General features: G+C 46.2%; 58 protein-coding genes and 4 tRNA genes (1 of these 62 cut by a window edge). 47 read left to right on the forward strand and 15 right to left on the reverse strand.

Annotated elements, in window-relative coordinates:
* Positions 1-119: 119 nt before the first annotated feature.
* From AC9UGD_RS01635 to AC9UGD_RS01645, 3 genes are read left to right on the forward strand one after another with little or no spacing between them, the layout of a single operon-like run.
* A complete protein-coding gene (locus AC9UGD_RS01635) occupies positions 120-1,796 on the forward strand; it encodes a glycoside hydrolase family 13 protein (RefSeq protein WP_509568613.1) in 1,677 nt (558 codons plus the stop codon).
* Between the two features lie 38 nt (positions 1,797-1,834).
* Positions 1,835-3,010 (forward strand): MFS transporter, encoded by a 1,176-nt coding sequence (locus AC9UGD_RS01640; RefSeq protein ID WP_509568616.1) that lies wholly within the window; start codon positions 1,835-1,837, stop codon positions 3,008-3,010.
* On the forward strand, positions 3,003-3,377 hold the full coding sequence (locus AC9UGD_RS01645; protein WP_509568619.1) for a globin: 375 nt from the start codon (positions 3,003-3,005) through the stop codon (positions 3,375-3,377). The genes AC9UGD_RS01640 and AC9UGD_RS01645 overlap by 8 nt, the downstream gene beginning before the upstream one ends.
* Here AC9UGD_RS01645 and AC9UGD_RS01650 read toward each other — a convergent pair.
* Positions 3,365-3,913 (reverse strand): mechanosensitive ion channel family protein, encoded by a 549-nt coding sequence (locus AC9UGD_RS01650; protein ID WP_509568622.1) that lies wholly within the window; start codon positions 3,911-3,913, stop codon positions 3,365-3,367. The genes AC9UGD_RS01645 and AC9UGD_RS01650 overlap by 13 nt on opposite strands.
* A 120-nt stretch (positions 3,914-4,033) precedes the next feature.
* On the opposite strand from AC9UGD_RS01650, the gene AC9UGD_RS01655 reads away from it, so the two are divergent.
* Entirely contained in the window at positions 4,034-4,549 is a 516-nt protein-coding gene (locus AC9UGD_RS01655) for an HNH endonuclease (RefSeq protein ID WP_509569182.1), read from the forward strand.
* An 18-nt stretch (positions 4,550-4,567) separates the two neighbouring features.
* The gene (locus AC9UGD_RS01660) at positions 4,568-4,738 is read left to right on the forward strand and encodes a hypothetical protein (RefSeq protein ID WP_509568625.1); all 171 of its coding nucleotides are present in this window, start codon (positions 4,568-4,570) and stop codon (positions 4,736-4,738) included.
* Between the two features lie 13 nt (positions 4,739-4,751).
* On the opposite strand, the gene pepN is transcribed toward AC9UGD_RS01660, so the two are convergent.
* Positions 4,752-7,289, reverse strand: coding sequence for an aminopeptidase N (gene pepN, locus AC9UGD_RS01665; RefSeq protein WP_509568628.1), 2,538 nt, complete (start codon positions 7,287-7,289; stop codon positions 4,752-4,754).
* A 55-nt stretch (positions 7,290-7,344) separates the two neighbouring features.
* Here pepN and trmB point away from each other — a divergent pair, with 55 nt between their 5' ends.
* Positions 7,345-8,004, forward strand: coding sequence for a tRNA (guanosine(46)-N7)-methyltransferase TrmB (gene trmB / locus AC9UGD_RS01670; RefSeq protein WP_509568631.1), 660 nt, complete (start codon positions 7,345-7,347; stop codon positions 8,002-8,004).
* Here trmB and AC9UGD_RS01675 read toward each other — a convergent pair.
* Positions 8,001-8,456, reverse strand: coding sequence for a ribose-5-phosphate isomerase (locus AC9UGD_RS01675; protein WP_509568634.1), 456 nt, complete (start codon positions 8,454-8,456; stop codon positions 8,001-8,003). The genes trmB and AC9UGD_RS01675 overlap by 4 nt on opposite strands.
* Positions 8,457-8,544: 88 nt before the next feature.
* On the reverse strand, positions 8,545-9,081 hold the full coding sequence (locus tag AC9UGD_RS01680) for a collagen-like triple helix repeat-containing protein (protein ID WP_509568637.1): 537 nt from the start codon (positions 9,079-9,081) through the stop codon (positions 8,545-8,547).
* 261 nt (positions 9,082-9,342) lie between these two features.
* On the opposite strand from AC9UGD_RS01680, the gene AC9UGD_RS01685 reads away from it, so the two are divergent.
* Entirely contained in the window at positions 9,343-11,655 is a 2,313-nt protein-coding gene (locus AC9UGD_RS01685) for a beta strand repeat-containing protein (protein ID WP_509568640.1), read from the forward strand.
* Between the two features lie 6 nt (positions 11,656-11,661).
* Here AC9UGD_RS01685 and AC9UGD_RS01690 read toward each other — a convergent pair.
* Positions 11,662-11,735: transfer RNA gene (locus AC9UGD_RS01690), tRNA-Gly, on the reverse strand.
* 74 nt (positions 11,736-11,809) lie between these two features.
* Between AC9UGD_RS01690 and AC9UGD_RS01695 the strand changes: the two genes are divergently transcribed.
* From AC9UGD_RS01695 to AC9UGD_RS01845, 31 genes are all read left to right on the forward strand, one after another.
* Positions 11,810-11,885, forward strand: a tRNA-Pro gene (locus AC9UGD_RS01695).
* A gap of 40 nt (positions 11,886-11,925) precedes the next feature.
* On the forward strand, positions 11,926-13,221 hold the full coding sequence (tig, locus tag AC9UGD_RS01700; RefSeq protein WP_509568643.1) for a trigger factor: 1,296 nt from the start codon (positions 11,926-11,928) through the stop codon (positions 13,219-13,221).
* Between the two features lie 128 nt (positions 13,222-13,349).
* A complete protein-coding gene (locus AC9UGD_RS01705) occupies positions 13,350-13,946 on the forward strand; it encodes an ATP-dependent Clp protease proteolytic subunit (protein WP_509569185.1) in 597 nt (198 codons plus the stop codon).
* A complete protein-coding gene (locus tag AC9UGD_RS01710) occupies positions 13,946-14,563 on the forward strand; it encodes an ATP-dependent Clp protease proteolytic subunit (RefSeq protein ID WP_509568646.1) in 618 nt (205 codons plus the stop codon). Before AC9UGD_RS01705 ends, AC9UGD_RS01710 begins: the two co-directional genes overlap by 1 nt.
* A 17-nt stretch (positions 14,564-14,580) precedes the next feature.
* Positions 14,581-15,834, forward strand: coding sequence for an MFS transporter (locus AC9UGD_RS01715; RefSeq protein ID WP_509568648.1), 1,254 nt, complete (start codon positions 14,581-14,583; stop codon positions 15,832-15,834).
* A gap of 47 nt (positions 15,835-15,881) precedes the next feature.
* Positions 15,882-17,168: an ATP-dependent Clp protease ATP-binding subunit ClpX gene (gene clpX, locus AC9UGD_RS01720; RefSeq protein ID WP_509568651.1), complete on the forward strand. Its 1,287-nt coding sequence runs from the start codon at positions 15,882-15,884 to the stop codon at positions 17,166-17,168.
* A gap of 15 nt (positions 17,169-17,183) precedes the next feature.
* Positions 17,184-19,766, forward strand: coding sequence for a valine--tRNA ligase (locus AC9UGD_RS01725; protein WP_509568654.1), 2,583 nt, complete (start codon positions 17,184-17,186; stop codon positions 19,764-19,766).
* Complete coding sequence (locus AC9UGD_RS01730) at positions 19,763-21,109, forward strand: bifunctional folylpolyglutamate synthase/dihydrofolate synthase (RefSeq protein WP_509568657.1); 1,347 nt, start codon at positions 19,763-19,765, stop codon at positions 21,107-21,109. The genes AC9UGD_RS01725 and AC9UGD_RS01730 overlap by 4 nt, the downstream gene beginning before the upstream one ends.
* A complete protein-coding gene (locus tag AC9UGD_RS01735) occupies positions 21,106-21,441 on the forward strand; it encodes a DUF4233 domain-containing protein (RefSeq protein WP_509568660.1) in 336 nt (111 codons plus the stop codon). The genes AC9UGD_RS01730 and AC9UGD_RS01735 overlap by 4 nt, the downstream gene beginning before the upstream one ends.
* Positions 21,442-21,453: 12 nt before the next feature.
* Positions 21,454-21,876: a nucleoside-diphosphate kinase gene (ndk, locus tag AC9UGD_RS01740; RefSeq protein ID WP_509568662.1), complete on the forward strand. Its 423-nt coding sequence runs from the start codon at positions 21,454-21,456 to the stop codon at positions 21,874-21,876.
* Between the two features lie 32 nt (positions 21,877-21,908).
* The gene (locus AC9UGD_RS01745) at positions 21,909-22,946 is read left to right on the forward strand and encodes a rod shape-determining protein (RefSeq protein ID WP_509568665.1); all 1,038 of its coding nucleotides are present in this window, start codon (positions 21,909-21,911) and stop codon (positions 22,944-22,946) included.
* A gap of 12 nt (positions 22,947-22,958) precedes the next feature.
* The gene (gene mreC / locus AC9UGD_RS01750; protein WP_509568668.1) at positions 22,959-23,876 is read left to right on the forward strand and encodes a rod shape-determining protein MreC; all 918 of its coding nucleotides are present in this window, start codon (positions 22,959-22,961) and stop codon (positions 23,874-23,876) included.
* Between the two features lie 5 nt (positions 23,877-23,881).
* Positions 23,882-24,403 (forward strand): rod shape-determining protein MreD, encoded by a 522-nt coding sequence (locus tag AC9UGD_RS01755; protein ID WP_509568671.1) that lies wholly within the window; start codon positions 23,882-23,884, stop codon positions 24,401-24,403.
* Positions 24,400-26,493 carry a penicillin-binding protein 2 gene (gene mrdA / locus AC9UGD_RS01760; RefSeq protein ID WP_509568673.1) on the forward strand — a complete coding sequence of 698 codons (2,094 nt, stop codon included), beginning with the start codon at positions 24,400-24,402 and terminating at the stop codon, positions 26,491-26,493. The genes AC9UGD_RS01755 and mrdA overlap by 4 nt, the downstream gene beginning before the upstream one ends.
* Positions 26,490-27,650, forward strand: coding sequence for a rod shape-determining protein RodA (rodA, locus tag AC9UGD_RS01765; protein ID WP_509568676.1), 1,161 nt, complete (start codon positions 26,490-26,492; stop codon positions 27,648-27,650). The genes mrdA and rodA overlap by 4 nt, the downstream gene beginning before the upstream one ends.
* A 155-nt stretch (positions 27,651-27,805) precedes the next feature.
* Positions 27,806-29,971, forward strand: a complete 2,166-nt coding sequence (locus AC9UGD_RS01770; protein WP_509568679.1) for an Rne/Rng family ribonuclease — start codon at positions 27,806-27,808, stop codon at positions 29,969-29,971.
* An 83-nt stretch (positions 29,972-30,054) separates the two neighbouring features.
* Complete coding sequence (gene rpsT / locus AC9UGD_RS01775; protein ID WP_509568682.1) at positions 30,055-30,324, forward strand: 30S ribosomal protein S20; 270 nt, start codon at positions 30,055-30,057, stop codon at positions 30,322-30,324.
* Positions 30,325-30,356: 32 nt separating this feature from the next.
* Positions 30,357-32,237, forward strand: coding sequence for a translation elongation factor 4 (gene lepA, locus AC9UGD_RS01780; protein ID WP_509568685.1), 1,881 nt, complete (start codon positions 30,357-30,359; stop codon positions 32,235-32,237).
* Positions 32,234-33,355, forward strand: coding sequence for a radical SAM family heme chaperone HemW (gene hemW, locus AC9UGD_RS01785; RefSeq protein WP_509568688.1), 1,122 nt, complete (start codon positions 32,234-32,236; stop codon positions 33,353-33,355). Before lepA ends, hemW begins: the two co-directional genes overlap by 4 nt.
* A 14-nt stretch (positions 33,356-33,369) precedes the next feature.
* The gene (locus AC9UGD_RS01790; protein WP_509568691.1) at positions 33,370-34,098 is read left to right on the forward strand and encodes an HrcA family transcriptional regulator; all 729 of its coding nucleotides are present in this window, start codon (positions 33,370-33,372) and stop codon (positions 34,096-34,098) included.
* Positions 34,099-35,199, forward strand: coding sequence for a molecular chaperone DnaJ (dnaJ, locus tag AC9UGD_RS01795; protein WP_509568694.1), 1,101 nt, complete (start codon positions 34,099-34,101; stop codon positions 35,197-35,199).
* Positions 35,199-35,909 carry a 16S rRNA (uracil(1498)-N(3))-methyltransferase gene (locus AC9UGD_RS01800; protein WP_509568697.1) on the forward strand — a complete coding sequence of 237 codons (711 nt, stop codon included), beginning with the start codon at positions 35,199-35,201 and terminating at the stop codon, positions 35,907-35,909. Before dnaJ ends, AC9UGD_RS01800 begins: the two co-directional genes overlap by 1 nt.
* Positions 35,910-35,913: 4 nt before the next feature.
* The gene (locus AC9UGD_RS01805) at positions 35,914-36,261 is read left to right on the forward strand and encodes a histidine triad nucleotide-binding protein (RefSeq protein ID WP_509568700.1); all 348 of its coding nucleotides are present in this window, start codon (positions 35,914-35,916) and stop codon (positions 36,259-36,261) included.
* A gap of 18 nt (positions 36,262-36,279) precedes the next feature.
* Positions 36,280-37,263, forward strand: coding sequence for a PhoH family protein (locus AC9UGD_RS01810; protein WP_509568703.1), 984 nt, complete (start codon positions 36,280-36,282; stop codon positions 37,261-37,263).
* The gene (gene ybeY, locus AC9UGD_RS01815; protein ID WP_509568706.1) at positions 37,260-37,697 is read left to right on the forward strand and encodes an rRNA maturation RNase YbeY; all 438 of its coding nucleotides are present in this window, start codon (positions 37,260-37,262) and stop codon (positions 37,695-37,697) included. The genes AC9UGD_RS01810 and ybeY overlap by 4 nt, the downstream gene beginning before the upstream one ends.
* A complete protein-coding gene (locus AC9UGD_RS01820; protein WP_509568710.1) occupies positions 37,694-38,971 on the forward strand; it encodes a hemolysin family protein in 1,278 nt (425 codons plus the stop codon). The genes ybeY and AC9UGD_RS01820 overlap by 4 nt, the downstream gene beginning before the upstream one ends.
* Positions 38,972-38,986: 15 nt before the next feature.
* Positions 38,987-39,772, forward strand: a complete 786-nt coding sequence (locus tag AC9UGD_RS01825) for a fumarylacetoacetate hydrolase family protein (protein ID WP_509568713.1) — start codon at positions 38,987-38,989, stop codon at positions 39,770-39,772.
* Positions 39,772-41,244, forward strand: coding sequence for a glutamate--tRNA ligase (gene gltX / locus AC9UGD_RS01830; RefSeq protein WP_509568715.1), 1,473 nt, complete (start codon positions 39,772-39,774; stop codon positions 41,242-41,244). Before AC9UGD_RS01825 ends, gltX begins: the two co-directional genes overlap by 1 nt.
* Positions 41,245-41,289: 45 nt before the next feature.
* Positions 41,290-41,361, forward strand: a tRNA-Gln gene (locus tag AC9UGD_RS01835).
* A gap of 74 nt (positions 41,362-41,435) precedes the next feature.
* Positions 41,436-41,511: transfer RNA gene (locus AC9UGD_RS01840), tRNA-Glu, on the forward strand.
* Positions 41,512-41,587: 76 nt separating this feature from the next.
* A complete protein-coding gene (locus tag AC9UGD_RS01845; protein ID WP_509568718.1) occupies positions 41,588-42,817 on the forward strand; it encodes an acetyl-CoA hydrolase/transferase family protein in 1,230 nt (409 codons plus the stop codon).
* 3 nt (positions 42,818-42,820) lie between these two features.
* On the opposite strand, the gene AC9UGD_RS01850 is transcribed toward AC9UGD_RS01845, so the two are convergent.
* Positions 42,821-43,723 (reverse strand): BadF/BadG/BcrA/BcrD ATPase family protein, encoded by a 903-nt coding sequence (locus AC9UGD_RS01850; RefSeq protein WP_509568720.1) that lies wholly within the window; start codon positions 43,721-43,723, stop codon positions 42,821-42,823.
* A gap of 40 nt (positions 43,724-43,763) precedes the next feature.
* On the opposite strand from AC9UGD_RS01850, the gene AC9UGD_RS01855 reads away from it, so the two are divergent.
* A complete protein-coding gene (locus AC9UGD_RS01855) occupies positions 43,764-44,798 on the forward strand; it encodes an SIS domain-containing protein (protein ID WP_509568723.1) in 1,035 nt (344 codons plus the stop codon).
* Here AC9UGD_RS01855 and AC9UGD_RS01860 read toward each other — a convergent pair.
* Positions 44,788-45,885: an N-acetylglucosamine-6-phosphate deacetylase gene (locus tag AC9UGD_RS01860; RefSeq protein ID WP_509568726.1), complete on the reverse strand. Its 1,098-nt coding sequence runs from the start codon at positions 45,883-45,885 to the stop codon at positions 44,788-44,790. The two genes, AC9UGD_RS01855 and AC9UGD_RS01860, sit on opposite strands and share 11 nt — an antisense overlap.
* Positions 45,886-45,946: 61 nt before the next feature.
* Between AC9UGD_RS01860 and AC9UGD_RS01865 the strand changes: the two genes are divergently transcribed.
* Entirely contained in the window at positions 45,947-46,339 is a 393-nt protein-coding gene (locus AC9UGD_RS01865) for a hypothetical protein (protein WP_509568729.1), read from the forward strand.
* Here the strand turns inward: AC9UGD_RS01865 and trhO are convergent.
* Positions 46,336-47,244 (reverse strand): oxygen-dependent tRNA uridine(34) hydroxylase TrhO, encoded by a 909-nt coding sequence (gene trhO, locus AC9UGD_RS01870; protein ID WP_509568732.1) that lies wholly within the window; start codon positions 47,242-47,244, stop codon positions 46,336-46,338. The genes AC9UGD_RS01865 and trhO overlap by 4 nt on opposite strands.
* Before the next feature lie 38 nt (positions 47,245-47,282).
* On the opposite strand from trhO, the gene AC9UGD_RS01875 reads away from it, so the two are divergent.
* The 3 genes from AC9UGD_RS01875 (at position 47,283) to AC9UGD_RS01885 (ending at position 49,183) form a co-directional block, all read left to right on the forward strand.
* A complete protein-coding gene (locus AC9UGD_RS01875; protein ID WP_509568735.1) occupies positions 47,283-47,927 on the forward strand; it encodes a UbiA family prenyltransferase in 645 nt (214 codons plus the stop codon).
* A 73-nt stretch (positions 47,928-48,000) separates the two neighbouring features.
* A complete protein-coding gene (locus AC9UGD_RS01880; RefSeq protein WP_509568738.1) occupies positions 48,001-48,432 on the forward strand; it encodes a CBS domain-containing protein in 432 nt (143 codons plus the stop codon).
* 25 nt (positions 48,433-48,457) lie between these two features.
* Positions 48,458-49,183, forward strand: coding sequence for a Type 1 glutamine amidotransferase-like domain-containing protein (locus AC9UGD_RS01885; protein ID WP_509568741.1), 726 nt, complete (start codon positions 48,458-48,460; stop codon positions 49,181-49,183).
* Between the two features lie 39 nt (positions 49,184-49,222).
* On the opposite strand, the gene AC9UGD_RS01890 is transcribed toward AC9UGD_RS01885, so the two are convergent.
* Both AC9UGD_RS01890 and AC9UGD_RS01895 read right to left on the reverse strand, forming a co-directional pair.
* Positions 49,223-50,089 (reverse strand): SPFH domain-containing protein, encoded by an 867-nt coding sequence (locus AC9UGD_RS01890; protein WP_509568744.1) that lies wholly within the window; start codon positions 50,087-50,089, stop codon positions 49,223-49,225.
* Positions 50,090-50,095: 6 nt separating this feature from the next.
* Positions 50,096-50,521: an NfeD family protein gene (locus AC9UGD_RS01895; RefSeq protein WP_509568747.1), complete on the reverse strand. Its 426-nt coding sequence runs from the start codon at positions 50,519-50,521 to the stop codon at positions 50,096-50,098.
* Between the two features lie 151 nt (positions 50,522-50,672).
* Between AC9UGD_RS01895 and heR the strand changes: the two genes are divergently transcribed.
* Together heR and AC9UGD_RS01905 are read left to right on the forward strand one after the other, a co-directional pair.
* Positions 50,673-51,434 carry a heliorhodopsin HeR gene (heR, locus tag AC9UGD_RS01900; protein WP_509568749.1) on the forward strand — a complete coding sequence of 254 codons (762 nt, stop codon included), beginning with the start codon at positions 50,673-50,675 and terminating at the stop codon, positions 51,432-51,434.
* Positions 51,435-51,906: 472 nt separating this feature from the next.
* Positions 51,907-52,152: a mycoredoxin gene (locus AC9UGD_RS01905; protein WP_509568752.1), complete on the forward strand. Its 246-nt coding sequence runs from the start codon at positions 51,907-51,909 to the stop codon at positions 52,150-52,152.
* Here AC9UGD_RS01905 and AC9UGD_RS01910 read toward each other — a convergent pair.
* From AC9UGD_RS01910 to AC9UGD_RS01920, 3 genes are read right to left on the reverse strand one after another with little or no spacing between them, the layout of a single operon-like run.
* The gene (locus AC9UGD_RS01910; protein ID WP_509568755.1) at positions 52,141-53,124 is read right to left on the reverse strand and encodes a zinc-binding dehydrogenase; all 984 of its coding nucleotides are present in this window, start codon (positions 53,122-53,124) and stop codon (positions 52,141-52,143) included. The two genes, AC9UGD_RS01905 and AC9UGD_RS01910, sit on opposite strands and share 12 nt — an antisense overlap.
* Complete coding sequence (locus tag AC9UGD_RS01915) at positions 53,121-54,146, reverse strand: phosphotransferase family protein (RefSeq protein WP_509568758.1); 1,026 nt, start codon at positions 54,144-54,146, stop codon at positions 53,121-53,123. Before AC9UGD_RS01915 ends, AC9UGD_RS01910 begins: the two co-directional genes overlap by 4 nt.
* Entirely contained in the window at positions 54,143-55,363 is a 1,221-nt protein-coding gene (locus AC9UGD_RS01920) for an acyl-CoA dehydrogenase family protein (RefSeq protein WP_509568761.1), read from the reverse strand. The genes AC9UGD_RS01915 and AC9UGD_RS01920 overlap by 4 nt, the downstream gene beginning before the upstream one ends.
* 43 nt (positions 55,364-55,406) lie before the next feature.
* On the opposite strand from AC9UGD_RS01920, the gene AC9UGD_RS01925 reads away from it, so the two are divergent.
* The gene (locus AC9UGD_RS01925) at positions 55,407-56,168 is read left to right on the forward strand and encodes an SDR family NAD(P)-dependent oxidoreductase (protein ID WP_509568764.1); all 762 of its coding nucleotides are present in this window, start codon (positions 55,407-55,409) and stop codon (positions 56,166-56,168) included.
* On the opposite strand, the gene AC9UGD_RS01930 is transcribed toward AC9UGD_RS01925, so the two are convergent.
* Entirely contained in the window at positions 56,165-56,380 is a 216-nt protein-coding gene (locus tag AC9UGD_RS01930) for a hypothetical protein (RefSeq protein ID WP_509568767.1), read from the reverse strand. The genes AC9UGD_RS01925 and AC9UGD_RS01930 overlap by 4 nt on opposite strands.
* 126 nt (positions 56,381-56,506) lie before the next feature.
* Between AC9UGD_RS01930 and AC9UGD_RS01935 the strand changes: the two genes are divergently transcribed.
* Positions 56,507-56,860 carry a hypothetical protein gene (locus AC9UGD_RS01935; protein WP_509568770.1) on the forward strand — a complete coding sequence of 118 codons (354 nt, stop codon included), beginning with the start codon at positions 56,507-56,509 and terminating at the stop codon, positions 56,858-56,860.
* 19 nt (positions 56,861-56,879) lie between these two features.
* On the opposite strand, the gene AC9UGD_RS01940 is transcribed toward AC9UGD_RS01935, so the two are convergent.
* Positions 56,880-57,550, reverse strand: the 3' portion of a protein-coding gene (locus AC9UGD_RS01940) for a hypothetical protein (protein ID WP_509568772.1). The gene runs 4 nt beyond the window's last position; 671 of the gene's 675 nt are visible here — the last part of the coding sequence; its start codon lies beyond the right edge, outside the window — the gene reads right to left on this strand; its stop codon occupies positions 56,880-56,882.

Genomic DNA, 57,550 nt, shown 5'->3' on the forward strand with positions numbered 1-57,550 from the left:
GATGAACTTGTGGCAGTTGTTAAGACTGTTCAGGTTACTGTTTCCATGGATACTAAAAAGTCACGGCCCCTCAATGATGCGGAGCGCGACTTCCTTAACAAATATCTGGAGAACTAACGATGGCACAGCTAGCATCACGTGAAGAACGCCCATGGTGGAGAGACGCAGTTACGTATCAGATCTATCCACGTTCATTTGCCGATGCAAATGGCGATGGCATCGGTGATGTCGAAGGTATTCGTTCTCGTCTTCCATATTTAAAGTCTTTGGGTATTGATGCAATTTGGATTTCTCCTTGGTATCCATCACCGCAACACGATCATGGCTATGATGTATCTGATTACATGGATATCGAACCTGCTTATGGAACCTTGGCTCAAGCAGAACAACTGATTAAAGAAACACATGATTTTGGAATCAAATTTATTGTGGACATTGTTCCTAACCACACATCAAGTGATCACAAATGGTTTCAACAAGCGTTAGCGGCAAAGCCTGGTTCAGCAGAGCGTGAGCGTTATATGTTCCGCGATGGCAAAGGTGAAAATGGAGATTTACCTCCTAACAACTGGGAAGCTGTTTTCGGCGGACCAGCATGGGAACGAGTCATCGAAGCCGACGGAACACCGGGGCAGTGGTACTTACACCTTTTTGCAATTGAACAGCCTGATCTCAATTGGGAAAATCCTGAAGTCAGAGAGCACCTAGAAGATGTTTTGAAATTTTGGTTAGACCGTGGCGTTGATGGCTTCCGGATCGATGTTGCACACGGAATGATCAAAGAAGAAGGTCTGCCAGATATTCGAATTGATCCAACGGCATCAATGCTCGGCACAGAACACAAGCCGTTCTGGGATCAAGAAGGTGTTCATGATATTTACCGCTCATGGCGCAAAATCTTTGATTCATATCCAGGGGATCGCATGGCAGTTGCTGAAGCGTGGGTAAGTCCAGCTTCACGCATTGCGCGATATGTACGCCCAGATGAACTTCAGAACTCATTTAACTTTGAAATGCTCACCACCTTGTGGGATGCGAAACAAATTCGCACAAAGATTGATAACTCAATCGAAGCGTTAGCAGAAGTTGGCGCACCTACTTCGTGGGTATTTAACAACCACGATGTTGTGCGTTCGGTGGATCGTTTGGATCTTGGCTTAACAAATCACGGAGATACTACTTTTTCACGTCAAGGTGATCCAAAGAAGCTAAACATTGCTCGCGGTACATTGCGTGCACGCAGTGCAACCTTGATGACATTGGCCTTGCCTGGTGGAACATATTTGTATCAAGGTGAAGAACTTGCCTTGCCTGAAGTTCGCGATCTTCCTGAAGATCGTTTAACTGATCCACGCTGGAAGATGAGTGGTTACTTAGATCGTGGTCGCGACGGTTGCCGTGTTCCATTGCCTTGGTCCGCAGATCCAAAGGGTGGATTTGGTTTTTCAACTAATGATTCATTGACATTAAATGAGACCTGGTTGCCACAATCATCTTGGATGGGCAAGTATGCAGTTGATACTCAAGATGGTGTTGAAGGTTCAACATTAACTATGTATCGCGAAGCACTTGCGATCCGCAAGGCTGAAGCCGGCTTAGGCGATGGCCCAATGGAATGGATTGAAGCTGGCAAAGATGTTGTTGCCTTTGAACGCCCTGGAGATTTCGCGTGCTACATCAACTTCGGTGCACCAATACAGTTGCCAAGCAATAGCCAAATTTTGATTGCAAGTGGTCCCGTAACAGGTCACACATTGCCAACAGATACCGCTGTTTGGGTTCGTTTAATTCCATAATGCCGAACACTATGGTGCAGCACAGGGTCGTAAGGACCTTGGCTGCAGCACAGGTTTTAAGCGGTGTTGGTGTTGCCGGAACCGTTGCTGCAGGCTCACTTCTTGTCTCATCGATCACTGATTCAGAAACCCTAGCGGGCCTTGCGCAAACTAGTGCGGTCTTAGGTGCAGCTGCGCTTGCGTTGCCCCTTGCACGCTTAACCTCAAAAGGTGGACGTCGCTTAGCGCTATCGGTTGGGTATTTTTCTGGTGTTGTGGGTTCGGTGTTAGCAATTCTTGGTGGCGCGCATCGAAATCTAGTTTTGATGTTGATGGGAACATTTCTAGTGGGTGCTGCGGCAGCTGCAGGGTATCAAGCACGATTTGCTGCAATTGATTTAGCCAGTAATGAAACTAGAGCAAAGCAACTTTCTTTTGTTGTGTGGGGTTCCACAATTGGTGCTGTTACGGGACCAAATTTAATGGAACCAGCAGGAAACTTGGCAGAGTTTTTTAACTTACCCCGCCTTGTTGGCCCCTATTTAATTTCTGCAACAACATTGGCCTTAGCTGCGGTAGTAATTACCATTTTCTTGCGACCTGATCCATATTTGCTTGCAAATAAAGATTCAGTCACAAGCAAAGAAAAGGGTTCTACGAAGAAGGCACTGAAACACATACGCCACAATCCAAAGGCTTTATTTGCAATCATGTCCATTGCTATTGGCCATGTCGCAATGGTTTCGGTAATGGTTATGACCCCTGTTCACATGGCTCATGTAGATGTGTCTCTTACCATTATTGGTTTGGTTATTAGCGTTCACGTTCTTGGAATGTATGCATTTTCACCGCTAGTCGGGTCTCTCAGCGATCGACTTGGCAGAGTACGCATTATTCAGATTGGCTTAATTATTCTTTTGCTCTCGACAATAGTTTCAGGCAAAGCACATGCCGATGATGCTTACACTTTGGGAGTTGGTTTATTTTTGCTTGGGCTTGGCTGGTCCTGCACCCTGATTGCAGGTTCGGCATACCTTTCTGAAAGTGTAGAAACAGAATTTCGCGCTTCATCACAAGGTGCCAGTGATTTAGTAATGAACCTTGCAGGTGCCGGCGGGGGAGCGTTAGCAGGTGTAATCATCGGGACTTTGAGTTATGGCTGGCTTTGCTTAGCGGCAGCTATTCCTGTGTCACTGCTTGGAGTTGCTTCGCTTAGACTGGGTTCAGATGAGTAATTTCTACGAACAAGTTGGCGGCGAAAAGTTTTTTGCTGATTTGGTATCTCAGTTTTATGCAATTGTTGCGACGGACCCCATCTTGCGTCCGATGTATCCAGAAAACGATTTGCAAGGTGCAGCCCAACGTCTGCAATGGTTTTTAGAACAGTATTGGGGCGGACCTGATACTTACCAGGAAAATCGCGGACATCCACGACTTCGGATGCGCCATGCTCAGTTTGCAATTAATACTGCGGCACGTGATGCCTGGCTGAATGCCATGCGTGCTGCGATTGATGGCGTAGAAATTACTGACGATTTAAAAACAGAGTTGTGGAGCTATTGTGAGATGGCCGCGAATTCGATGGTTAATCAACCAGATTGAGATTGATTTCCAACTTTTAGGATTTCACCATTGCGTAAGTACCACAATGTTCCTTGACCATCTCTAACTGTTGTGACACGCAATCCGACTTTTTCAACAACACCTTCAATTTCTAGTACATCTACAGTGTCGCCAACTCCGTATTGATCTTCGATTAACATAAAGATTCCGGACAAAATATCGCGGACCAGAGTTTGTGCACCAAGACCTAAGGCAACTCCAACGATTCCGGCAGATGCAATAAGTGGTCCTAAATCAAATCCAAATTCGCCCAATGCCATTCCAACGGCGATGATCCATGCTGCACTCTTTAGTGTTGCAGTTAAAACTCCACCAATTGTGCTTGCTCGTTCTTTTTGGCGAGCAACAATGTTGCGTGGCCCTAGGACTAAATCGGCAGAAGCTAATTTATTCATCGCACGCGTAATTGCGCGAGAGCCGAAATACTGAATGAAGGCAGCCCCTACAAGGATGATCAGGATGCGCAGGGGAGTCCCGGCCATCCATTCGAGGAAGTTACGCATAGAGTCGCTCATAATGGCAAGACTTTATCCAAATCTTTACCTAAAAGCCCCATTCAAATACCCACGAGGTCGGGTGTTTTGGTGCAAGATAAACCAATCGGTGCCAGCCAGGCGCTAGATCGGGAGCGATATATGTCGCGCACACTTGTCTTAAACGCCACCTACGAACCGTTGGGTGTCATAACAGATCGTCGCGCGCTGATCCTTGTCTTAAATCACCGAGCTGTAATGGTTGAAGATTCTGGCGAAATTTTACGATTCGCTGGTGGCCAAGTTTCATTGCCTGCAGTTGTTCGGTTAACAAAATTTGTTCGTATTCCTTATCGACATTCTGTTCCGTTGTCTCGCAGGGCAATTTTTGCTCGTGATGGCGGCCGATGTGTTTACTGCGCAGCACCCGCGACATCGATTGATCACGTGATTCCACGTAGTCGTGGCGGTGGCCACAATTGGGAAAATGTGGTTTCTGCATGTCACAAGTGCAATCATGTTAAAGCTGACAAACACTTAAAAGAACTTGGCTGGCGTTTGCGTACTTTGCCTCGCGAACCAGTGGGCGCAGCCTGGAGAATTTTAGGAACAGGTCGCACAGATCACAGATGGTTACCGTATTTGCAGCCATTTGGAGTGGCAGCAGCAACTGCATAAGTAATTTACACTTACGCCATGACTATATTCGAAGGTCCAGCAACATCGGCTCCAGGTTTATCTGTTCTAGAAACCATTGTTACTTTTTTGGTAATTCCGACAGCATTGTTTGTAGTGATCTCAGTGCTTACGTATGCTGGGACTGCAACACGACAGAAGAAGTCATCGGCAATTACTGAAATCGAGTAATTGCTTTACCGAATTACTTATCTAGTGCTTGAACCTTAAGCGCTCTAATTAAGCCATCCTGAGATTCTTTAACAAGCTTTCGCAGCACTGCAGGTGAATCTTTTCCTGCACCAGCTAGCCAAGCATTTGTCGTGTCCACTGTTGATTGTTTTACAACCCATGATGGATAAAAACCAGTAACAAACTTCGCTGCTGGTTCATAAGAACGAGATTCCCAGACTGTAATTAAGTTATCAAAGTACAAATCCACAAATGGCTCGAGTAGCTTTCGCTGAATCGGGCGTTGGAATCCTGCAACTATTGCGGAGCGCACTGAGGTTGCGGCCTCGGCATCGAGTCCCTTGTTAAAGGCATATGCCTTTGCATCACTTGTTGGCATCGCTGCTAAGCAAGTTTCATATGCCAGGTTGCCGGTGGTTGTGTTGTCCTTAGCAAGTTCGGCATCTAGTTCGGCCTTAGTTGTAGCACCGCGCTCGGTGAGAGCAATAAGGAAGTACCAACGAAGATCGGCATCAACCTTTAACCCTGATGCACTGCCGTTTAGCAATGCTCTGATGTTTGCTGTTTGAGCTTCGGTCTGAGCATTGATTGCAAAGGCACGAGAAATCAAAAGCTGTAGATCACTTGCTGGAGCGCAACTGTTTGTTAGTGCCCATAATCCATCAGCTAACTTTTCACGATAAGCATTTAAGTTTGCTTCCTTTGTGTATGCCTCGACAGAAGTTGTTAATTGAGATAGAACAATATTGACGATTGCATCATCTGTTTCGCCTGCAAGGCCGTTTAGTGCTATCTCGATGTAGTCTGCCGATGAAATTTCAGCATCACGATGCATATCCCAGATTGCTGCCCAACATAGAGCGCGAGCAAGGGCATCATCAAATTTTCCAAGATGAGTTTTCAGGGTCGCAATTGAACGATCATCAAAACGAAGCTTGGCATATGACAGATCTCGATCATTGATAAGCAACAGATCGGCAACTTTTTCGCCCGCAAGATCGGCGACAACTGTTGATGCCCCAACAACATCTAGTTCGAGAGATTTGCGAAGCTTCAGTGAGTCACCACTGATGTCGTATAGACCAACAGCTAAGCGATGCGGGCGCAATTCTTTAGATTCTGCAGGAACAATGGGAGCTTCCTGCGAAATTGTGATGGTCTTGTAGGTGTCGCCAGCAATATCTAAAACTGGACGTAAAGTGTTTACGCCTGCTGTTTGCAGCCATGTACTTACCCAAGGATCAAGTGTGCGACCACTTGCTGCCTCAAGTTCAACGAGCAAGTCATCCAAAGTTGTATTACCCCAGGCATGCTTTGCAAAGTATTTTTGTAGACCAGCAATAAATTGTGGACGTCCCACGTGTGCAACTAGCTGATGCAAAACAGATGCACCCTTTGCATAGGTGATTCCATCAAAGTTTGCATTGACCGCTTCCATATCGACCATGTCGGCGATGATTGGGTGGGTTGAAGAGAGCTGATCTTGACGGTAGGCCCAGTTTTTGCGAGCAGAGTTAAACTCAGACCATGCACCCTTAAAACGTGTTGCTTCTGACAAAGCCAAGTATGAAGACCATTCGGCAAATGATTCATTAAGCCAAAGATCATCCCACCATGACATTGTGACAAAGTCACCAAACCACATGTGTGCCATTTCGTGCAGGATTGTGTTTGCACGTGACAGGTAAGCCTTATCGGGCATGTGACTGCGGAATACCAAGACATCTTCGCGGAAGGTAACTGCGCCAGCGTTTTCCATAGCGCCAAAGTTGAAGTCAACAACAGCGATTTGATCGTACTTTTCAAATGGATATGCCAAACCGAAAGTCTTTTCAAAGTATTCAAAGCCTTGCTTGGTTACCAAGAAAATATCTTCTGGATCTAAGTACTGCATCATCGATTTGCGGCAATAAATGCCTAGTGGGATCTCTTTTTGACCCTTGTACACATCATGAACATGTGAATACGGTCCTGCAACAAGGCAATCTAAATAGGTTGTGATGCGCGGAGTAGTGGTGAACTTCCATTCAACGAAATCACCCTTTGCAACCTTTGATTCAACTGGGTTGTTTGAAACCGCTTCCCAGTGGCCAGGTGTTGTAACTGTTAAGGAAAATGTTGCCTTTAGTGATGGCTGATCAAAACAAGGGAACATGTTGCGGATATGGGCGGTTTCACCTTGTGAGTACAAGTAGATCTCGCCATCAGATGGATCAACAGAGCGCTGCAGGCCTTCGCCAGATTTTGAATACTCTGCCTCGATTTCAATAACCAGTAGGTTTTCTGCTGCAAGGTTAGTAATGAAGATAGATTCGCCATCGAAGTTGCTGGTATCAACTGCAACACCATTGAGAGTTGCGCTGATAACTGAGCGACCAACAGCATCAATAAATGTTGAATAGCCGGGCTTATTACATGTAAATGAAACTTCAGACTTTGCGTAAAAAGTCTCTTCACCCTTTGTGACATCAAGGGTTACTACGTAGCTATTTACATATAGGTGATCCGCACGATCTTTTGCTTCAGCACGGCTCAAATTCAGACCTGGCACTTGTTGCTCCTTTGGTGTTTTGTAGGTTCTAATCCAACCATGACAGAGTTACCCCATGGAACGCCCATCGGTACGCAGTTACAGCATCCGCGGATCTCGCATTACCGATGCCCAACGAGAAGCAAAGACAGCCCTGCAAGCGGTACACGGAATTGAATTTAAGCAAGAAATAATTGATCTTAAGCAGATTTTCCCGACCAGCGATGCAGTAATCATGGAAATCGGTTTTGGAATGGGTGAGGCCACGGCGATCATTGCCAAAAATCACCCTAACAATGGATACATCGCCGTCGATGTTCACCCACCCGGTATTGGCAAATTGTTAGCTCGAATAGTTGAAAATGAACTAACTAACTTGAAAGTTATTGAAGATGATGTGCATGTTGTTATGCAGCACATGATTGCTGATAGGTCCTTAGATGGAATTCATTTGTACTTTCCAGATCCTTGGCCAAAGAAGAAACACAACAAGCGCCGAATTGTTAATGAAGGTTTCTTGCAGTTGATACACCCAAAGCTTAAAGATGGAGGGTTCATTCACATTGCAACTGACTGGGTTCCGTATGCAGAAAGTATTAAAGAAGTATTTGCCTCTTTGTCATTATTTACTGGGGGAGTAATTGATAAACCCGATTGGCGTCCCGTGACACGTTTTGAAGGACAGGGTATTGATAAGGATCATGCCGTTAACGACATGTTGTATACAAAGGTTTAAAGCGAACCTTCATTTTCATATTTAGCAATCTTGTTAATTCTGCGCACATGACGATCGTCATTTGAAAAGGGTGTTTCTATAAAGGCATCGATAATCGACTTGCAATCTTCAATTGAATGCATGCGACCGCCAATTCCAACTACATTTGCATTGTTGTGATCGCGACCTAACTTGGCGGTTTCTACGCTCCAGGCAAGGACTGCGCGAACACCTTTGACTTTATTTGCCGCGATTTGTTCGCCATTTCCTGAACCACCTAAAACAATTCCAAGAGATGTCGGATCTGCAACAGTTGCAATCGCGGCTGGAATACAAAAGTCTGGGTAATCATCGACTGCGTCGTATTGGTGCGGTCCATGGTCTTTAACCTCGTGGCCTTTGCTCTGCAAATATTCAACGAGAGCAGCTTTTAGTTCTAACCCAGCATGATCACTACCGATATGAATGCGCATGAGTGCATCTTGCCATGGGCAAAGAAAAACCCGCCAAGTGATTGCTCACGTGGCGGGTTTTCCTATCCCTTTAGGAAGAAATTGTTACCTATGGACGAGGACCCTTAGGACCTTTGTCTCCACGATGACCCTTGTCACCCTTATGACCTTTCTCGCCCTTTGGACCTTTGTCGCCCTTTGGACCCATTCCCTTGCCGCGAACTTCATTTACCTTTGCAGTTACATGCTCGGTTAATCCAGCCTTCTTAGCAGTTGCTTGAGCTGCAGTCATTGTGCCTGCTGTGACGCGAGCATCAATTTCCTTAGTCTCGAAACCTACTAGTGCTACGACCAATGCATCTTTCTTCGCACCTGCAATAGCTGCCAATGTTTCACCAGCTGCAAGACGAGTCTTGATAGTTGCTGCGTCCACACCAATAGTTGTTGCTACTAATGCTTCTCTAGCGACATGTGCTGCATCATGTGCAGCTTTGTTGGCTGCGTGATTTGCATCGTGTGCTGCAGACTTGGCAGCGCTCTTTGCAGATCCCTTGTCATGTGCTGATGCAACTCCGATGGAACCAAGTGACAGTGCTGCAATTGTTATTGCAACTGCTGCAATTCTTTTCTTTGATGACATATTCATGTCCTCTCGTTTGTAATGCGTGTCATTGACCCCTCGTCAACCACTACCTGTACCAAACAGGTTCATGCTGTGGAAGATAGCAAACCAACCTGAAAACACCATCAGAGAATTACCCCGTGGTTTGTAGGGGAATCCATTCATCTGCGCGTAAATCCCCTTGGGCTTGCCTTATTCGCCCATGTTTTTCACAGGTTCAGACTTATTTTTCCCCAATAGAAAAGGTGTGCCATGAAAAGCAGCAAATCCCTAATAGCAATGTGTATGGCAGTAACACTAGCGATGATTCCGTCAGCTATTGCTGCTCCAAAGACAACTATCAAGGCTGCTGGCCGAGTAACTACAACAGTTGTGAACACCATTTTGAATGGGGTCGGTGTTCCGGCAAAAACAGTTGGTATCAATGGTGATTTTTACATAGATACAAAAAACTTAGTTTTGTACGGACCAAAAGTAAATGGCTCTTGGAAAAATTCAACTTCGCTAAAACAATCAGAAATAAAATCGGTAACAACAACAGTTGGTGAAGTCGGCGCAGTTGGCGATAAAGGTGCACAAGGAGAAAAAGGCGATAAAGGCGCAACAGGAAGTACTGGTGCAACCGGTTCTACAGGCTTGTCAGGTGCTGTTGGTCCAGCCGGTGCAACAGGTTCACCAGGATCGAGTGGTGCAGTTGGTGCAGTTGGTGCAGTCGGTGCAACAGGTTCACCAGGATCGAGCGGTGCAACTGGTGCGAGCGGTGCAACTGGTGCGAGCGGTTCTAGGGGCGATACAGGATTAACAGGATTAACAGGTGCAGCAGGAATTCAAGGAATACAAGGCGATGTGGGAACAGCGGGAACAACTGGTACCAATGGCGCAACAGGACCAAGAGGTGACATTGGATTTACAGGCGCAACCGGCGTGCAAGGTATTCAAGGTGACGCAGGAACTACAGGTGTACAAGGAATACAAGGTGATGTTGGAAATACTGGAATACAAGGAATACAAGGAATACAAGGGATACAAGGTGATGCAGGATCTGCAGGTGTACAAGGAATTCAAGGTGCAGCTGGATTAGATGGCGCAAGTGGTGCGCAAGGAATTCAAGGCGATGCAGGAACATCTGGAACAAATGGTGCGCAAGGAATACAAGGTGGCATAGGAACTGCTGGTGCAACTGGTGCAGCAGGTGTTGATGGCGCAGCTGGCGTGCAAGGTATTCAAGGCGAAACAGGATCTGCAGGTGTACAAGGAATTCAAGGTGCAGCTGGATTAGATGGCGCAAGTGGTGCGCAAGGTATTCAAGGCGAAACAGGATCTGCAGGTGTACAAGGAATACAAGGAATACAAGGTGATACCGGAACGTCTGGAACAAATGGTGCGCAAGGTGTTCAAGGTGCAACAGGTATCGATGGTGCAACGGGTCTGCAAGGTATTCAAGGCGATACAGGAACATCTGGAACAAATGGTGCGCAAGGTATTCAAGGTGCCGCCGGATTAGATGGATCAACTGGTGCAGCAGGTGTAGATGGTGCAGCTGGTGCGCAAGGTATTCAAGGTGCAACAGGTATCGATGGTGCAACTGGTCTGCAAGGAATACAAGGAATTCAAGGCGATGCAGGAACATCTGGAACAAATGGTGCGCAAGGTATTCAAGGTGCCGCCGGATTAGATGGATCAACTGGTGCAACTGGTCTACAAGGTATTCAAGGTGACACAGGAACATCTGGAACAAATGGTGCGCAAGGTATTCAAGGCGCAGCTGGATTAGATGGATCAACTGGTGTGCAAGGTATTCAAGGTGACACAGGAACTACAGGTGTACAAGGAATTCAAGGTGACACAGGAATAACAGGCACTGCAGGTGTAGATGGTGCAGCTGGTGTAGACGGTGCAACTGGTATGCAAGGCATTCAAGGAATCAAAGGTGATACAGGAACATCTGGAACAAATGGTGCGCAAGGTATTCAAGGTGAAACAGGATCCGCAGGTGCACAAGGTATTCAAGGTGATGTGGGAACTGCTGGTGTACAAGGAATACAAGGTGACACTGGTGCAACTGGCGCAACAGGCGCAACAGGCGCAACAGGCGCAACAGGCATAGATGGTGCAGCTGGATTAGATGGCGCAAGCGGTCTGCAAGGGATTCAGGGAATACAAGGTGATACAGGAGCAACAGGCACCGCAGGTATTTCAATTTCTAAGTTTGCAAGTGTCCCGAACATTTCCCTAGAAACGTCCATTACTGGAAATTTTAATTCTTCAATCTTTTTTACAGCAACCTCAGATGGAAACTACATATTCGATGTATCGGTAGCCGGCATCGTTCAAACGGGAGTTGATTACAAATTGAATGCCGAAATAATTATTGGGTCATCAGCAATTGCGTCGCAATATGTGGTTGCTAGTGATGCGATAACTTATGCAAATAAGTCAGCGGGGCGCCAGTACGGATTTCACATTATCGGAGCAGCCGCTTCAGTCACGACAGGAACAAGTTTTGCCATACGAGTAACAATTCAAATAGGAGCAGGAACGAGCACTGTGTATTTCAGTGGCCGAGCCCTCATAAACAAGGTCGGATCTATCGGGTAAACAAACTGGAGCGGGTGACCGGGATCGAACCGGCATGGCCAGCTTGGAAGGCTGGGGCTCTACCATTGAGCTACACCCGCGGGTGCTTAGGGGCTAAAGGTACTGGGTCGGTAATCAGAGTACGAAATCTGGTTTAGACTCCTGCTTTGCGCCTCGGGGCGTAGCGTAGTGGCTAGCGCGCCTGCTTTGGGAGCAGGAGATCGGGAGTTCGAATCTCCCCGCCCCGACCAGTTTGTCTCGGTTCTTCTTCAATCCCTATAGGAGTAATTAGTGAAAAGTTCAGTCGAAGTTCTATCTCCAACTCGTGTTCGTCTTGATGTTGAAGTTGCTTACGCTGAGCTTGAATCACATGTAGCTAACGCTTACAAAAAGGTTGCTGCATCGGTAAACATTCCTGGATTCCGTAAGGGAAAAATTCCTGCATCAATGATCGATCAGCGCGTAGGTCGCGGAACAGTGATCGACGAAGCAATCAACACAGCTCTTCCAGAGTTCTACGGTCAAGCTGCACGTGAGCACTCAGTTGCAGTCATTGGACGCCCAGAAGTCGATGTAAAAGAGTTTGTAGATAACGACAAGCTTGTATTCACCGTCGAAGTAGATGTTCGCCCAGAAGTTGTCTTGCCTGATTTCTCAAAGATCACAATCGAAGTTGATGATGTGGTTGTTGCAGATGAAGATGTTGAAGAGCAGATCGAATCATTGCGTACACGTTTTGGAACACTGACAACAGTAGAACGCGAAGTTAAGGATGGTGACTTCACCACTCTAGATATGACCGCATTTATTGATGGCAAAGAGGTTGATGGCGGACAAGCTAATGACATCTCTTACGAAGTTGGTTCAGACAAGATGATTGATGGTCTTGATGAAAAGCTAATCGGCATGAAGGCCGGAGATGTAAAGACATTTGAAACACAGCTAGTTGGTCAACAAGAAGGCGAAAAGGGCGAAGTAACTGCGACAGTAAAGGCAGTTAAAGAGCGCGAACTTCCACCAGTTGATGATGCATTCGCAAAGCTTGCTTCAGAATTCGACACACTTGCAGAATTAAAGGCAGATTTTGTTACTCGTCTAGAGCGCGTCAAGAAGATGGAACAAGGCGCACAAGCTCGTGACCGCCTAGTTGAAAAACTACTTGCAGATAATGAAATTCCAGTCCCAGATAAACTTGTTGAACTAGAGGTAAATGATCACCTTGAAGGTGAAGGGCGCTTGGAAGATGCAGAGCACCGTGCCGAGGTTGATGGCCAGGTTCGCTCGTCTCTGAAGTCAGATTTCTTGCTCGATGCGATTGTTTCTTCTGAAGAAGTTCAGGTTACCGAGATTGAATTGACCGAGTACTTGGTTCGCACTTCACAGCGTTATGGAATGGCACCGCAGCAGTTTGCAGAAGAACTTCAGAAGGCTGGACAGATTCAGCAATTAGTCGCCGAGGTAACTCGCGCCAAAGCTTTGGCATCTGTACTGGGTCGAATCACCGTTAAGGATGCATCAGGCAATGTCATTGACCTCGAAGCGCTTGCCCCAAAGGTAAATCCTGCAGATCTAGTTGAAGAGGCTTAATTCCATTCTTCTCAGTTTTTAGGGTCTGGGCTCTCCGCCTACAGCGAACACGACGCAGTTCACGCATGTATTTCTCGTAATCGGGAAGCATTTTGCCTTCTTAATTGTTAAGGTCACTACAGGTAAAAATACAGGAGGCAATAGACGTGGACACAGACAGCAAGATGAAGGACCAGATTTACAACCGCCTGCTTGAAGAGCGAATTGTTTTCATGTCCGGTGAAGTCCGCGATGACATGGCCAATATGGTCTGTGCTCAGTTGCTTCTTCTGTCATCACTTGATGCGAAGAAAGATATTTTCATGTACATCAACTCACCTGGTGGTTCTGTAACCGCAGGTATGGCGATCTACGACACGATGCAGTTGATCCCTAATGATGTTTCAACAGTTACCTTTGGAATGGCCGCTTCAATGGGTCAATTCCTGCTGACATCAGGTGCCAAGGGCAAGCGCTATGCAACTAAGAGCTCTCGCATTTTGATGCACCAACCACTGGGTGGAATTGGCGGAAATGCGATTGATATTCGTATTCAGGCCGAACAGATGGCTATTACAAAGCAGACTCTTTCCGAGCTCAATGCTTTGCACACTGGTCAGACTCTAGAAAAAATTCTTGCAGACTCTGATCGCGACAACTGGTTTAACGCAAGTGATGCAAAAGATTATGGCTTTGTTGATCATGTTGTTACTTCACTGGGACAAATCACTGGAGGGAAAGCGTAATGACATTCCAAGAAATTAACGCACGCTACGTTCTTCCAACTGTTGAAGAAAAGACAGCCTATGGATACAAGCGTCAAGATCCGTATACAAAATTATTTGAAGAGCGCATCATTTTCATGGGTCAGCCAATTGATGACACAGTTGCAAACGATGTAATGGCACAGTTGTTGACTTTGGAATCTATGGATCCAGATCGCGACATCATGATTTACATCAACTCACCTGGTGGATCATTTACAGCGCTAACTGCCATTTATGACACTATGCAATTTGTACGCCCAGATATCAGCACAATTTGCTTGGGCCAAGCAGCATCTGCAGCAGCGGTAATTCTTGCTGGTGGCGCAAAGGGCAAGCGTTATGCACTAGAACATTCACGTATCTTGATTCACCAACCATCATCAGAAGGTGGCGGTCAGGCATCGGATATTGAAATCCAAGCTCGCGAAATCGATCGCATCACACGTTTGCAAGAAGACTTGTTGTCACGCCATGTGGTTAAGTCTTCCGAAGAAATTCGTAAAGATATCGAACGCGACAAGATTCTTACAGCAGTCGAAGCTGTTGAGTACGGAATCATCGATCAAGTTCTTGCTTCACGTAAGGCTAAGAAGTAATTCTTCTATACATTTAAGTGAAACTATTTGAGCCGGGTTCCCTTTGGTCATACAAGGGATACCGGTTCTTTTGGTTTTCAAACACAATATTCGTATTAGGTGCATCTGCATTTCCAATTGCACTGGCAGTTGCTGTTCTTGATGCAGGCGGAACAGCAACATCCTTAGGGCTAATCCTTGGTGCACGTGTTTTATCTGGAGTTGTTTTTGCACCGTTTGCTGGCGTGTGGGCTGACAGGTTGCCTCGCAGAAATGTCATGATCGGCGCGGATTTATTTAGATCAGCACTGGTTGTTTCAATGATTTTTGTTTCGACTCCAACAATGCCTCATGTTTTATTGGGATTGGCTGTTTTCTTTATGGGCGCTGGTGATGCATTTGGTGCTGCTGCAGCGGGTGCAATAATCCCAAGTCTTGTTCCTGATGAAAAACTTCCAGCAGCAAATGTTGGGCGAAATATTGTGGTCAAAGGTGCATCAATCGTTGGCCCCGGCATAGGTGGCGCATCTGTGTTCTTGGTTGGGGCTAGGTTTACCTTTATTTTTACAGCTGTTGCCTTTGTATTAGGAACTTACTTTCTCTCTAAAATTAAAGAAGATATCAACGGCGATAAGCGCGAACGAGAACCGTTTTTAACGGAACTTCGCGAAGGCTTACGCACTGTGCGAGATATTCCCTGGATTGGTGCTTTCATCTTGATGGTTTCAGTTCAGTTAATGGTTGTTATTGCCGCCGAAACTGTCTTGCTTCCAGTAATTAGTCGCCGCGAATTTGATTCAAACACTCCCTTTGCATTGGCCGCCGCCGCCTTTTCAGTCGGCAGCATTATTTCAGCGCTGCTGTGCATCAAGATCAAGGTAAAGCACGAAGGTTACGTTTCAATTTTTGTGTGGATGTTCATCATCATCGCTCCACTTTCGTTGGCATTTCCTGTGTCAGGCACATTTATAGTTGTCGCATATTTGCTTGCAGGATTTTCAGTTGGACCGTGGGAAGCGTGGTGGTCTTCTGCAGTGCAAAGAGAAGTTCCACAACATTTGCAGGGCCGAGTCTTTTCTATTGATCACATGGGTTCGGCCGGGTTAATGCCACTAGGCATGGCACTAATTGGACCAGCCGTTGCATTGTTTGGCGAAAAAGAGTTGCTGATCGGTGCATCAATCTTTCATGTGCTCATTAGCTTTGCGATCCTTGGGGTTCCGGGCGTCAAGGATATGAAGATGCCAAAGAAGGAAATCGACACTGATTATTCTCACGGCGAACACAAGTAAGCGCAAAAACCCCAGCACAAATTCGCGTAAGAACGTAAAATTCAGCCATGACAAGAATCGGTGAAACAAGCGATCTGCTGAAGTGCTCCTTCTGCGGCAAAACCCAGAAGCAAGTTAAAAAGCTCATTGCCGGTCCTGGCGTTTATATTTGCGATGAATGTATCGAGCTCTGTAATGAAATCATTGTTGAAGAGCTCAGCGAAGCGGCCTCACTTGGCCTAGCTGAACTTCCAAAACCACAAGCAATCTTTGAATTTTTAGATCAATATGTAATCGGACAAGATCGCGCAAAGAAGTCTCTCTCTGTTGCCGTCTACAACCATTACAAGCGTGTACAAAGTGGTGAATCAAAGGGCGATGGCGCTATTGAATTAGCGAAGTCAAATATTTTGATGCTTGGACCAACTGGTTGCGGCAAGACACTTATGGCCCAGACATTAGCTCGCATGCTCAATGTTCCATTTGCAATTGCCGATGCGACCGCGCTGACCGAAGCGGGATATGTCGGTGAAGATGTTGAAAACATTTTGCTTAAGCTGCTGCAAGCAGCAGATTACGATGTGAAAAAAGCTGAGACTGGAATTATCTACATCGATGAAATCGATAAGGTGGCACGCAAATCTGAAAACCCATCGATTACTCGCGACGTTTCAGGTGAAGGCGTTCAGCAAGCATTGCTAAAAATTCTTGAAGGAACTGTTGCATCAGTACCACCACAGGGCGGTCGCAAGCACCCACATCAAGAATTTATTCAGATTGATACCACAAATGTGTTGTTCATTGTTGGTGGGGCATTTTCTGGCCTCGAAAAAATTATCGAAAGTCGTATTGGAAAATCGGGTGTTGGCTTTAATGCAACTTTGCAAGATGCATCAGATAAGAACCGCAAAGACATTTTTGCTGATGTAATGCCTGAAGATCTTTTGAAGTTTGGAATGATTCCCGAATTCATTGGCCGTTTGCCTGTATTAACTAGTGTTGAAAACCTTGATAAGCCTGCCTTAATGCAGATCCTGACAGAACCGAAGAACGCACTTGTTAAGCAGTATCAACGTCTCTTTGACCTGGATCATGTCGAACTCACATTTGATGAGGAAGCATTGCTTGCAATTGCAGATCTTGCACAAGAACGCGGCACAGGCGCACGCGGACTTCGCGCGATCATGGAATCTGTACTTCTCACAGTTATGTATGACGTTCCAAGCCGTACAGATGTAGAAAAGGTGATTATCACCAAGGAATGCATCACATCTGGTGGAGCGCCAACATTGGTACATCACACTGGCCCAAAGCGCTCACGAGCACCAAAAGGTGCAGAGGAGAAGAGCGCATAATCTAGACTGCGCACTATGTCTTCAAGCCGTGAACTAGCCTCATCCTTCTCGCCAAACGAGATTGAGTCTCCGCTGTATCAAAAGTGGATGGCGGCGGGATATTTCACAGCTGATGCAACATCAAACAAGCCAGCATTTTCTATAGTTTTACCGCCACCCAATGTCACCGGTGTTTTACACATCGGTCACGCACTAGATCAAACATTGCAGGATTGTCTATCGCGCATGAAGCGCATGCAAGGGTTTGAAGTTTTGTGGTTACCCGGAATGGATCACGCTGGTATCGCAACTCAAAATGTTGTTGAAAAACAATTAGCGGCAGATGGTAAATCACGTCATGATCTTGGACGCGATGAATTTGTTAAGAAAGTCTGGCAATGGAAAGAAGAATCAGGCGGCGCGATTCTCGAACAGATGAAACGTTTAGGATCTTCAGTTGATTGGTCTCGCGAACGTTTTACTATGGATGAAGGAATGTCCAAGGCCGTCGTGGCAATCTTTAAGCGCATGTATGACGCAGGGCTTATTTATCGTGCCGAAAGAATTATCAACTGGTGTCCTCGTTGCCTAACAGCGTTGTCAGATATCGAAGTAGAACACAGTGATGATGCAGGTGAATTCGTTCAGATTCGTTATGGCGAAGGTGAACAGAGCATCGTGATTGCAACAACTCGAGCTGAAACAATGCTGGGAGATGGCGCAGTTGCCGTGCACCCAGATGATCCTCGATACAAACACATGGTGGGCACCGAAGTTTTACTGCCTTTAGTTAACCGAATGATTCCGATTATTGCTGATGAATTAGTAGATCCTGATTTTGGAACTGGCGCTGTAAAAGTTACAGCCGCACATGACCCCAATGACTTTGAGATGGCGATGCGCCACAACGTTCCCTTTGTTGTGATCATGAATGAGCACGCAGTCATGGATGGAACCGGTACAGAGTTTGATGGAATGGATCGCTTTGATGCACGTATAGCCGTGGTTGCGAAGTTAAAGGAAATGGGACGCGTAGTTGCTGAAAAGCGTCCCTATATGCATGCTGTTGGACATTGTTCTCGTTGCGATATAACCGTTGAACCACGTTTATCAAAGCAGTGGTTTGTAAAGGTTGCACCGATGGCTAAGGCATCAGCAGATGCTGTACGCAATGGCGAAGTAAAAATCGAACCCGAAGCACTTGCTCCTCGATATTTTGACTGGGTCGACAACATGCACGACTGGTGTATTTCTCGACAGCTGTGGTGGGGTCACCGAATTCCAGTTTGGTATGGACCAAACGGTGAAGTACAAGTTGTTGGTCCTGATGAAAAGGCACCTGCTGGTTGGACACAGGATCCAGATGTTTTAGATACCTGGTTTTCATCTGGGCAATGGGCATTTTCTACATTTGGGTGGCCAGAAAAATCTGCAGATTTAGCAAAGTTCTATCCCACATCAGTGCTTGTTACCGGTTATGACATCTTGTTCTTCTGGGTTGTACGCATGATGATGATGTCAACATTTGCAATGGATGGCGTTGCACCATTTAAAACAATCATGCTGCATGGTTTAGTGCGCGATCAATTTGGCAAAAAGATGTCAAAGAGCCGTGGAAACGTTGTTGATCCAATTGAATTTATGGACAAGTACGGAGCTGATGCGTTGCGCTTTACCTTGGCACGCGGTGCAAATCCAGGTACAGATCAGGCGTTGGCCGAAGACTGGATCGGTGGTTCACGTAACTTTGCAACCAAACTGTGGAACGCAACGCGCTTTGCAATGATGAATGGAGCAACAGTTTCGGGTGAGCTGCCTGCAGTGGATTCGCTTAATGCAATCGACAAGTGGATCCTTAGTCGTTTATCTGAAACCGTTAAAGAAACAACTGATCTTTTAGAAAAGTATGAATTTTCACGAGCTTGTGAATTGATGTACCACTTTGCCTGGGATGACTTGTGCGACTGGTACTTGGAACTTTCAAAAGAAGCATTTGCTTCAGGAAACGCTGAAGGCACGAAGCGCGTACTGGGTCATGTCCTGGATCAGTTATTCCGCTTAATGCATCCGGTGATGCCATTTATTACAGAGCACATGTGGACGACCTTTACTGGGGGAGAGTCTCTTGTTGTAGCTGAGTGGCCAAAAGCTAACGCTGGTCATGTTGATAAGCAGGCAGAGAAACTTGTTTCCCAGCTGCAAGAAGTCATCACCGAGGTTCGTCGTTTCCGCAATGATCAAGGAATCAAGAGTTCACTAAAGATTCCGGGACGCATTGTTGCAAAGGGCGAAATCGCAGATTATGCATCTGCTGTTGCTTTTGTTGTGCGGATGGAACTGGGGGATATAACACCCAGTGCAAAGTGTGAAGCAGCTGGAGTAACCATTGAATTTGATCTAACTGGATCAATTGATGTTGTGGCAGAGCGAGCACGTCTTGAAAAGGATTTGATAACAGCGACAAAAGACAAGCAAACAGCAGAAGTTAAGCTGAGTAACCAAGGCTTTATGGCAAAAGCACCTGCAGATGTTGTTGTTGAAATTAGAGAACGACTTGAAAAGACCACTGCGGATATCGAACGTATTACAGCGGCACTTGCAGGATTACCCCAAGCATGATGATTTCACCTGATGATCAAGAGCGCATAGATGCTATTGAGCAAGCCTTGCTTGCACGTTGGCCAGAAACTCGTATTGCACCAACAACCGAACGAATTGCAGCCCTAGTAGATTTATTGGGATCGCCACAATTAACATATCCAACGATTCATATTGGTGGAACCAACGGTAAGACAACGACCTCACGCATGATTGATTCATTGCTCTTTGCCCATGGTTTGCGCACGGGACGATTTACTAGCCCGCATCTTGAAACCTATCGCGAACGCATTGCGATTAATGGTCAGCCAATTGATCCGAAGGAATTAATTTTTTCTTATAACGACATTGCTGCATACCTTGATTTAGTGGACACAAAGTTTGAACATCCGATCTCATTTTTTGAAGCGATTACTGCTTTAGCTTTTGCAGCATTTGCCGAACACCCTGTTGATGTTGGGGTTATTGAAGTGGGCATGGGCGGAGAATGGGATGCAACCAATGTCGTTGAAGCCGATGTTTCTGTATTGATGCCTATTGGTTTTGACCACATGGAGTACTTGGGCAATACATTGCACGAGATTGCTTCAACTAAAGCAGGGATTATCAAAGAAGGTGGCTTTGTCGTGCTTGCTCAGCAAGAGCCAGAGGCTGCCAAAGAGTTAATCCGAAAGGCGGCAGAAGTAGGCGCAGATGTAGTGCGCGAAGGCGTTGAATACTCAGTTGCATCACGCGCAGTTGCGGTAGGTGGTCAGTTGTTGACGATCCAAGGTATTCATGACACTTACGATGAAATCTTTTTGCCACTGCATGGTCGCCATCAAGCAGCAAATGCGGCATCGGCTTTAGTCGCTGTCGAAGCCTTCTTTGGGGATCAACCCTTGGACATCGATGCCGTCAGGGCCGGCTTTGCTGCAGTGACATCTCCTGGGCGCTGTGAAGTCGTACATCGCGAGCCAACTGTGATTTTGGATGCTGCGCATAATCCACATGGGGCAAAGGCGTTGGCCGAGACATTGTTAAACGAATTCAACTTTGATGAAATCATCGCCGTTGTTGGTGTCTTTGGGGATAAAGATGCAACAGGAATATTCCAAGAACTAGAACAAATTGTTGATCATGTCATTGTTACCCAAAGTTCCTCATCACGCGCCATGCCAGCTGGCGAATTAGAAAAGATTGCCTCCAAAATTTTTGGAGCAGATCGTGTTTTTGAAGTTTCAAATTTAGAGGCAGCTCTAGATAGAGCAGTTGGTGATGCTGTGCGTCCACTGAGTGAAGACACAGTTGGGATTCTTGTGACCGGATCTGTCGTCACAGTTGGGGAAGCTCGTACATATCTGCGAAAGAAGTTCGCGAAGTGAAAATTCTTGGAGCATCGGTCTTAATTGCTGAAAGCATGACAATGGGTTTTGCAATCCTGCTTGCTATGAAAGATGCTTCAAATGCTGCAATTATTTATGGTTGTGCGGTCTCATTCTTGCTCTTTGTTGCCGCTGGTCTTGTTCGCCGACCTGGTGGATTTGTATTTGGTTCGCTCATGCAAGTAGCGATGATCGGCTTTGGATTTGTTGAGCCATCCTTCTTCATTATTGGGGTGGTCTTGATTGGTCTGTGGGTGGCCGCCATCGTGGTGGGACGCAAGGGTGAGGCTGCTCGCGCTGCCTTGCTGGCTGCGGGTCCTAAAAAACCCTAATAGACTGGGGCGGTGAGCACAGAAAAGACACTTATCCTCGTTAAGCCCGATGGCGTTGCCCGCGGCTTAGTGGGCGAAGTTATTTCGCGTATCGAAGCTAAAGGATATGCAATTGATTCTCTGCGCATGCTTCAAGCAGATCGCGCATTGTTAGAAAAGCATTACGCAGAGCACGTTGGAAAACCATTTTATGAACCGCTAGTTGAGTTCATGATGTCTGGCCCAATCGTTGCAATCGTTGCCTCTGGTAATCGCGTCATCGAAGGTTTCCGTTCATTAGCTGGTGTAACAGATCCAACTGTTGCTGCTCCCGGAACTATCCGTGGCGACCTTGCTCGTGATCAAGGAACCAAAGTTGTGCAAAACATTGTTCATGGCTCTGATTCTCCAGAATCAGCTGCACGTGAAATTCAAATTTTCTTTCCTAAGAATTAATTCCCCGCTCAAAAAAAGTACAAGGAGTAAAAATGTCACAAGGAAGCAGAATGTCCTTCATCGGTCGCGATATGGCCGTTGACTTAGGTACAGCGAATACGCTCGTTTATGTGCGCGGACGTGGCATTGTTTTGAACGAGCCTTCAGTAGTTGCTGTAAACCAAGACACGGGTGGAATTCTTGCCGTTGGTATTGAGGCAAAGAAGATGATCGGACGTACTCCTGGAAACATCGTTGCAATTCGTCCGCTAAAAGATGGTGTGATCGCAGACTTTGATACAACTGAACGCATGTTGCGTTACTTCATCCAAAAGGTACACCGTCGTCGTTATTTGGCTAAGCCACGTATTGTTGTTTGCGTTCCATCAGGCATTACAGGTGTGGAACAACGCGCGGTTAAAGATGCTGGTTATGCAGCAGGTGCGCGTAAGGTGTACATCATTGAAGAGCCAATGGCAGCGGCAATTGGTGCCGGACTTCCAATTCACGAGCCAACAGGCAACATGGTTGTAGATATTGGTGGCGGTACTACCGAAGTTGCAGTTATTTCATTGGGCGGAATCGTTACCTCACTGTCAATTCGTGTTGGTGGCGATGAGCTAGATCAATCGATTATTAACTGGGTTAAGCGTGAATTCTCGCTACTTCTAGGAGAGCGCACAGCTGAAGAGATCAAGATGGCAATCGGATCTGCGTACCCACTTGCTGGAGAAAATGATGCTGAAATTCGCGGTCGCGATTTAGCAACAGGTCTGCCAAAGACAATCGTTGTTTCAGCTGCTGAAATTCGTAAAGCACTTGAAGAGCCTGTCAATGCAATTGTTAATGCAGTAAAGAGCACACTTGATAAAACTCCACCAGAGCTTGCCTCAGATCTAATGGATCGCGGCATTGTACTTACTGGTGGCGGTGCGCTTCTTAAGGGACTTGATGAGCGCCTTCGCAAAGAAACCGGAATGCCAATTCACATTGCAGAGCGTCCATTGGATGCCGTTGCTGAAGGTTCTGGAAAGTGCATCGAAGAGTTTGAAGCTCTTGAGAAGGTTCTAATCTCCGAGCCTCGTCGATAAGGTCTTTCTTTAATGCGTAATGGTGGACGCGCACGTTTGTTGTTGGTGATTTTAATGGTCACCTCTTTGTTCCTTATTACCTTGGATTTACGTGGCGTAAAGGTCATCGATAATGTCAAGCAGGGTTCACAAACAATAATGTCGCCCTTTCAACGCGCAGGAAGTGTTGTTCTAACGCCAGTTAAAGACTTCTTTTCTGATGTAACTCATTTGGGGCGAACCCGAAATCAAATCGAAAAATTGAAAGCGGAAAACGCAAATTTGAAGCAACAGCTGATAAATCGCAAAAATGCTGATGCTCAGCTAAAGCAGCTTAAGAGCATTTTGGATTTAGCCGGTACGGCAGGATACAAAGTTGTTAACGCTAAGGTAATTAGCAATGGATCTAGCCAGTCATTTTCTCAAACAATCACAATAGATTCCGGAACAAATGCCGGAATTAAGAAGAACATGACGGTTTTATCGCAATACGGAATTGCTGGTGTTGTTAAGGATGTTTATCCAAATACAGCGCTAATTCAATTAGCGAGCGATCCAAATTTTCGAATCGGCGCACGTATTTCAGGAACCCAGCAAATAGGAATTCTGAGCGGTCGCGGAACTCGCTCTGCAAGCCTGCAATTGTTGGATAATTCGACCACCGTAAAGGAAGGCGATATTTTGCTTTCTCGCGGAAGTATCGCAAATCGTCCCTTTGTTCCAGGCGTTCCTCTGGGATATGTAACAGGAGTAGATAACTCTGCAGGCGCGGTCGCTCAATCCGCGACTATTCGTTACTACACAAATTTTTCAACACTCGGAGTTGTAGCAGTTGTCGTTAGTGGCCCTAATGCCAACCCCGGAGATGCCTTGGTTCCAGCTAAGCCACGAGTTACACCAATCCCAACGGTTACTGTTTTCGTAACTCCATCACCAACACCTACTGAGTAGCCACCATGCTTACTCGCCAGATTTCAATTGCTGCTCCTATTTTTCTTATGATTTATGCAATTCAAGAATCCATTATTTCGCAGTTTCGTTTACCGGGCGGTGGCTTTTCTATATTGATGATCTTTGCTTTAACGTGGGCAGTCCTAAGTGAAACTGAGGTCGCAGCGGTTATTGGATTTGCAGCAGGCTTCTTAATGGATCTGTCTCAGAGTGCGGCTGGACCATTTGGCCAATGGACTTTGATCATGCTGGTGGCAGGGTATTCCATTTCTTATATTGGTTACGGAGATGACAATGTTCGGGCTAATGCAGTGGGAATTATCTTCTTTGTTGTAGTTGCAAACCTTTTGGCAGAAATTGCATACGTTGCAACTGGCGCATTACTCGGGGTTTCTGCAGGCTCATTTATACAAGTGTTGATTACTTTGTTTGGAATGAGCATTTGGGCGCTTCTTATTTCACCAATTGTGTTGCCAGTATTTACTCGATTGCATGTTTTGGTTTTTGATTCACGGTCTACTTTATGAACAACAAGTCCCGTCTTTCTTTACTCGTAGTTCAAATTCTAATTGTGTCCTTAATGGCGGCATTATTTGGACGCCTCTTTTATTTGCAAGTTGCAGCCGGTCCAAAATATCGAGATGCTGCATTAAGCATCCAAAGCCGTGATGTCGTTGCTCCTGCCAATCGTGGATTAATTGTTGATGGATTTGGAGTCCCATTAGCCATGAATAAGGCTGGTTTGGCCATCACAATTGATCGAATTGCTATCGATAAGCTTGATGACGAAGGCGTTGGAGTCATGAAACGCTTGGCCACTTTGTTGAAGCTTAAATATAAGGATATTTATCAAAACACTCGGTTATGCGGCGAATTACCAAAGGGAGAAAAAGCAGGTTGCTGGCAAGGATCTAGATTCCAACCAATTCCGATTACAAAATCAGCCGATCCTGATATTGCCTTACAGATCGTAGAACGTTCAGATGAATTTCCTGGTGTTGATGCACATCCTGTCGCTATCCGAAGTTATCCAAGTTATTTAGATGTAAATGCTGCACATGTATTGGGTTATGTAGGCCCATTAACCGAGGCAGATCTGTTAGAAGGAAATGGAAACAAATATTTTCGCAGTGAATCTATCGGTAAGACTGGCCTTGAAATTCAGTACGATTCCTTTTTGCGCGGCGAGCCAGGAATTCGCACAGTCATTGTTGATCGCAAAGAATCTGTTATTCGTGAGAGTCAAAATACCAAACCAGTTGGAGGAAATCACTTAGTAACAAGTTTGGATGTTCGATTGCAAGCATCGGCTGAAAAAGCATTAAAGGATGCTGTCTTGCGTGGCCGCGCTAATGGATACACATCTGATTCTGGTGCAGCGGTGGTTATGGATATTAAGACCGGACGGATATTGGCACTTGCTTCATATCCAACCTATGACCCCAATGCCTGGGAAAAAGGGCTGACGGTTCAACAGGCATCAGATTTGTTTAGTGAAAAGAAATCGGTACCCGCGCTAAACCGTGCATTGCAAGGTTTGTTTGCACCGGCATCTACTTTCAAGGTTGTATCAGTTGTTGCTGCAGCTGCAGCTGGTTATGACTTGAATGCTTATTACAAGTGCCCTTCGCAGGTCCAGGTTGGCACACGTGCGTTTCAGAACTTTGATAGTAAAAATCAAGGAACTATGAATATGACTAAGGCGATCGCTGTTTCGTGCGACACTATTTGGTATCAGATTGCCTTTGATGAATGGCTTAGAGACGGTGGATTACGACCAAAATCAAGCCCAAACGATTACTTCTTTAAGGCCGCGCAATCATTTAAAATTACTCAAAAAGTTGGAATCGATTTACCAACCGAATCCACATCGCGCTTGGCTGATCGCGCTTACAAAAAGAGTTGGTATCAGCAGAACAAAGATTTTTACTGTAACTATAAAGAGCGTGCAACCAAGGCACAGCAGACACCATTCTTACTGCAACTAGCTGCGGAAAACTGTGTTGATGGCGACAAAGTTCGTGCTGGAGATGCAGTTAACTTTTCGATTGGCCAAGGTGACACTGTTGTGACGCCACTTAAGTTGACTCAGATGTATGCCGCAATTGGTAATGGCGGAACAATTTGGCAAGCACTTGTCGCCAAAGCAATTGTAAAAACTGACGGATCTGTAGTCCAGACATTTACACCAAATAAACTTGGGACATTAACTGCAGCACCATCAACGATAAAGTTTTTGCAAAAGTCGCTGCGAGAAGTGGTCGTTAGCGGAACTGGCGCGGGAGCGTTTGCAGGATTTCCAATTGAAATTAGTGGCAAGACCGGAACTGGTCAGGTGTTTGGAAGAAATCCAAATGGTTCACTTAAAGATGACACCTCATGGTTCGCATCCTATGCGCCAAGCAAGAATCCCCGTTATGCAGTTGTCATGATGGTGGGCCAAGGCGGATTTGGTGCATCAACTTCTGGGCTTGGTGTTCGCCAGATTTACTCAACACTATTTGGCGTTACAGGTAACACACTTGTTCCTGGCGCGGCGTTGTTCCCAGAAGGAAAACCACCAACTCAGTTGCCTAAGATTTCACCTGCAACTAAACCTAAGGAGGCGACGCCATGAGTCAGATTCACGCTCGCCAAGGTTTATATCGACGCAGTCGTCAATCTTTTTTCCATGGATTTGATCCAATTTTAACCACGGTTGTCGGACTATTACTTTTTGTTGGAACACTGCTTGTGTGGGCTGCAACCCGAGATTGGTACACCCGCAATGGTTTAGATGGCCAGTACTACTTAAAACGTCACATCATCAACATCTTGATTGGGTTGGTATTGGCATATGCCGTAACTGTTATTGATTATCGATTGCTACGCGCATACACGCCATTTTTGTGGGGAGCAGGTGTACTGGGATTAATCATAGTTTTGATTCCTGGTTTAGGTGCTGAAGTCAATGGTGCAAAAGCCTGGATTGCGTTACCCGGTGGATTTCAAATTCAACCGGCAGAGCTAGCCAAGATTGCAATTATTATTGGAATGTCGATGATCTTGTCAGAGCGCACACATGACAGCAATGGACCAACAAGTACAGATGTGTTGCAATCTTTAGCAGTTGCCGCGATTCCAGTTTTATTAATCATTGTTCAACCTGACATGGGAACCGTATTGATTATTTCGGCAGCGGTTGTAACTATTATCGCCGTCTCAGGAGCACCGGCGCGTTGGGTTACAGCATTGTTGCTATTGGCTGTTTTGGGTGGATTTGTTGCGGTCAAAGCTGGAGTCATTAGCGAGTATCAAGTAAATCGTTTGCAAACATTTGTTGATCCCAACGCCGATACACAAGGCGCGGGGTATCAATTGCGCCAGGCACGTATCACAGTGGGATCTGGTGGCTTGTTGGGTACTGGATTATTTAATGGTCCACAAACAAGTGGACGATTTGTGCCAGAGCAACAGACAGACTTTATTTTTACAGTTGCCGGCGAACAACTTGGTTTCGTAGGCAGTGGTGCAATTTTGATTTTGTACCTCATTTTGCTGATGCGCGGTTTTTCTATTGCACGTCGAACCAATGATCCTTTTGGGCGATTGGTGTGTACCGGTGTAATCGCCTGGTTTGCCTTTCAGATTTTTGAGAACATCGGTATGACCTTGGGGTTGATGCCGATGACAGGGGTGCCATTGCCATTTATTTCATATGGTGGATCCTCGATGTTTGCCACCTTGATCGGGATCGGCTTGCTCCAAAACGTCCACGCTCGTTTACGGGGTTAAATAGGCAAATAGCCCTGCCTCTGCCATAATTAGGGCACTAGTTCAGCGCGGCTCGCGATCAATCGCGAAACAAGCCCAGCGCGAACGGTACGGAAAACCCAACAGGATTTTTTAAGAAGACAGTCTGCACAAGCAGACACAAAGGATTTGGTGCCATGGCGATTGAGCCTAAAACACCGCGCAAGCGTGCGGTTAAGAAAGCTTCAACAAAAGTAGACATCCCAGTGGTGGATGTCCCCGAAGAAAAAAAGACAGCTCGTAAGAAAGCAGCAGCTATTCCAGTTGCAATCTTTCAAGCAGCTCCAGAAAAGCCAGCAGCAAAGAAAGAAGCAACAGAAGTTAAGCCTCGTAAGAAGGCTGCTGCCAAGAATGAGCCAGCAGAGATTTCCGAAAAGCCCGCTGTAGCGACAGATTCCGAATCTGGTGATTCTGAAGAGCGCGCTAACCGCAATCGCCGCCGCCGCCGTGGTGGCCGTGGTCGTCGCAAGCCAGGTTCAACTGATGCGGCTAATACGGAAAATACAGATGAAAATTCAAGTGAAGAAGCAACAGATGAGGATTCAGCTGAAGGAGCAACTTCTACTCGTCGCCGTCGTCGCCGTCGTGCAACAGGTGAAGGTGTAACACCAGGGGAGACCATTGAAGAAGATGGTGTCATCACTGTTGTTAAGGTCCGCGAAAAGCGCGAACGGGTAGAACGACCAGCTCGACCAGATCGCAATAACAACCGTAATCGTCGTGACCGCAATGATCGCAATGATCGTTATGACCGTAACGAACGAGGCGGTCGCAGCGATTACCGCGAGCCATATCGCAAGCGCGGAACAATCATTACCGATGGAGAATTTTTAGCACGTCGTGAAAACGTTGATCGCGAGATGTTGGTCCGCCAAATTGCAGACCGCACACAGATTGCAGTTATCGAAGATGGCGTCATGGTTGAGCATTACGTTAACCGTAATAGCAACCAGTCCTACGTTGGTAACGTTTATTTGGGTCGGGTACAAAATGTGCTTCCATCAATGGAAGCAGCATTCGTTGACATCGGCAAGGGACGTAACGCAGTTCTGTACGCGGGTGAAGTTAATTGGGATGCTGCTGGTATTTCAGAATCAGCACCTCGTAAAATCGAAACAGTTTTAAAGACTGGCCAACCGGTATTAGTTCAGGTAACTAAGGATCCGATTGGGCAAAAGGGTGCGCGCCTAACTAGCCAAATTTCATTGCCAGGACGTTATGTTGTCTATATTCCAGGTGGCGGAATGTCAGGTATTTCAAAGCGTTTACCGGAAGAAGAACGCTCACGTTTGAAAGCAATCTTGAAGAACTTAATTCCTGAAGAAGCTGGCGTGATTGTTCGTACCGCTGCCGAAGGTGTGAGCGAAGAAGATTTAACAAATGATGTTGCACGTTTGAAGGCGCAATGGGATGACATTTATGCAAAGAGCCAGAATGCAAACTTCCATCCCCCTGCAGCGTTGTATGAAGAGCCAGATCTGGCTGTTCGTGTTATCCGCGATATCTTCAATGAAGATTTCCGCAAGCTAACTGTTCAGGGTTCAACTGCGTGGGATGAAGTTACAAACTACCTAGGCTTTATCGCACCTGAATTAACACAGAAAATTGAAAAGTACACCGGCACCGGCGATTTGTTTGCTGACTTCCGTGTTGAAGAACAACTTGCAAAGGCATTTGATCGCAAGGTTTATCTGCCTTCAGGTGGATCACTTGTAATCGATCGCACCGAAGCGATGATTGTTATCGACGTTAACACCGGTAAGTTCATCGGTAAGGGTGGAAACCTGGAAGAGACTGTTACCAAGAACAACTTGGAAGCGGCAGAAGAGATTGCACGCCAGCTACGTCTTCGTGACTTAGGTGGAATTGTTGTTATCGACTTCATTGACATGATTCTTGAATCAAACCGTGAAGCTGTATTGCGTCGCTTGGTTGAATGCCTTGGTCGCGATCGCACTAAGCACCAGGTTGCCGAAGTTACATCTCTTGGTCTGGTTCAGATGACACGTAAGCGTGTTGGTCAGGGATTGATCGAAGCCTTCTCAACTAGCTGTGATTCATGTAGCGGACGCGGAATTCATATTCATATGGAGCCGGTAAAGATGAAAGCTCCAGCGCCTCAGCTAGATACTCCTTCTTCTCACCATGAAGATGCCGATGAAAAGGACGCGACAGCTCACGAGTTCCACGAATCACTCAATGAAGAGAGTAAGACCGAAGAGCCAGAAGTGGCCAAGGTCGAAGCTAAGGCAGGTGGCCGAAAGCGCCGCCGCGCCTCATCATCGGGCATTATTACCGCTTAGCAGTGGCCCCGATTTGAGCCTGAGCGCTCAACTCGGTACCCTTACCCCTCAACGTAAAACCTAAAGTTCGGAGAACTACGCACGTGGCAAATATCAAGTCTCAGATCAAGCGCATCAAGACCAACGAGAAGGCACGCCTTCGTAACAAGTCTGTGAGCTCATCTATCAAGACAGCCGTACGTAAGTTCCGCGACGCTGTAACTGCAGGAGATGCTGCTGCGATCACAACCGAACTCCGCGCTGCATCACAGTCACTAGATGTTGCAGTACAAAAGGGTGTTCTTCACAAGAACTCAGCAGCTAACAAGAAGTCTTCAATGGCTAAGGCAGCTGCCAAAGCCGGCGCACGTTAATCCCTTTACTAATTTAAAGCGAGGCTAGGTTCATGCCTGCAATTTCACTTGCTAAGGCGCCGCAACCAGCATCAACTAATCCGGCGCAGATACGTAATTTCTGCATCATTGCCCATATTGATCACGGTAAATCAACTCTTGCTGATCGCATGTTGGGTATCACCGAAGTTGTGGAAGCTCGCAATATGCGCGCACAGTATCTAGATCGCATGGATATCGAACGCGAACGCGGAATCACCATTAAGTCACAGGCAGTTCGTTTGCCATGGCGTTCATCGCTAGATGGCGACGAATACATCTTGAACATGATCGATACACCTGGTCACGTTGACTTTACCTACGAAGTATCGCGCTCGCTAGCAGCATGTGAAGGCGCTGTTCTACTTGTTGATTGCGCACAAGGAATCGAAGCACAGACACTTGCAAACCTATATCTTGCAATGGAAAATAACCTAACAATTATTCCGGTGCTCAATAAAATTGATTTACCAAACGCACAACCTGAAAAGTTTGCCGCAGAGCTTGCACGTTTGATTGGCTGCCAACCAGAAGATTGCTTGCGTGTGTCAGGAAAAACTGGCGATGGCGTTGCTGATTTGTTAGACCAAATCGTCGCTCAAATCCCTGCCCCAGTTGGAGACCCAAAAGCACCAGCACGTGCACTGATCTTTGACTCTGTCTACGATGCTTATCGCGGTGTTGTTACCTATGTTCGTGTTGTCGATGGTCACTTGTCTCCGCGCGAGCAGATTCAAATGTTTTCAACTGGAGTACGTCACGAAGCTTTAGAAGTTGGCGTGATCTCACCAGAACCGCTTGCTGGCAAGGGTCTTGGCGTTGGCGAAGTAGGGTATTTAATTACAGGTGTAAAAGATGTTCGCCAATCTCGTGTGGGCGACACAATTACTACCTATAACAACCCAACAAAAACAGCACTTGCTGGCTACAAAGATCCTAAGCCAATGGTTTTCTCTGGCCTGTTCCCATTAGATGGTGCTGACTTTCCAATCCTTCGCGAAGCGCTAGATAAGTTGCAGTTAAATGATGCAGCCCTTGTGTACGAACCAGAAAGCTCTGCTGCTCTTGGCTTTGGTTTCCGTTGCGGTTTCTTAGGTCTGCTGCACATGGAAATTGTGCGCGAACGTCTGGAGCGCGAACACAAACTAAACCTTATTTCTACAGCGCCAAACGTTGTTTACAACGTAACTATGGAAGATGGAAAATCAGTACGAGTAACTAACCCATCAGAGTTTCCTGATGGCAAGGTGGGTGCAGTATTTGAGCCAATCGTAAAGTCAACAATCTTGGCCCCTTCTGAATACATCGGAACCATCATGGAGTTATGCCAAGACCGCCGTGGTGTTTTGTTGGGCATGGATTACATCTCTGAAGATCGAGTTGAGATCAGATATGACCTGCCATTGGCTGAAATTGTTTTCGACTTCTTTGATCAATTAAAGAGTCGCACAAAGGGTTATGCATCCTTAGATTACGAGGAAAAGGGCGAGGCCGAAGGTAATTTGGTTAAGGTCGATATCTTGTTACAGGGTGAAGCGGTTGATGCGTTTAGCGCAATTGTTCACCGCGATAAGGCTTACGCATATGGCGTAATGATGACCGGCAAACTACGCGAACTAATTCCTCGTCAACAGTTCGAAGTTCCTATTCAGGCGGCCATTGGTGCTCGCATTATTGCTCGCGAAAGTATTCGTGCGATCCGTAAAGATGTTTTGGCTAAGTGTTACGGTGGAGATATTTCACGTAAGCGCAAGCTATTGGAAAAGCAAAAAGAGGGTAAGAAGCGCATGAAGATGGTGGGACGCGTTGAAGTTCCGCAAGAGGCCTTCGTTGCTGCTCTTGCAACGGATGCGGACATTGAACAGATTAAGGCTGCCCGTAAAGCAGGGCAATGATGCTCTCTTTCTACGTTCATATCCCGTACTGCATTAAGCGCTGCGGCTACTGCGATTTCAATACGTACACACCTTCAGAGCTACAAGATGGCGCAACTCTTGAAATCGTCAGCAATGATTACATCGATGCGGTACTACGCGAATTAGAAGCTGCGCCCACAGATACTGTCCCAACTATTTTCTTTGGTGGCGGAACACCATCCTTATTGCCAGCAGATGATCTAGGCCGAGTAATTGCGGCTATCAAAGCTCGCAATGGTTTAGCGGCAGATTGCGAAATCACACTTGAGGCCAACCCTGATTCAGTAACGCAAGAAAAGTTGGCTCGTTACCTAGAAGTTGGTTTCAATCGCATTTCTTTTGGTATGCAATCAGCAAAACCTCATGTCCTTGCAGCCCTTGATCGGACACACAATCCGGCAAATGTTGAAAAAGCGATCACGATGGCTCGTGCCGCAGGATTTAAATCAATCAGTGTTGATTTAATTTATGGCACCCCTGGGGAAAGTTTGGATGATTGGCGCGAGACCGTAGCGGCCGCACTTGCCTTAGATATCGATCACATCAGTGCTTACGCACTTATTGTTGAAACCGGAACAAAGCTTGCTGCACAGATAAAGCGCGGTGATTTAACTATGCCTAATGATGATCTGATGGCGGATATGTATCTATTGGTTGATCAAATGTGCGAACAAGCAGGACTTACTTGGTACGAATTGTCCAACTGGTCAAAGCCAGGACATGAGTGTCGACACAATATTGCCTATTGGGAAAACAAGAACTGGTGGGGCCTTGGACCTGGCGCACATTCACATGTTGATGGAAAACGCTTCTGGAATCTAAAACACCCAACAACGTATAAGCAGAAACTTTTTGCGGGGGAGTCCCCGATTTTAGATAGCGAACTACTGACGGCAGCACAAATCAAAGATGAAGCGATTTTACTTGGGATCAGAATGCGCGAAGGTTTGCAGATAGAACTGCTGGAACCCCATCAATTGGAGGTCTTAGCGATCTATCGCGAAAATGGATTTGTTCAGCTACACGATGACCGCGTATTGCTGACCCCTGAGGGCCGCTTGATCGCAGATCGAATCGTGCGAGAAATCAGTATCTAGTACTCTTGGAACAAATGTCATCACGTCGTCTTGAAATCCTTCGCGCAATTGTCGATGAGTACGTTGCGACCCAAGAACCTGTCGGCTCGAAATCAATCGCCGATCACCATGGTTTGGGAATTTCACCTGCCACGATCCGCAATGAAATGGCTGTACTAGAAGATGAAGGTCTAATCACCCAGCCTCACACAAGCGCTGGACGTATTCCGACAGATCTTGGATATCGAGTTTTTGTAGATAAGTTAGCAACTGTAAAACAACTGTCGACCGCTGAACGCCGAGCGATTGAAACATTTCTGCAAGGCTCTAATGATTTGGAAGAGTTACTGAAAAGATCTGCAAAGTTGTTGGCTGATATTACAAAGCAGGTTGCCGTTGTGACCTACCCAATTATTGGCGACAGCCGCGAGAAAATGGCAATCTCAGGAACAGCCAACTTGGCACGATCTGGCGATGATCTAGGTCTTACCCTTTCACCAATCCTAGAAGCGCTAGAAGAGCAAGTAGTAATTTTGCGCTTATTAGATGAAGCTCGTTCAACTGTTCATGTTCGTATTGGTAGCGAACAGAATGAAACAAATCTTCAGTCAACCTCATTAGTCACAGTTGGTTACGGCGTAGAGTCGGCTCAACATGGCGCAGTTGGTGTTATAGGACCTACTCGTATGGATTACGCAGGATCGATTGCTGCGGTCGATGCAGTGGCACGTTATGTCGGACGATTTATCAATGAGGGTGCATAAGTGGCTGATCATTACCAAACATTAGGTGTTACAAAGGGCGCAAGTTCTGATGAGATCAAAAAGGCGTATCGCAAACTGGCACGCGAACTGCATCCAGATGTGAACCCTGATCCGCACACCCAGGAAAAGTTCAAAGAAGTTACTGAGGCATACGATGTTTTGAGCGATCCGCAAAAGCGTCAGTCCTATGACATGGGTGGAAGTAATTTTGGCGGAGCAAACTTTGGTGGCGGATTTAGCGACATCATGGATGCATTCTTTGGTGGTGGAGGATCTCGTGGACCGCGTCCACGCACACGTGCAGGACAAGATTCACTGATCAGAATTCAAGTTGATCTAAACGAAGCATGTTTTGGAACAGAGCGTGAAATCACTGTTGAATCAGCAGTTGTTTGCCCAAAGTGCACAGGTACGGGCTGTTTAGATGGACAACATCCAGAAAGTTGCATGACCTGTAAGGGACGTGGCGAAACACAACAAGTTGTACGATCTGTAATCGGACAAGTTATGACATCTCGTCCATGTAATGCATGTCAGGGATATGGCAGCGTAATTAAGAGCCCATGTCGTGAATGCGCTGGCGAAGGCCGCGTACGCAGTCGTCAAACAATTGATGTAAAAATTCCTGCTGGTGTCGAAACAGGAAACAGAATTCAGATGTCAGGACGCGGTGAAGTTGGTGCAGGCGGCGGTCCTGCTGGTGATTTGTATGTTGAAATTGTGGAAGAGCGTCACGAATACTTAGTTCGAGATGGCGACACATTGCATATGGCTTTGGAAATCACGATGATCGCTGCAGCACTTGGCACCACAGTGACAGTTGAATCGCTAGATGGACCAGTAGATGTCAATGTAAAGCCAGGTACGCAAAGTGGCACACCGATTGTTATCAAGGGCAAGGGTATGACCCGCTTGCGTCGTGGAGACCGTGGGGATTTGATTATTCATATAGAAGTGATTACTCCGACAAAGTTAAGCAAGGATGAAGAAAAGATTCTGCGTTCATTTGCCGAAGCCCGTGGCGAAAAAGCTAACGAAGCCCATGTAAAGGGTCAAGACGGATCAATCTTTAGCAAACTCAAGGGAGTGTTCCACAAGTAATGTTTACGCTCTTTTTCGTAGACGATCTACCAACACATGTTGGCGGGCAATACGAGTTTGCTAACGATGATGCCAATCATGCGATTCGCGTATTGCGGATGCAGACAGGCGATGAATTTATGCTTAGCGACGGCCAGGGTTCATGGTCACAGGTTGTAGCAACCGAGGTAAAGAAAAAGTCTATGCAGGTTCGGGTTATGGAGTCAGGATTTCAAGAACCACTTGCTACAACGATTACCGTTGTACAGGCCTTACCCAAGGGTGATCGCGCAAAAGAAGCCGTTGAATTGTTAACTGAAGCTGGCGTTGACCGCATTGTTCCGTGGGCAGCTACGCGCAGTATCGGTAAGGGTTCAGACAAATTTGCCATTACAGCGCGTGAAGCAAGCAAGCAATCTCGCAGATTTAGAATCCCTGAAGTTACAGAAGTAGCAACCAGTGCCCAGATTTGTGAAGCAATAAAATTGAGCGATCTGGCAATTGTTTTCCATGAAAGTGCCACAAGTAAATTATCTGATCAGGTGTCATCTCACAATGTTGAACATTTGTTAATTATCATCGGACCCGAAGGTGGCTTAACCGATGAAGAAATTGCGGCCTTTACTGATGCAGGTGCAAAGGTTGCGCTGATGGGTCGCCCAATATTGCGTTCGGCACACGCGGGTATTGCCGCCGTTTCGGCAGTATCAGCGCTTTTGAAGGTATGGTAATTAGGTGGCCTTAGATCCCAACTGTATTTTCTGCAAAATTATTGAGGGAGAAATCCCGGCTGACATCGTGTTGCGCAACGAAAACGTTGTGGCATTTAATGATTTAAATCCCCAGGCACCAACACATGTGTTGCTGGTTCCAACCTTGCACACTGAAAACGCTGCAGGTATTGCCCGCAATAGTGCGACCATCACGGCAGAGCTTTTCTTAGCTGCCGATCAGATCGCCAAGGAGCGCGGGCTAAATGGCTACCGAACTGTTTTTAACACCGGAGAAGAGGCAGGCCAGAGTGTTTTCCACGCTCACCTGCATCTCTTAGGTGGGCGTGCCATGGCATGGCCACCCGGTTAAAGATACATTTACCCTTATATGGAGCGAACGCTGATCACCGTACCTAACGCCATTTCAATGGTTGCTGTTGTGGGTCCGCATGATGACAATTTAAGAGTTATAGAAGCGGCATTCCCTTCTGTAAACATCACAGTTCGCGGCAACGAAATTACTTTGCGCGGCCCGCACATTGATTGCGCACGGTTAGAAAATTTGTTCAACGAGATGATGGTTGTAATTCGCAGCGGAAATATTCTTAATGTTGATGCGGTTAACCGTGCCATCGAAATGCTGGAACACGAACCTATCGATCACCCAGCAGAGGTTATGTCACTCAATATTGTCAGTAATCGTGGTCGCACCATCCGCCCAAAGACCGCCAATCAAAAGCGTTATGTTGATGCGATCGAAGATCACACAATCACATTTGGTATTGGCCCTGCTGGTACCGGTAAGACCTATCTTGCGATGGCAATGGCAGTTGCCGCATTGCAAGCAAAGAAAATCAACAAAATTGTGTTAACTCGGCCCGCTGTAGAAGCTGGTGAAAGTTTAGGTTTCTTGCCCGGCACGTTAAGCGAAAAGATTGACCCATACCTGCGCCCATTATTTGATGCGTTGCATGACATGATCGATATTGATTCGATTCCGCGCTTAATGCAATCAGGAATCATCGAGGTTGCACCATTGGCATACATGCGCGGTCGCACTTTAAATGATGCATTTATCATCTTGGATGAGGCCCAAAACACCACACCCGAACAAATGAAGATGTTTTTAACTCGCCTGGGCTTTGGCTCAAAGATGGTTGTCACAGGCGATGTGACACAAATTGATCTTCCTAATGGACAAAATTCTGGCTTAAAGATTGTTCGAGATATCTTGAAAGATATTGATGACATCGCATTTATGGAGTTAACAGCTGAAGATGTGGTGCGTCACCGCTTAATTGGCGACATTGTTAAGGCTTATGACAAGTTTGATGAGCAACGCCAAGCATTGCGACAAATCCGCCAACAATGACGATTGAAGTAATAAACACTTCAGGGCAGTTAGTTCCGGCCACTGAAATAAACTCGCTACTTACTTTTGCCTTGTTAGAGCTGCAGCTAAACCCCGAGTGTGAAATTAATGTGTCCTTTGTTGATGATGATTACATGACCGAACTTCATATCAAGTGGATGGATGAGCCCGGCACAACTGATGTGCTTTCATTTCCGATGGACATGCCTGAAACACCAGGGGAGGCAGTAACTCTTGGCGATATTGTGATCAGTCCAGTTGTTGCAGCACAGCAGGCCAAATCACAGGGTCATTCAATCGAACACGAGATTTTCATTTTGGCTACGCATGGTTTATTGCACATACTTGGCTACGACCACGCAGATAAGGCAGAGGAAAAAGTGATGTTTGACCTGCAAGAAAAAATCGTAAGAGATTGGCAGAAAGGTTTATGAGCCCCATGGCGATAGTCAGCATCATTGTCCTGCTTGTTTTTGCAGGATTCTTAGCTGCCTCTGAATCTGCATTGACCTCCATTTCTCGAGTTGTCATCGAAGAGATCGAAGGCAAGCGCGGGACGGCGCTGTTGCGCAAATACACCGCTCAACCTGCCAGATATCTGAATGTAATTTTGCTTGTTCGAAAGCTCTGCGAATTTACTGCAACGGTCTTATTAGCTGTTATTTTGCTGCGCAATTATTCAAGCGCGCAGGCGATGGCTTTAACGGTTGCGATCATGGTTGTACTTTCATATGTTGTGGTTGGCGTTGGCCCTCGCACACTAGGTAAGCAACAGCCACATAAATATGCACGATACGGAATCATTGTTGCCTACGGATTGGCATTCTTGTTAGGCCCGGTTACAAAACTTCTGATCGCGGTTGGAAATGCTTTGACTCCAGGTAAGGGATTTAGATCAGGACCCTTTACATCTGAAGCCGAACTTCGAGATCTTGTTGATCAAGCACACGAGCGTGGCCTTGTGGAATCTGGCGAGCACGAAATGATTCACTCAGTGTTCGAACTAGGCGACACCTTGGTTCGCGAATTAATGGTTCCTCGTACTGACATGGTGTGGGTAGAAAAAGACAAGAGTCTGCGTCAAGGTTTGTCACTGGCACTTCGAAGTGGATATTCCCGTATCCCGGTAATTGGCGATGGCATCGACAACATCGTAGGAATCGTTTATGTAAAAGATTTAGCAAAGCGCGCACTTGACCATCACGAGGCTGAGCACACTGAAAAGATTGAACAGTTGATGCGCCCAGCCAACTTTGTACCTGAAATTAAGATGGCTGATGATCTCTTGAAAGAGATGCAAAAGAACCAGATTCACCTTGCAATTGTTGTCGATGAATACGGTGGCACTGCTGGAATCATCACCATCGAAGACATTATTGAAGAAATTGTTGGCGAAATCGAAGATGAGTTTGATGATGGTGAAGAAGAATTCATCTGGCTCAGTCCTGACAAAGGTCGCGCAAAGGCATCTCTGCATATCGAAGATTTAGCCGATGCGCTAAAGATTGAGATTGAAAAAGATGAGTTTGAAGATATCGACAGCATCGGCGGATTAATGGCGCAAAAGCTTGGTCGTGTTCCAATCGCCGGATCCACAATTTCCTGGCATGGCTTCTCGATTACATCAGAGCGTCCACAGGGGCGTCGTCGCCGAATTTCATCTGTTCTTGTTGAGCGCCTTGTTGAAGAGATTGAGGACGCTGAGTAACGATAGAATGCGCTCATGCGTATCGTTCGATTCACCCCTGGTCCAGATGCTGGTTTAGGCCAAGATCCACTATTTGGCGTCCTTGAAGATGATGGCGTTATCAGCATCATTAGCGGTGATCCGATCTATTCTGGAATCCAAAAGACCGCCGCAACTATCGAACTCAACAAAGTTCGCTTGCTGGCACCAATTATTCCTAGATCAAAAGTTGTATGCGTAGGTAAGAACTATGCAGATCACGCCGCCGAAATGGGTGGGGTAGTACCTGATGAACCAATTATTTTCTTAAAGCCCAACACATCTGTCATTGGCCCTAACGACACAATTGTGTGGCCAGAAATGTCAGAGCGCATTGATCACGAAGCAGAGCTGGCCATTGTTATTGGACGAATTTGCAAAGATGTTCCTAAGGAGCGAGTCAACGATGTGATCTTTGGCTACACAATTGCAAACGATGTGACAGCCCGAGATTTGCAAAAGAAAGATGGGCAGTGGACCCGTGCCAAGAGTTTTGACACATTCTGTCCAATTGGCCCATGGGTAGATACAGATTTTGTTCCTGGCACCCAAAAGATCACCGCAACCATTGCAGGAGAAGTAAAGCAATCAGCCCAGATCAGCGACATGATCTTTGATGTTCCAACAATTATTAACTTTGTTTCACGAGTTATGACATTGCTTCCAGGTGACATTATTTTGACCGGAACGCCTGCAGGCATTGGCCCGATGGTCGCTGGCGAAAAGGCAACCATGGCTATTGAAGGACTCGGCGAACTAACTAACAAGGTGAGTGCACAGTAATGGCGCAGTTAAATTCTACAAACCGGGTTAAGGTTCGCTTTGCTCCATCACCAACAGGTGATTTGCACGTTGGAAACATTCGTACCGCTTTATTTGATTGGGCCTACGCCCGTCACACAGGTGGAACATTCCTATTTCGTATCGAAGATACCGACACAACCCGCGTAACAGATGAGTACATCAACGCAGCCATAGATACTCTGAAGTGGCTTGGTCTTGACTGGGATGAAGGCCCAGAAGTTGGTGGCGACAACGGTCCTTATCTGCAATCACAACGTTTAGATATTTACGCAACCTGGGCACAAAAGTTTCTTGATCAAAAAGATGCTTATCACTGCTACTGCTCACCAGATGAGTTAGAAGCGGTACGCGAAGCACAACGTAAAGCCAATGTTGCACCTGGCTATAACGGACATTGCCGCGACTTAACGGCAGATCAAATCGCCGCATACAAGGCCGAAGGCCGTGGGGCCGTAGTCCGCATGCGTATGCCAGATGGCAGCACAACCTTTAACGATTTAATTCGCGGAGATGTTTCATTTGATCACAACTTTGTTCCGGACTTTGTTTTGGTTCGCGCCGATGGTTCACCGCTATACACATTAGCTGTTGCCGTAGATGACGTGCTCATGAAGGTCACGCACGTATTGCGCGGAGAAGATTTGTTGTCCTCAACTCCACGTCAGATTCGCGTGTATCAGGCAATGGGTGTTGCACCTGCTGATTACCCAGTATTTGCCCACCTTCCCTTTGTTATGGGTCAGGACAATGCAAAACTTTCGAAGCGAAATGGTGAAGTATCAATCGCCTGGTATCGCGAGATGGGCTTCTTGCCAGAGGCAATCTGTAACTATCTGGCATTACTTGGTTGGTCGCCAGGAGATGATGTTGAAAACATCACTATGAAACAGTTGACCGAGATGTTTACCGTTGAAAAGGTACATAGCTCACCTGCACGATTTGATATGAAAAAGCTAGAAGCAATCAACGGTGACAAAATCCGTGCTTTAACGTTAGATGAATTTCTAAAGTGGTCGTTACCGTTTTTGACTAAAGCTAATGTCATAACTGGTACAGATGCAGAAATTGAATTGGTAAAGAAGGCTTTGCCATTGATTCAAGAGCGAATCATCATGCTCAATGAAGTTCCAAAGATGCTCAAGTTCTTGTTTACAAAGAGTTTCGCGGTAGATGCTGATTCTGTTGCAAAGATTACAGATGATGGCTCTAAAGCAATTTTAACGCGTTCAGTGAAAGAGCTCGAAACTGTATCTGTGTGGAACCATGAAAACATTGAAGCGGTTCTGCGTGCATCCTTGATCGAAGAAATGGCACTAAAGCCTCGAATTGCATTTACCGCTTTGCGTATTGCAACCACCGGCAGCACGATTTCGCCACCACTATTTGAATCAATGGAGTTATTGGGTAAAGAGGCCTGTTTACTGCGTATTAACGCGGGATTGGCACTATAAATCCGCTGGTATTCTTTGCACTTGCAATACAAGGCCTAACGACCTTGGGGTATGGGGTAATTGGCAGCCCTGCTGATTCTGGTTCAGTAAGTCTAGGTTCGAGTCCTGGTACCCCAGCGCAGTACCGAAGTACAACTTAATATGTTTGACCAAATATCGTTCTAGGAAATCTTTCCCTTCAATGGGATTGTGGCCCCGTCGTCTAGCGGCCTAGGACTCTGGCTTCTCAAGTCAGCTACGAGGGTTCGAATCCCTTCGGGGCTACCACTGATATCTCTCTTCTCACACAGCAAATGTGCGGGAAGAGAGATTTTTGTTTTACTTCAAAGAGTAGATTGCCTGTATGCGAGTAATCAATACAGAACAACTAAAGAGCATTCTCGCGAATCTACCGAGCAACCCACGGATTATTGCCTCGGGCAACTTTTCTTCACCCCAAACATTGTTAGCAATTGCCGATGAAGTAATTCCTGAATTCAAATTACACATGCTCAATGCTCACGGGACTGGGATTCCAGATCGCGAAGGTGTCACCTATGAGACCGCCTTTGTTGGACCAGCGATGCGCAACCATCCACGACTGCAATACATCCCTTCACGGCTTTCTTTGCTACCCGTTTTGATCCGTAATTTTTATCGACCAGATGTTGTCTTTATTCATACATCCCAACAACGCTTTGACACAGTAAGCCTTGGTACCGAAGTCAATATTTTGCCACGTGCCATCGAAACTGCACGTGCACATGGGGGATTGGTTATTGCGCAATCTAATAAGCAGATGCCCTACACCTACGGAGATTCACAGATTTATGACAGCGAGATTGATTACTTAGTTGAAGTAGATGAGCCATTGCAAGAAAAGCCACTTACGCAAATTACAGATATTCAAGCCGAAATCGGTAGCCGAATTGCAGCGCTAGTTGAAGATAATTCAACACTTCAACTAGGTATAGGGGGAGTGCCGGATGCAGTGTTGCTGGCGCTCAAACAGCGCAAAGGATTGCGCATCTGGACTGAAATGTTTTCCGATGGGGTTTTGGAACTGTCCAAGGCTGGAACATTGGATGATGAAATTCTGATCACCGCCTCCTTTATTTTTGGCAGCCAAGAGCTGTATCAATGGCTAGATTTAAACAAGAAGGTTCGTATGCTTCGCACAGAACGGACCAATGATCCAAGCCAAATTGCGCGCCAAGCCAAAATGACATCGATAAATAGCGCACTAGAAGTAGATTTATTTGATCAGGCAAATGCCAGTCATGTTCGCGGAAAAATCTATAGCGGCTTTGGTGGATCAACAGATTTCATTGTTGGAGCCCTTCATAGCCGCGGCGGTCAATCATTTGTGGCCTTGCCTTCGTGGCATCCCAAAGCAGATGTTTCGACAATCGTGCCTAGGTTGCAAGCAAACGTCACACATTTTCAGCATTCGTATGTTGTTACCGAACAAGGAGTGGCGGCATGCTTTGGTCACAGCCAAACTGATCAGGCCATAAACATCATTAAAAATGCTGCACATCCATCTGTGCGCGCGGAATTAACTGCAAAAGCTAGTGAGTTTGGCCTGCTCTAACAGTTAATTATTCGCCCACAGCATTAATGGTGGAGCATCCTCATGCATATTGTTGGCTATCCAAGTAGCTCCATCTAAATTGTCGCCAGCTGATTCAACAACTACAGCATTTGGTAACTTGGCATTGATTTCTAAAGCAATCTTTGTTGCGTACGTCGCGTTGCGTGCAGGCCCACCTTGTATAACTATCTCTGGAGAATCAGCTTTGGTACCACCGCATCCGTACCAGGTGGCCACAACTGTTTGTGCAAGTAAAAATGCTCCTTCATCAACAATTGCTGTAGCTGTCGAAACTCCTGCATCTGCTGCATCCAGAACTTTCTGAGCAGTTTTGATCGCAAATGTTGCAGCATCAGTTCCATTCTTAACTGACAATCCATCATAAAATTCACACTCGGGGGCAAAGTATTCAAGCATTTCGGGATCATCACCACGTCCTTGACGCAGACCTAAGGCTTTTGTAATTGCTAATTTTCCAAGCCAGAAACCGCCACCTTCATCACCAAAGGTGCTACCTAATCCATCGCGGTGTGCGTAGTGTCCTTCGCGCCCACCAACAGATACGACTCCGCCACCAATTGATAAAACAACGCCATCTCGACCATTTAGTGCTCCAACAAACCCTGCTAAGCCATCGTCAATTACAGCAACTTTTTGTGCACCAAAGAATTCGGCACATAACGCCGCATACTTTTCTGGTTCCACGACAATTCCGTTGAAGCCAGTACATGACAAGGAAACAACATCAGCGGACAAATTCTGCACAGATTCAAATACTGCGCGAAGTGCAGGAACCGGCATTTCGCCGGCTAATTTGCCGCGGTCGGTAGAGATTTCAAAATCACCCTGTCTGATACGGCATCCAGACTGGCCTAGATCGACAGCTAGCACTTTATTGTTGGCCATAACGTGAAGGATACTTGAAGGAGTGTGGAAAGATAGTCACATGAGCAATTTGGGCGCGATTATGGCATCTGAGATTGCGGAAACCCCAAAGGTTTTCACTGCAATTCTGGATAACACACAAGCTTTTGATTCTGTAAAGAATGTTTTAAAAGAAGAAGAGATTCAATCTGTATTGATCTTGGCCCGCGGCACATCTGATAACGCCGCCCATTATTTAAAGTACTTAATCGAAACTCAGATTGGCTTACCTGTTGGACTGACTTCACCTTCATCTGTGACTGTCTACGACGCAAAACTCAAGTACTCAAAAACTCTGGTTGTTGCAATTAGCCAAAGTGGACAGTCTCCGGACTTAGTAAAGTTTGCAACTGCTGCGCGCCAAGCCGGTGCCTATCTCATTTCTATGACCAACGATGATGCATCACCATTGGCACAAGTTGCTCACAATCATTTTCCACTTCTTGCTGGTCCTGAATTAGCAGTTGCTGCAACCAAGTCTTATAACGCGCAGTTGTTGATTTCATACTTATTAGTTGCGAGTTGGACTGGTAAAAGGGTCAATGGCGCACAAATAATCAGCGAAGCTAACCGAATTTCAGCCACACAAGATTTAGTATCAATAGCGGTCTCCGAAGTATCTCGTGACAGAGAAGTAGTAATTCTTGGGCGTGGCTTTGCATACCCCAACGCACGTGAAGCAGCTTTAAAGGTTCAGGAAACATGCAAGATATCTGTACAAGGGTTATCAACTGCAGATTATCTACACGGACCTATCTCTGCCTTAACGCCAGATACCCAAGTATTCATAGTGGCTCCTGCCCATATGCCTGCAACGTCAATAACTGAGGCAACAACTAAAATTCGAAAGACAAGCAGCCGAATTTTTTGGATAGGCAATGGTGGTACACCTGAAGGCAATGACATCGTTCTTGCTGGATCTAACTGTGATGATGAGATTGCTTCGACCTTGGTTGATGCGATGGTTTTGCAACGCTTTGCTTTGGAATTCGCAGTTGCTTCGGGCTATGACCCAGATGCACCCGTTGGATTATCTAAGGTAACTCTTACGAATTAATCAGAGTTATTGATCTACTGTCTAAGTTGTAACTCAGCAAATCAGCCCGCTTGCCAACAGCAATTTCTCCGCGATCAGTTAAACCCATTCGCTGTGCAGCTCGAGTTGATGTTGCAGCTACCGCTTCTGGTATTGAAAGCCCTAATTCTTGGATTGAGTTTTGGAAAATCACTTCCATCGTCAACGTACTGCCGGCCAATGAGCCATTTGATTCCAGTCGTGCAATTCTGTCTTTAACGATCACCGGCAGCTTGCCGATTGTGTAATTACCATCTGTTGCACCGGCAGCAGCCATTGCATCAGTTACAAAGATTGTTCTGTTGCCTACCGCAGCATATATTTCTTTCGCAGTTTTAAATGGCACATGGTGGCCATCTAGAATTAATTCAACTGTTAAGCGTTCATCGGCAATTACAAAGGAAGCAAAGGATCGCTCATTTAATCCTTTATCCATGGCATTCATGAAGTGTGTAATAACGGTGGCCCCAGCATTTGTTCCTGCTGCGGCATTTCCAAAATCTCCATCGGTATGTCCTAGGGCTACAGTGACACCTGCCGCGGTTAAGTGCTTAATCGCATCGATAGCCCCAGGTAGTTCAGGGGCAATGGTGATCATCGAGATCGCACCATCTGCCACCTGTAGCAACTCTTTGATTTCAGCAAGATCTGGATTTACCAACAGCAGTGGATCATGAGCCCCGCACTTGGCATGAGACAAGTACGGTCCTTCTAGATGAACCCCTGCAATCTGGCCAGATTCTACAAAAGGCTTTAAGCGTTGTATTTGAGCTGTGAGAGTTTCAATTGGTTCACTCACTAAGGATGCAAATAATGTGGTTGTGCCATGTCCGCGATGAGTTTCAATAACAGAATGAATTTCTCCGGGTGTTAGTGCCGAAAAGTACTTACCGCCACCACCGTGGCAATGAATATCAACAAATCCAGGTATCAAAACACCATCGATCAGTTGATCTGGCTGGGGATGAACACCGGTATTTACCGAGCGAATCAGATTCTCAGATACTTCAATCCATGTGTGCCCAACTAGTTGAGCAGCTACAACCGCAGAGGTGGATTGAATGATCACATCCCCAGTCTACTTCAATGGTTGTGGGAAGATAAGGACATAACAAACTAGGGAGAAAACAATGGCTACAGCGAAGAAAGCGGTTGCAAAGAAGCCAGTCGCAAAGAAGTCAGTCGCAAAGCGTGCGGCGGCACCCGTTACTGAAGTTCGCAACGATCGCGTGGATTGGCGTTCGCTGTATTTGTACGCAGTGTGTTTGATTACTTTGCTAGTTGTTTTGTTCTCTACAGTTGCACTAATCAACTCGATCATGAATGCAGTGTTCCCAGATCCTGCATATATTGATGTTTATACAAAGCCAGAAAATGCACCATCTGCAGAATTATTAGCTCAGCAAGAAGATGCTAATCAGATTCGGGCCATAAAGAGCATCTTCACTTCATTTTCAACGGTCGCGATAGCGTTACCGTTGTATTTGTATCACTGGCGCTGGGTACGAAGGACTAACGGCTAACCAATTAGTTCGCGGTTGCGCTTTACTTCACGTTCGTGATTACAAGGGCGCTCTGTATGAGTGTCATAACAAGGATCACACAACAGAACTAACTGATGGCATTCAGCCTTCTGGCAATTTCTAAACTGCTTTGTCTTGTTGCTGCATTCAGCGCATTCGCCAATTAGCTTGGTGTGATCACTAAAATCAATAGTTAGGCGATCATCAAAGGTATACAAAGAGCCTTCCCACAAACCATCATCGCCAAATTTGTTGCCGTATCGCACGATGCCACCCTTGATTTGATACACCTCTTTGAAACCACGGTTTTTCATAACAACAGACAAGATTTCACAGCGAATTCCACCGGTGCAGTATGTAACAATCGGCTTATCTTTCATGTGGTCGTACTTGCCACTTTCAATCTCTGCTACAAAATCATGTGATGTTTCAACATCTGGCACAACAGCATCTTTGAATTTGCCAACTTTGGCTTCAAATGCATTTCGGCCATCAAAGAAAAAGACCTCATCACCGCGTTCTTCAACCAACTTGTTGACCTCTTCTGGACGCAAATGAACTCCGCCGCCAACAACACCGTTCTCATCAACTGTGATTTCGCCGGGATTGCCAAAAGCCACAAGCTCTGGACGAATCTTGATCTTTAACTTAGGAAAATCTTGTCCTGTGCCATCAGACCATTTGAAATCAATCTTTTTAAACCCTGGGTATGCCTTTGTTGCCTTTACATACTTCTTAAGATCTTCCATCTTTCCACCCAAAGTCCCGTTAATACCGTGGGGCGAAACAATGATGCGACCTTTGATACCAAGGGATTCACACAAAGTCTTTTGCCACAGCTTTACGGCAGCAGTATCTGTAATCGGCGCGAAGCCGTAATACAGAATTACCTTGTCGAGATCCATAGCCTCATTCTAACGCTTCGATTAGTTAGACTAGAGCCATGAATAGGCTGCGCGGGTTAAAACAGGCGTGCCACTTTGGACCAACCCTGATCGTTACTGCGATTGCCTTTGGCTTTGGCACGTATTACTGGTGGGAAGGCCCGGCCTATGTAATTGCATTTACAGTTGCAACCGGCCAGTTAGTTGTTGGCTGGAGCAATGATCTGTATGACTATAAAGATGACCTTGCCCATAGCCGCATCAAGAAACCACTTGTATCAGGTTTAATCACGCCACAATACCTAATGAAGTGGTTGCGCTTTATGGTTCCATTTTCATTTGTTGCAAACCTTTTAGGACCACTTGGAATCAAAGGTGGCCTTGTCTACATGTTGGGCATCGCATGCGGTGTTGCCTATAACTTCTACTTCAAGTTCTCAGTTCTTTCACCTTTGCCGTATGCCATTGCCTTTGCAGCACTTCCATCATCAATTGCGATTTCAAAAGACATAAACCCACCTGTATGGATGTGGTTAGGTGGTGCATTATTTGGAATGGCAGCACATTTTATAAATGTCATTAAGGATATGAAGCAGGATCAAGTAAGTGGCATTGAAGGTTTGCCTCAACGCTTGGGTACCAAGAAATCAATTATCACCGCGGTAGCGCTCATTGGCGCTGGCATCTGGGTTCTACTTCACTAATTCACTTCGCACCTATTGATTTCCACCTGTCAGAAGCGCACTATTGCTTCACCTACTAGGGCAGGGGGAGTCCATGAAGATCAGCAGCATCATTGCAGGTAAGAAAGTTGAAACTATTTCGGCAAGTGCAAGCGTCCATGATTTGGTCAATGCACTCAACACTCACCACGTCGGAGCGTTAGTTGTTTCTGCAGACGGTAAGAAAATTGATGGGATTGTTTCAGAGCGAGATGTAGTGCGCGCTATGCCTGGCAAATTAGATCAACTAGTAGGAATGCATGTCCGAGACATCATGACTGTAGATGTTCACAGCTGCACAGCAGATTCAACCATTGCAGAGCTAATGTCGATGATGACCCAACTTCGAATCCGCCACGTGCCAGTTGTCGATGCCGCGGGCAACCTGATCTCAATTGTTTCTATTGGCGATGTGGTCAAAAACTACGTCAGCGAAATTGATTCTGAGCGCCAGGCGCTTAAAGATTATGTGAGCACCGCCGGCTAAGCCTTTAACACCTAGACTTCCCCACATGAATGGATCGCTCGCCCTCATTGGCTCTGGCGAGTATTTGCCCGCGATGGCACAGTTCGAAAAGTCTTTAATGGATGATGGAATCAAAAACGGTAAGCGACCCATCTATATTCAAATCCCAACCGCTGCCGGTAAAGAAAGTGCTGATCGACTTGAGTACTGGAAACAATTAGGAAAAACCCAAGCAGATCGTTTAGGTGTTGACTCAATATTTTTGCCGATCTTTACCCGCGAAGATGCCAACAACCCTGAATACGCAACGCTGATTCATAATTCAGCGTTGATCTATATGTCTGGGGGAGACCCGCACTATTTGGCAGAAACCCTGATGGGCACACCACTGTGGAGCGCAATTGAACAGAACTGGCGTACCGGAACATCCCTTGCTGGCTGCAGTGCAGGCGCAATGGTTTTAAGCGCCCATATTCCTAACTTTCGAATGCTGAAAAAATCACCAACAGCAGGCCTAAATCTGCTGCCAGAGATTCGCGTGATCCCGCATTTCAACAAATTTTTTAAATGGATCCCCGAAAGTGCGGCCAAGGTTTTGCTGCATGTTCCTGATGATTCGATACTTATTGGCGTTGATGAAATGACCGCCATTGTTAAGCGCAGTGGAGATGAGCACTGGGTAGTAGTGGGGGATGCAAAAGTGCACGTATTAAAGGGCATGCCTGATCAACAATTAGTAGATGGCGACGAAATAAAATTAACCCTTACCTAAGTCACATGGACTTACATAAGGGTTAATTTCAAAAACGGGCTACTTAGGTTTAAAAGCCTTCATAATCTGTTCAATTCCACCGCTTAGTTCGGCAGGAATTACCCAAATCTTGCTGGCATTTCCATTTGCAATCGCAGGAAGCTGTTGCAAGTACTGATATGCCAATACCTTTTCATCAGGATTTGCTGCATGCACTGCATCAAAAACTAACTTGATCGCAGCAGCTTCACCATCGGCACGCAAGACAGCAGCTTGCGCATCACCTTCTGCACGCAAGATTTCTGCTTGACGCGCACCTTCGGCGGTAAGAATCTGACTTTGCTTTTCACCTTCAGCGGTCAAGATCGCAGCACGCTTATCGCGCTCTGCACGCATCTGCTTTTCCATTGACTCCTGAACACTTGGAGGTGGATCAATTGCCTTGATTTCTACACGATTAACGCGCACGCCCCACTTGCCGGTTGCATCATCTAGAACACCGCGAAGTGCAGCATTGATTGAATCACGTGATGTCAGAGCAGCTTCTAAATCCAGACCACCAACAACATTTCGAAGTGTTGTAACAGTTAACTGTTCAATACCCTGAATAAAGTTTTCAATTTCATAGATTGCTGATTTTGGGTTTGTTACTTGAAAGTAAATAACAGTATCGATTGATACAACTAAGTTATCTTCAGTAATGACTGGCTGTGGCGGGAAGGATACAACTCTTTCGCGCATATCCAGCAATGGTCGCAATCGATCAATAAATGGAATGACGATGACTAGACCTGCGCCTAAAGTGCGGTGATATCGGCCAAGACGCTCGACAATTCCAGCACTAGCTTGCGGAATAATTCGTATCGCCCTGGATAAGACCGCTCCAAATATGACTATGAGTAAAACTAGAATTCCATAGTTGACCATCTTCACCTACCCCTTTCGCTTAACAACTGCTGTTGCGCCTTCGATGGCTACAACTTCGACCTGCGAACCAACTTCTATAACGCCCCTAGTGCTATGAGCGCTCCATGTTTCTCCGCTGAGCTTTACTAAACCACTATTTTCATCAACCACAGAAAGAGTAATGGCGGGTGCTCCAATCAACGCTTCAACGTTTGTCGCTTGATCGGAAGATTTCTTTTTCAAATGTCGCAATGCAATTGGCCTCAAGAACAGCAATGAACCAGCTGCTCCGACACCAAAGACAACACCTTGGACTACAACTCCATATCCAAGAGCATTGGCACCAGCGGCAAGCAACGCGGAAAATGATAGAGATGCAAACAATAAATCAACGGTCATTATCTCGATCACCAATAATGCACCTGAAGCAGCGAGCCACATCCAAATCGGCATTGTGTAGGCCTCCAAATCAAAGCAGCAGGAAAGTTCTTTAAATAAAGCCTACCCGTACCAATGTGTTTAGCGATATGAAATTTTTGGTGATTTCTCCGTGGCTGTCGCCTTAAAGAACTCTTAAAACCATGCCTGCGGATATCCTTTAGGCATGAGCAAACCAATCAACACATCCACAATCCGCCGCTATAACTTAGTCACTGGTTTTTTCCACTTAGCCCAAATGGCTGCGGTGCTGGCACTTGCCAATGATTTCACCCTGCCGATCGTGGCCCGCTATATGTCAGGCCCACCCGGAACAACATTTGCCGAACCAATTACCTTGCTAGATGCCCCAGTAGGTCTAACCGTTGCTCTCTTCCTTGGTTTGTCTGCCTTCTTCCATTTCTTGGTCGCATCACCACAATTTTTTGATCGTTACAGCACCGGATTAACTCACAACAGAAACTATTTCCGTTGGGTCGAATACTCCATCAGCTCTTCAGTGATGATCGTCCTGATTTCGCTGATCGTTGGAGTCACAGATGTCACGGCAATAATTGCGATCTTTGGTGTTAACGCATCCATGATTTTGTTCGGTTGGCTGCAAGAAAAATATGAAACCCCTGGAAACGGTGGCTGGCTTCCATTTATCTTTGGTTGTATCGCCGGCATGGTGCCGTGGATTGGGCTTGTGTTTTATGTTCTTTCAATAGGTGGCATCGCTGATACCACTGCGCCAGCATTTGTGCTTGGTATCGTCATCTCACTCTTTGTTTTGTTCAATGTCTTTGCAATCGTTCAGTATCTGCAATACAAAAAGGTTGGCAAATGGTCTGATTACCTTCGTGGTGAGAAGACTTACATAACCCTGTCTCTAGTCGCTAAATCAGCGCTAGCTTGGCAGATATTTGCATCAACCCTGATTTCCTAAAGATTTAAAGGCAAAGCCCCACAGAGATAATTCTGCGGGGCTTTTCCTTTTGGTTAAAGTGACTGTGCGTGACACACAAGTATGCTTTAATTAATGAAGTTGAGCCGGGGTGCCAATCCCGACCCAACTGCCTTATACGAACTCAGTCGTCCAACTGATCGGTTTCGTCGGATTCATCCCGACGTTTCCTTCGCATCTCCCATACACGCAGTATGAGATTGGCTATTGCAACGCAAAGCGTCGCAACATCATTTAGATTCATTCATTTGCACTCCTTTTCTCTATTCCAAACGGGAGTCTGGAAATCAATAAGAACCGCTGGCGGCGTGCTTAATGATGTGAGATAAAGATTCAGGCGAGTGCAAAGTAAGGCGTAGAGGTGACGAGAATTGATGTCGCTGATAAAACTGTGGATAGCAGGAATTGTCTTTAGCAACTAAACTTTCCGAACGTGCAATAGAAAGTGAAGCCAATGTCATTTGTTATGTACTCAACAACCTGGTGCGGTTACTGCAGGCGCCTTAAATCTCAATTGGCAGATCTTGGCGTCACCTTTGAAGAGATCAATATTGAAGAAGTCCCTGGAACAGCAGAGATTGTTGAAAAGGTAAATGGTGGCAATCGCACCGTACCCACGCTGGTCTTTAGTGATGGCGCGGCAATGACTAACCCATCTGCCAAGCAAGTCACAGAAAAGTTGGCTGAGCTAGGGCTTTAGAACAATACGAATCGGGTTGCCAACTTTGTTGGCCAACCTATCTAACGCCTCTGCAGCTTTTTCTAAGGGCATTACCTCAGTAACTGATTGAGACAAATCTAATTTCCCTTGGCGCGCAAACTCAATTAATTCGCGCACATGATGATCCTCAGATCCGTAATGTCCCATGATTTGTGTGCGCATGTAGGTAAAGGCCATGTCATTAGGAATCACAATTGGCTCGTTAGCAATACCAATAATCACTAGCCGACCTTGTTCGCCCAGTAATGACAACGCCTGCTTGCGAACAGGTGTCACACCAGCAAAATCAAAGGCGGCATTTAACCCACGGTGCTTTTTGATTTCAGGATCATCTGGTGCGAAAGCAAAGTCCGCCCCCCGAGCCAAAGCGTTAGCCCGTGCATCTTCGCGAGGATCAATAGCAATGACCTTGCTGCAGCCAACAATCTTTAACAATTGAACCGCGTGGATTCCTAATCCGCCCACACCAAATACCACCGCAGTTTCACCTGCCTGCATCTTGGCAGTAGATGAAATTGCAGCCCACGGCGTTGACACCGCATCAGGAATAATTGCTGCTTGTTCAAAAGGCAACGAGTCGGGGATAGGTGCAACTAGTTGGGCGTTTGTTACAACGTATTCAGCCCAACCACCGTTGTAATCAAAACCCATGGTGGTTATCTGTTGGGACGCATTGCGCTGGCCAGCAATCACAACAACGCGATCTCCAACAGCACTTGTTGTCACACCTGCGCCCACTTGATCAATAACACCTGCGACTTCATGTCCTAATGTCACCTGATCACCATCAAGATAGCCGGGGGACAAGATGCCTTCGAGCAAATGCACATCCGATAAACACACACCCGCAGCTGCAACTTTGATGCGCACCTGTCCCGCACCAGCATCAGGTGTTGGCACATCAACAACTGCAAAGGCGCGCGTTGACACGGTTATCTGTCCAGCTCTCATGCGATCTTTCCTTCTGCTCGGTTGACCAAAGTATTAACCGCGTCGCCAAAGCCAGCAAATGCTGGATTAGTTGTTTGCCCCGCACGATAGCGTGCCCAGATCTGCTGAATAATTACCGCTAATCTAAAAAGTCCAAAGACTTCATAAAATGTAAAGTCATCGCACTTGCGTCCACTTAACTGCAGATATCTAGCGACAAATTGTTCACGGGTAGGCATCCCAGGTAAATGACTTGGTTGTCTGCGCAGTGATGCAAATGCTGGTTCGTCATCTCGGTCAACCCAATAGGCAAGGGCTGATCCCAAATCCATGAGCGGATCACCAACAGTTGCGAGCTCCCAATCTAAAACACCGGCAATGCGGCCGTGTTCCAAATCAAAAACAACGTTATCGATGCGCCAATCACCATGAATAATGCAGGAATCAACATCTTCTGGTTTATTAGCATCTAACCAGGCCATAACCTTTTCACCATTTGGCACATCATCAGTTAATGCGTTGCGATATCGCTTTGACCAGCCTTCGACCTGGCGCGCTGCATAACCTTTGCCTTTGTTTAACTCGGCCAAAATTGTCGAATCAACGGCATGTAATTGCACCAAGCCATTGATCAATGAATCAGCCATAACCTCGATATCTTGCGCGGTGATTTCTTGGGCGATATCTCGGCGGAAAATCTGTCCAACAACTCGTTCCATCACATAAAAATCAGAGCCCATCACAGAATGATCTTCACATAATGCAATCATTGCGGGCACTAAGGAATACACGGATTGCAATCTGGATTGAATCAAATACTCACGCTTCATGTCATGAGCAGAGACAGCCTTGGTACCAACTGGCGGCCTGCGTAACACTAATTCGCGCCCAGGATATTTCAACAAATATGTCAGATTAGATGCACCGCTACGAAACTGCATGACTTCTGGCACATCAGTTTCCGGAACGAAAGCACTAAGCCATTTATGCATGGCTGCAACATCAAAACGATCCTCTTCGCGGACCGCGGTTACATCATTCATGACAAATAAGGTTTGATTTCTAAACGTGCAATGTCGCGAATGTGAACCTCATCTGGTCCATCGACAATGCGCAATGTGCGAATGCCCGCATACATTGATGCCAGCGGAGTATCTTGGCAAACACCAGCGCCACCATGAGCTTGTATTGCATTATCAATAACGCGTTGTGCCATTTGTGGCACCGCAACCTTTATCGCAGCAATTTCTTTGCGAGCACCCTTTGCGCCCACGGTGTCGATCATCCACGCAGCCTTTAACACCAGCAGACGTGCTTGCTCGATATCAATACGAGCTTGTGCGATCCAATCCTGAACAACGCCTTGTTGTACTAACTGTTTTCCAAATGTTTCGCGCACAATTGATCGCTTGATCATTAATGACAACGCACGCTCTGCCATTCCGATTGCGCGCATGCAGTGATGAATACGTCCTGGCCCCAGTCTGGCTTGTGCCAAGGCAAAGCCGTCACCTTCGGGCCCCAAAAGATTTGCCACAGGGACGCGAACATTTGTAAAGGAAACTTCGGCATGACCATGTTGATCTTCATAGCCTAAGACCAACAAGTTGCGCTCGACTTTCACCCCAGGTGTATTCATTGGCACAAGCACCATTGATTGTTGATGATAAGCATCTGCATCGGGATTTGTCTTTCCCATAACAATCAAAATTTCACAGCGTTCATCCATCGCACCTGTTGTCCACCACTTTGTGCCATTGATGACATAGTCGCCGCCATCTTTAACAATCGAAGTTTGGATATTTCGCGCATCGCTAGATGCCACATCAGGCTCGGTCATTGCAAAAGCAGATCGAATCCGACCATCTAGCAACGGTTCCAACCACATTTTCTTTTGTTCATCTGTTGCAAACATGTCTAGTAATTCCATATTGCCGGTATCAGGTGCTGCGCAATTGATTGCCTCGGGTGCCAGTTCGGGGGACCAGCCAGTGATTTCGGCCAACGTCGCATATTCAGTAACTGATAATCCATGATGCGGATCATGACTGTGTGGCAAAAACAGATTCCATAAACCTTGCGCACGCGCCTTTACCTTTAGCTCTTCGACAACAGCCGGCAATCCGTGTGGCTTTCCCGCCGCTTTCAACTGTGCGCGCTGATGTTCGTAGACAGCCTCTGCCGGAAACACTTCGGTATCCATAAAGGCTTGCAGTTTGGCGGCGTATTCGCTTGTCTTAGCGCTCAAGGTGAAGTCCATGCCATAACCTTACGCACAGTTGCCCAATTTGAGGAGAGAAAAAATGAGTGTTCTTGACCGCTTTCGTTTAGATGGAAAGGTCGCAGTGGTCACTGGGGCATCTTCAGGTCTCGGGGTTGCATTCGCTAAAGCCTTGGCCGAAGCAGGGGCAGATGTTGTCTTAGGAGCACGCCGCGTCGAACGCCTTGCAGACACCGGCGCATTAGTAACAGCAGCTGGACGAAAGTTCGCATCCTTACAAACTGATGTAACACAACCAGAACAATGCGATGCGCTAATTGCACATGCCATCAAAGAGTTTGGTCGCGTAGACATTCTTGTTAATAACGCAGGAGTCGGAACCGCAGTGCCTGCAACACATGAAACACCAGAACAATTTAGATCAGTCCTTGATGTAAATCTGTTTGGCGCATATTGGATGTCCCAAGCATTTGCTAAAGCAAACAAAAATGGCGGAGCAATTGTTAACATTTCCAGCATCCTTGGAATCAAACCTCAGGGATTGCCACAAGCCGCGTACGCTTCAAGTAAAGCTGGATTAATCGGTTTAACAAGAGATCTTGCTGCACAGTGGACAGGACGTAAAAACATTCGTGTTAACGCATTAGCACCAGGATTTTTCCCATCTGAAATGAGCGATGAATTGCCTGCCGACATGGTCAACATGATCAAGATGTTTGCACCAGCTGGTCGCCTGGGAGATCCTGAAGAATTAGCAGCAACGCTTATTTGGTTAGTCAGTGATGCATCTAGTTATGTAACAGGAATTACTGTGCCAGTTGATGGTGGATTGGTAATGCCTTAATTTTTAAAACGTCTAACCACCATAACAATTACCCCAACCAGTATTAGCAGTAGCCCTATAGGCAAAGAGGCCATCAAGAACCACAGATAAGTCCCACCACCAGAGCCCTCATCAAACATAGAGCCACCATTGATAAGTGAGTACAAGAAAGCAGCAATGATGGGCGAAACTGCAACTAACAGCCCTATGCGCACAAAAGGAATCTTCTTCACACAAAAGATTATAAGCAGGTATAGAAACAGTGCCTAGCGCCTAGGGCGTGTTGCCAAAGCATCTCAAAGTCCCTAGAGGAACATTGTTCTTACAGATCTTAACTACTTCAATGGAGAGGCAGAAAAATGGATCAACATCTAAACGCACAAAGAGTTCACAATACTGAACTTGGCTTTAACACAACTCGCATGACTTTTATTTTTGGAAACTTAGGCACACTAGCAATCCACGCCTTTGCTGACCTAGATAGCGCATCAAAAATGGCTCTTTCAGCATTTGTAATCATCATTAACATTGCCAGCGTTCTCTCATTCGACACTGAACTCAAGCAGTTCGAAGCAGTTGGCAAAGATACACAAGATGAGAATTCAAACTATTCCAGCGCAGGTTCTAAGAACCCATGGAGTGCCTTTAGAGTCTTTTGCGTATTGATCTGTGTAGTTGCAGCTGTTACGCAGTGGATGGCTATTAACGCCTAACTTAGTTTTTATGGTGAATCTAAGGAGCCGGTAGAGCTAAGACCGGCTTCTTGGGTTCATCCTCAGCCAAATCTTTCAGCACGCCATCTAGTGATTTAAAGACAGCTTCAATTCCTTCTTCTTCGCAGTTAAGCGCTTGTGCCAAGAAGCGATTAAACAACCGTCCATCTTCGCGCGAAAATAAAATCCCAGAAGTCTTTTGTCTATTGCTGACATGAAATATGTAGTCAGTTTCATCCTCAGATGCGGCGGCGCCATTCCACTTAGTAAAGGCCCATTCCTTGGTATTCATCATGCCGTTAAACAAGACTCGATCCGTTGTCAGCACCACATCACCGACCTCTTTGTAAACCTGAATCGGATCACCCGACACAAATGTTCCGCGCTGTGCTCCAACGCGATATCGAATCCCTGCAAACAAAGGAATAGATAATCCTTGCGAGCCTCCAACATATTGCCCAGCTGTGCGACCAGCCTCGTGCAGTTGCCCTTGCCCCCGCCACAAAACAATCTCATCTTTCTTTTGCACAGTTAAGTTTGAGACCGCATCCTCGCCTTTTGCTGCTAACTCAAAAGCATCACGGATCGCGTTAAAGATTTCAATATCCCTGACCCAATCGGCATGATCGATTTCAAACTGTCGCTGCGCACTCTTATGTGCGCGCTTTGCCTTGAAGTTAGCCCAAAATC

This window comes from Candidatus Planktophila sp. (assembly GCF_044232745.1).
GTDB lineage: Bacteria > Actinomycetota > Actinomycetes > Nanopelagicales > Nanopelagicaceae > Planktophila.

Coding starts and splice junctions, on each gene's coding strand:
- trmB (WP_509568631.1), top strand. CDS start 7,345: ATGGAACGCCCATCGGTACGCAGTTACAGCATCCGCGGATCTCGCATT.
- AC9UGD_RS01650 (WP_509568622.1), bottom strand. CDS start 3,913: ATGAGCGACTCTATGCGTAACTTCCTCGAATGGATGGCCGGGACTCCC.
- AC9UGD_RS01880 (WP_509568738.1), top strand. CDS start 48,001: ATGAAGATCAGCAGCATCATTGCAGGTAAGAAAGTTGAAACTATTTCG.
- AC9UGD_RS01850 (WP_509568720.1), bottom strand. CDS start 43,723: ATGGCCAACAATAAAGTGCTAGCTGTCGATCTAGGCCAGTCTGGATGC.
- AC9UGD_RS01915 (WP_509568758.1), bottom strand. CDS start 54,146: ATGAATGATGTAACCGCGGTCCGCGAAGAGGATCGTTTTGATGTTGCA.
- gltX (WP_509568715.1), top strand. CDS start 39,772: ATGGCGCAGTTAAATTCTACAAACCGGGTTAAGGTTCGCTTTGCTCCA.
- AC9UGD_RS01920 (WP_509568761.1), bottom strand. CDS start 55,363: ATGGACTTCACCTTGAGCGCTAAGACAAGCGAATACGCCGCCAAACTG.
- AC9UGD_RS01730 (WP_509568657.1), top strand. CDS start 19,763: ATGATGATTTCACCTGATGATCAAGAGCGCATAGATGCTATTGAGCAA.
- AC9UGD_RS01845 (WP_509568718.1), top strand. CDS start 41,588: ATGCGAGTAATCAATACAGAACAACTAAAGAGCATTCTCGCGAATCTA.
- AC9UGD_RS01865 (WP_509568729.1), top strand. CDS start 45,947: ATGGCTACAGCGAAGAAAGCGGTTGCAAAGAAGCCAGTCGCAAAGAAG.
- AC9UGD_RS01660 (WP_509568625.1), top strand. CDS start 4,568: ATGACTATATTCGAAGGTCCAGCAACATCGGCTCCAGGTTTATCTGTT.
- AC9UGD_RS01725 (WP_509568654.1), top strand. CDS start 17,184: ATGTCTTCAAGCCGTGAACTAGCCTCATCCTTCTCGCCAAACGAGATT.
- AC9UGD_RS01675 (WP_509568634.1), bottom strand. CDS start 8,456: ATGCGCATTCATATCGGTAGTGATCATGCTGGGTTAGAACTAAAAGCT.
- AC9UGD_RS01685 (WP_509568640.1), top strand. CDS start 9,343: ATGGCAGTAACACTAGCGATGATTCCGTCAGCTATTGCTGCTCCAAAG.
- AC9UGD_RS01755 (WP_509568671.1), top strand. CDS start 23,882: ATGCTTACTCGCCAGATTTCAATTGCTGCTCCTATTTTTCTTATGATT.
- AC9UGD_RS01790 (WP_509568691.1), top strand. CDS start 33,370: ATGTCATCACGTCGTCTTGAAATCCTTCGCGCAATTGTCGATGAGTAC.
- AC9UGD_RS01710 (WP_509568646.1), top strand. CDS start 13,946: ATGACATTCCAAGAAATTAACGCACGCTACGTTCTTCCAACTGTTGAA.
- AC9UGD_RS01655 (WP_509569182.1), top strand. CDS start 4,034: ATGTCGCGCACACTTGTCTTAAACGCCACCTACGAACCGTTGGGTGTC.
- AC9UGD_RS01800 (WP_509568697.1), top strand. CDS start 35,199: ATGTTTACGCTCTTTTTCGTAGACGATCTACCAACACATGTTGGCGGG.
- AC9UGD_RS01910 (WP_509568755.1), bottom strand. CDS start 53,124: ATGAGAGCTGGACAGATAACCGTGTCAACGCGCGCCTTTGCAGTTGTT.
- AC9UGD_RS01885 (WP_509568741.1), top strand. CDS start 48,458: ATGAATGGATCGCTCGCCCTCATTGGCTCTGGCGAGTATTTGCCCGCG.
- hemW (WP_509568688.1), top strand. CDS start 32,234: ATGATGCTCTCTTTCTACGTTCATATCCCGTACTGCATTAAGCGCTGC.
- rodA (WP_509568676.1), top strand. CDS start 26,490: ATGAGTCAGATTCACGCTCGCCAAGGTTTATATCGACGCAGTCGTCAA.
- AC9UGD_RS01890 (WP_509568744.1), bottom strand. CDS start 50,089: ATGGTCAACTATGGAATTCTAGTTTTACTCATAGTCATATTTGGAGCG.
- AC9UGD_RS01745 (WP_509568665.1), top strand. CDS start 21,909: ATGTCACAAGGAAGCAGAATGTCCTTCATCGGTCGCGATATGGCCGTT.
- AC9UGD_RS01855 (WP_509568723.1), top strand. CDS start 43,764: ATGAGCAATTTGGGCGCGATTATGGCATCTGAGATTGCGGAAACCCCA.
- heR (WP_509568749.1), top strand. CDS start 50,673: ATGAGCAAACCAATCAACACATCCACAATCCGCCGCTATAACTTAGTC.
- AC9UGD_RS01820 (WP_509568710.1), top strand. CDS start 37,694: ATGAGCCCCATGGCGATAGTCAGCATCATTGTCCTGCTTGTTTTTGCA.
- mrdA (WP_509568673.1), top strand. CDS start 24,400: ATGAACAACAAGTCCCGTCTTTCTTTACTCGTAGTTCAAATTCTAATT.
- AC9UGD_RS01875 (WP_509568735.1), top strand. CDS start 47,283: ATGAATAGGCTGCGCGGGTTAAAACAGGCGTGCCACTTTGGACCAACC.
- AC9UGD_RS01635 (WP_509568613.1), top strand. CDS start 120: ATGGCACAGCTAGCATCACGTGAAGAACGCCCATGGTGGAGAGACGCA.
- AC9UGD_RS01770 (WP_509568679.1), top strand. CDS start 27,806: ATGGCGATTGAGCCTAAAACACCGCGCAAGCGTGCGGTTAAGAAAGCT.
- ybeY (WP_509568706.1), top strand. CDS start 37,260: ATGACGATTGAAGTAATAAACACTTCAGGGCAGTTAGTTCCGGCCACT.
- trhO (WP_509568732.1), bottom strand. CDS start 47,244: ATGGATCTCGACAAGGTAATTCTGTATTACGGCTTCGCGCCGATTACA.
- AC9UGD_RS01895 (WP_509568747.1), bottom strand. CDS start 50,521: ATGCCGATTTGGATGTGGCTCGCTGCTTCAGGTGCATTATTGGTGATC.
- AC9UGD_RS01810 (WP_509568703.1), top strand. CDS start 36,280: ATGGAGCGAACGCTGATCACCGTACCTAACGCCATTTCAATGGTTGCT.
- AC9UGD_RS01680 (WP_509568637.1), bottom strand. CDS start 9,081: ATGAATATGTCATCAAAGAAAAGAATTGCAGCAGTTGCAATAACAATT.
- AC9UGD_RS01925 (WP_509568764.1), top strand. CDS start 55,407: ATGAGTGTTCTTGACCGCTTTCGTTTAGATGGAAAGGTCGCAGTGGTC.
- AC9UGD_RS01905 (WP_509568752.1), top strand. CDS start 51,907: ATGTCATTTGTTATGTACTCAACAACCTGGTGCGGTTACTGCAGGCGC.
- clpX (WP_509568651.1), top strand. CDS start 15,882: ATGACAAGAATCGGTGAAACAAGCGATCTGCTGAAGTGCTCCTTCTGC.
- AC9UGD_RS01645 (WP_509568619.1), top strand. CDS start 3,003: ATGAGTAATTTCTACGAACAAGTTGGCGGCGAAAAGTTTTTTGCTGAT.
- mreC (WP_509568668.1), top strand. CDS start 22,959: ATGCGTAATGGTGGACGCGCACGTTTGTTGTTGGTGATTTTAATGGTC.
- AC9UGD_RS01935 (WP_509568770.1), top strand. CDS start 56,507: ATGGATCAACATCTAAACGCACAAAGAGTTCACAATACTGAACTTGGC.
- AC9UGD_RS01825 (WP_509568713.1), top strand. CDS start 38,987: ATGCGTATCGTTCGATTCACCCCTGGTCCAGATGCTGGTTTAGGCCAA.
- lepA (WP_509568685.1), top strand. CDS start 30,357: ATGCCTGCAATTTCACTTGCTAAGGCGCCGCAACCAGCATCAACTAAT.